The 47,594-nt window shown below is 54.6% G+C and carries 51 protein-coding genes, 2 tRNA genes and 1 pseudogene; 25 read left to right on the top strand and 29 right to left on the bottom strand.

The features are described 5' to 3' along the window. On the bottom strand, positions 1-450 hold a 450-nt coding region (locus DOU50_RS13700; protein WP_148769574.1), incomplete at its 3' end, for an MFS transporter. Positions 451-613: 163 nt separating this feature from the next. Then, positions 614-703, bottom strand: a complete 90-nt coding sequence (locus tag DOU50_RS13695) for a YnhF family membrane protein (protein ID WP_020688313.1) — start codon at positions 701-703, stop codon at positions 614-616. Positions 704-1,000: 297 nt separating this feature from the next. Here DOU50_RS13695 and purR point away from each other — a divergent pair, with 297 nt between their 5' ends. Continuing rightward, positions 1,001-2,026 (top strand): HTH-type transcriptional repressor PurR, encoded by a 1,026-nt coding sequence (gene purR / locus DOU50_RS13690; protein ID WP_023335431.1) that lies wholly within the window; start codon positions 1,001-1,003, stop codon positions 2,024-2,026. A gap of 17 nt (positions 2,027-2,043) precedes the next feature. Here the strand turns inward: purR and punR are convergent, their stop codons facing one another. After that, the gene (gene punR, locus DOU50_RS13685; RefSeq protein ID WP_024909370.1) at positions 2,044-2,955 is read right to left on the bottom strand and encodes a DNA-binding transcriptional activator PunR; all 912 of its coding nucleotides are present in this window, start codon (positions 2,953-2,955) and stop codon (positions 2,044-2,046) included. A gap of 114 nt (positions 2,956-3,069) precedes the next feature. On the opposite strand from punR, the gene punC reads away from it, so the two are divergent. Further along, entirely contained in the window at positions 3,070-4,269 is a 1,200-nt protein-coding gene (punC, locus tag DOU50_RS13680) for a purine nucleoside transporter PunC (RefSeq protein ID WP_061715420.1), read from the top strand. Between the two features lie 298 nt (positions 4,270-4,567). After that, a complete protein-coding gene (cfa, locus tag DOU50_RS13675) occupies positions 4,568-5,716 on the top strand; it encodes a cyclopropane fatty acyl phospholipid synthase (protein ID WP_061715421.1) in 1,149 nt (382 codons plus the stop codon). Positions 5,717-5,747: 31 nt separating this feature from the next. Here cfa and DOU50_RS13670 read toward each other — a convergent pair whose 3' ends face one another. Next, the gene (locus DOU50_RS13670; protein WP_148769573.1) at positions 5,748-6,389 is read right to left on the bottom strand and encodes a riboflavin synthase subunit alpha; all 642 of its coding nucleotides are present in this window, start codon (positions 6,387-6,389) and stop codon (positions 5,748-5,750) included. 225 nt (positions 6,390-6,614) lie between these two features. Here DOU50_RS13670 and mdtK point away from each other — a divergent pair, with 225 nt between their 5' ends. From mdtK to DOU50_RS13650, 4 genes are all read left to right on the top strand, one after another. Further along, positions 6,615-7,988 (top strand): MdtK family multidrug efflux MATE transporter, encoded by a 1,374-nt coding sequence (gene mdtK / locus DOU50_RS13665; protein ID WP_148769572.1) that lies wholly within the window; start codon positions 6,615-6,617, stop codon positions 7,986-7,988. Positions 7,989-8,141: 153 nt separating this feature from the next. Beyond that, positions 8,142-8,218 (top strand) — tRNA-Val (locus DOU50_RS13660). 4 nt (positions 8,219-8,222) lie between these two features. After that, a tRNA-Val gene (locus DOU50_RS13655) sits at positions 8,223-8,299 on the top strand. Between the two features lie 118 nt (positions 8,300-8,417). Beyond that, positions 8,418-10,013, top strand: coding sequence for an FAD-NAD(P)-binding protein (locus DOU50_RS13650; protein WP_148769571.1), 1,596 nt, complete (start codon positions 8,418-8,420; stop codon positions 10,011-10,013). 28 nt (positions 10,014-10,041) lie between these two features. Here the strand turns inward: DOU50_RS13650 and DOU50_RS13645 are convergent, their stop codons facing one another. Then, positions 10,042-10,677, bottom strand: a complete 636-nt coding sequence (locus DOU50_RS13645; RefSeq protein ID WP_024909376.1) for a carbonic anhydrase — start codon at positions 10,675-10,677, stop codon at positions 10,042-10,044. A gap of 72 nt (positions 10,678-10,749) precedes the next feature. Then, a complete protein-coding gene (locus DOU50_RS13640) occupies positions 10,750-11,532 on the bottom strand; it encodes an MBL fold metallo-hydrolase (protein ID WP_148769570.1) in 783 nt (260 codons plus the stop codon). A gap of 125 nt (positions 11,533-11,657) precedes the next feature. Here DOU50_RS13640 and DOU50_RS13635 point away from each other — a divergent pair, with 125 nt between their 5' ends. Then, the gene (locus tag DOU50_RS13635) at positions 11,658-11,798 is read left to right on the top strand and encodes a hypothetical protein (RefSeq protein WP_003857665.1); all 141 of its coding nucleotides are present in this window, start codon (positions 11,658-11,660) and stop codon (positions 11,796-11,798) included. Between the two features lie 92 nt (positions 11,799-11,890). Here the strand turns inward: DOU50_RS13635 and DOU50_RS23690 are convergent, their stop codons facing one another. Beyond that, complete coding sequence (locus tag DOU50_RS23690) at positions 11,891-12,058, bottom strand: hypothetical protein (RefSeq protein WP_014831607.1); 168 nt, start codon at positions 12,056-12,058, stop codon at positions 11,891-11,893. A gap of 245 nt (positions 12,059-12,303) precedes the next feature. Between DOU50_RS23690 and DOU50_RS13630 the strand changes: the two genes are divergently transcribed. Genes DOU50_RS13630 through DOU50_RS13615 form a run of 4 tightly spaced genes read left to right on the top strand, consistent with a single transcriptional unit; the run spans position 12,304 to position 15,398 of the window. Beyond that, positions 12,304-13,134, top strand: a complete 831-nt coding sequence (locus DOU50_RS13630) for an ABC transporter substrate-binding protein (RefSeq protein ID WP_194266149.1) — start codon at positions 12,304-12,306, stop codon at positions 13,132-13,134. 2 nt (positions 13,135-13,136) lie between these two features. After that, positions 13,137-13,952 carry an amino acid ABC transporter ATP-binding protein gene (locus tag DOU50_RS13625; protein WP_090417260.1) on the top strand — a complete coding sequence of 272 codons (816 nt, stop codon included), beginning with the start codon at positions 13,137-13,139 and terminating at the stop codon, positions 13,950-13,952. Further along, positions 13,952-14,728 carry an amino acid ABC transporter permease gene (locus DOU50_RS13620; protein ID WP_148769569.1) on the top strand — a complete coding sequence of 259 codons (777 nt, stop codon included), beginning with the start codon at positions 13,952-13,954 and terminating at the stop codon, positions 14,726-14,728. The genes DOU50_RS13625 and DOU50_RS13620 overlap by 1 nt, the downstream gene beginning before the upstream one ends. Then, entirely contained in the window at positions 14,712-15,398 is a 687-nt protein-coding gene (locus tag DOU50_RS13615) for an amino acid ABC transporter permease (protein WP_024909381.1), read from the top strand. The genes DOU50_RS13620 and DOU50_RS13615 overlap by 17 nt, the downstream gene beginning before the upstream one ends. Here DOU50_RS13615 and fumD read toward each other — a convergent pair. From fumD to DOU50_RS13595, 4 genes are all read right to left on the bottom strand, one after another. After that, the gene (gene fumD / locus DOU50_RS13610) at positions 15,379-15,588 is read right to left on the bottom strand and encodes a fumarate hydratase FumD (RefSeq protein ID WP_008500615.1); all 210 of its coding nucleotides are present in this window, start codon (positions 15,586-15,588) and stop codon (positions 15,379-15,381) included. The two genes, DOU50_RS13615 and fumD, sit on opposite strands and share 20 nt — an antisense overlap. Positions 15,589-15,698: 110 nt before the next feature. Continuing rightward, a complete protein-coding gene (locus DOU50_RS13605; protein WP_008500616.1) occupies positions 15,699-16,511 on the bottom strand; it encodes a MetQ/NlpA family ABC transporter substrate-binding protein in 813 nt (270 codons plus the stop codon). 23 nt (positions 16,512-16,534) lie between these two features. Next, positions 16,535-17,203: a methionine ABC transporter permease gene (locus tag DOU50_RS13600; protein ID WP_024909382.1), complete on the bottom strand. Its 669-nt coding sequence runs from the start codon at positions 17,201-17,203 to the stop codon at positions 16,535-16,537. Next, positions 17,196-18,218, bottom strand: a complete 1,023-nt coding sequence (locus DOU50_RS13595) for a methionine ABC transporter ATP-binding protein (protein WP_148769568.1) — start codon at positions 18,216-18,218, stop codon at positions 17,196-17,198. The genes DOU50_RS13600 and DOU50_RS13595 overlap by 8 nt, the downstream gene beginning before the upstream one ends. Positions 18,219-18,618: 400 nt before the next feature. Here DOU50_RS13595 and DOU50_RS13590 point away from each other — a divergent pair, with 400 nt between their 5' ends. The 4 genes from DOU50_RS13590 (at position 18,619) to lpp (ending at position 23,491) form a co-directional block, all read left to right on the top strand. Then, the gene (locus DOU50_RS13590) at positions 18,619-19,989 is read left to right on the top strand and encodes a pyridoxal-phosphate dependent enzyme (protein WP_148769567.1); all 1,371 of its coding nucleotides are present in this window, start codon (positions 18,619-18,621) and stop codon (positions 19,987-19,989) included. Between the two features lie 11 nt (positions 19,990-20,000). After that, positions 20,001-21,146, top strand: a complete 1,146-nt coding sequence (locus tag DOU50_RS13585) for a trans-sulfuration enzyme family protein (protein WP_148769577.1) — start codon at positions 20,001-20,003, stop codon at positions 21,144-21,146. A gap of 377 nt (positions 21,147-21,523) precedes the next feature. After that, on the top strand, positions 21,524-22,945 hold the full coding sequence (pykF, locus tag DOU50_RS13580) for a pyruvate kinase PykF (protein WP_024909386.1): 1,422 nt from the start codon (positions 21,524-21,526) through the stop codon (positions 22,943-22,945). Positions 22,946-23,254: 309 nt separating this feature from the next. Continuing rightward, positions 23,255-23,491 carry a murein lipoprotein Lpp gene (gene lpp, locus DOU50_RS13575; protein WP_001082307.1) on the top strand — a complete coding sequence of 79 codons (237 nt, stop codon included), beginning with the start codon at positions 23,255-23,257 and terminating at the stop codon, positions 23,489-23,491. Positions 23,492-23,551: 60 nt separating this feature from the next. Here lpp and ldtE read toward each other — a convergent pair whose 3' ends face one another. The 7 genes from ldtE to sufA form a co-directional block, all read right to left on the bottom strand. Then, complete coding sequence (gene ldtE / locus DOU50_RS13570) at positions 23,552-24,565, bottom strand: L,D-transpeptidase LdtE (RefSeq protein WP_148769566.1); 1,014 nt, start codon at positions 24,563-24,565, stop codon at positions 23,552-23,554. A gap of 97 nt (positions 24,566-24,662) precedes the next feature. Continuing rightward, positions 24,663-25,079, bottom strand: coding sequence for a cysteine desulfuration protein SufE (gene sufE, locus DOU50_RS13565; RefSeq protein ID WP_148769565.1), 417 nt, complete (start codon positions 25,077-25,079; stop codon positions 24,663-24,665). Positions 25,080-25,093: 14 nt separating this feature from the next. Continuing rightward, positions 25,094-26,314 carry a cysteine desulfurase SufS gene (gene sufS / locus DOU50_RS13560; RefSeq protein ID WP_148769564.1) on the bottom strand — a complete coding sequence of 407 codons (1,221 nt, stop codon included), beginning with the start codon at positions 26,312-26,314 and terminating at the stop codon, positions 25,094-25,096. Beyond that, positions 26,311-27,582: a Fe-S cluster assembly protein SufD gene (sufD, locus tag DOU50_RS13555; RefSeq protein WP_148769563.1), complete on the bottom strand. Its 1,272-nt coding sequence runs from the start codon at positions 27,580-27,582 to the stop codon at positions 26,311-26,313. The genes sufS and sufD overlap by 4 nt, the downstream gene beginning before the upstream one ends. Next, positions 27,557-28,303 (bottom strand): Fe-S cluster assembly ATPase SufC, encoded by a 747-nt coding sequence (gene sufC, locus DOU50_RS13550; RefSeq protein WP_024909391.1) that lies wholly within the window; start codon positions 28,301-28,303, stop codon positions 27,557-27,559. The genes sufD and sufC overlap by 26 nt, the downstream gene beginning before the upstream one ends. A gap of 9 nt (positions 28,304-28,312) precedes the next feature. Then, positions 28,313-29,803 carry a Fe-S cluster assembly protein SufB gene (gene sufB / locus DOU50_RS13545; RefSeq protein ID WP_148769562.1) on the bottom strand — a complete coding sequence of 497 codons (1,491 nt, stop codon included), beginning with the start codon at positions 29,801-29,803 and terminating at the stop codon, positions 28,313-28,315. Between the two features lie 8 nt (positions 29,804-29,811). Next, positions 29,812-30,180: a Fe-S cluster assembly scaffold SufA gene (gene sufA, locus DOU50_RS13540; protein WP_008500631.1), complete on the bottom strand. Its 369-nt coding sequence runs from the start codon at positions 30,178-30,180 to the stop codon at positions 29,812-29,814. Between the two features lie 469 nt (positions 30,181-30,649). Here sufA and DOU50_RS13525 point away from each other — a divergent pair. The 3 genes and pseudogenes from DOU50_RS13525 to DOU50_RS13515 all read left to right on the top strand — a co-directional run bounded on the left by DOU50_RS13525 (position 30,650) and on the right by DOU50_RS13515 (position 31,908). Continuing rightward, positions 30,650-31,175: pseudogene (locus DOU50_RS13525) on the top strand (DUF2778 domain-containing protein). Next, positions 31,147-31,404 carry a hypothetical protein gene (locus tag DOU50_RS13520; RefSeq protein ID WP_148769560.1) on the top strand — a complete coding sequence of 86 codons (258 nt, stop codon included), beginning with the start codon at positions 31,147-31,149 and terminating at the stop codon, positions 31,402-31,404. Before DOU50_RS13525 ends, DOU50_RS13520 begins: the two are co-directional and overlap by 29 nt. 12 nt (positions 31,405-31,416) lie before the next feature. Beyond that, on the top strand, positions 31,417-31,908 hold the full coding sequence (locus tag DOU50_RS13515; RefSeq protein WP_148769559.1) for an Hcp family type VI secretion system effector: 492 nt from the start codon (positions 31,417-31,419) through the stop codon (positions 31,906-31,908). A gap of 184 nt (positions 31,909-32,092) precedes the next feature. Here DOU50_RS13515 and DOU50_RS13510 read toward each other — a convergent pair whose 3' ends face one another. After that, a complete protein-coding gene (locus DOU50_RS13510) occupies positions 32,093-32,821 on the bottom strand; it encodes a MerR family transcriptional regulator (protein ID WP_032650989.1) in 729 nt (242 codons plus the stop codon). Positions 32,822-33,006: 185 nt separating this feature from the next. Continuing rightward, positions 33,007-34,230 carry a diguanylate phosphodiesterase gene (locus DOU50_RS13505; protein WP_148769558.1) on the bottom strand — a complete coding sequence of 408 codons (1,224 nt, stop codon included), beginning with the start codon at positions 34,228-34,230 and terminating at the stop codon, positions 33,007-33,009. Between the two features lie 338 nt (positions 34,231-34,568). Here DOU50_RS13505 and ycgZ point away from each other — a divergent pair, with 338 nt between their 5' ends. From ycgZ to fdhF, 4 genes are all read left to right on the top strand, one after another. Next, the gene (ycgZ, locus tag DOU50_RS13500; protein ID WP_024909397.1) at positions 34,569-34,808 is read left to right on the top strand and encodes a regulatory protein YcgZ; all 240 of its coding nucleotides are present in this window, start codon (positions 34,569-34,571) and stop codon (positions 34,806-34,808) included. Positions 34,809-34,812: 4 nt separating this feature from the next. Next, the gene (locus tag DOU50_RS13495; RefSeq protein WP_032650984.1) at positions 34,813-35,133 is read left to right on the top strand and encodes a hypothetical protein; all 321 of its coding nucleotides are present in this window, start codon (positions 34,813-34,815) and stop codon (positions 35,131-35,133) included. Between the two features lie 29 nt (positions 35,134-35,162). Further along, entirely contained in the window at positions 35,163-35,441 is a 279-nt protein-coding gene (locus tag DOU50_RS13490; protein ID WP_023617825.1) for a biofilm development regulator YmgB/AriR family protein, read from the top strand. A gap of 190 nt (positions 35,442-35,631) precedes the next feature. Further along, positions 35,632-37,782: a formate dehydrogenase subunit alpha gene (fdhF, locus tag DOU50_RS13485; protein WP_061715437.1), complete on the top strand. Its 2,151-nt coding sequence runs from the start codon at positions 35,632-35,634 to the stop codon at positions 37,780-37,782. Positions 37,783-37,848: 66 nt separating this feature from the next. Here the strand turns inward: fdhF and DOU50_RS13480 are convergent, their stop codons facing one another. The 6 genes from DOU50_RS13480 to DOU50_RS13455 all read right to left on the bottom strand — a co-directional run bounded on the left by DOU50_RS13480 (position 37,849) and on the right by DOU50_RS13455 (position 43,885). Beyond that, positions 37,849-38,490, bottom strand: a complete 642-nt coding sequence (locus tag DOU50_RS13480) for a LuxR C-terminal-related transcriptional regulator (RefSeq protein WP_024909401.1) — start codon at positions 38,488-38,490, stop codon at positions 37,849-37,851. Between the two features lie 51 nt (positions 38,491-38,541). Continuing rightward, positions 38,542-39,060 (bottom strand): fimbrial protein, encoded by a 519-nt coding sequence (locus DOU50_RS13475; RefSeq protein WP_416202956.1) that lies wholly within the window; start codon positions 39,058-39,060, stop codon positions 38,542-38,544. Between the two features lie 5 nt (positions 39,061-39,065). Further along, positions 39,066-40,013, bottom strand: coding sequence for a fimbrial protein (locus DOU50_RS13470; protein ID WP_148769556.1), 948 nt, complete (start codon positions 40,011-40,013; stop codon positions 39,066-39,068). Positions 40,014-40,024: 11 nt separating this feature from the next. After that, positions 40,025-42,553, bottom strand: a complete 2,529-nt coding sequence (locus DOU50_RS13465; protein WP_148769575.1) for a fimbria/pilus outer membrane usher protein — start codon at positions 42,551-42,553, stop codon at positions 40,025-40,027. 44 nt (positions 42,554-42,597) lie between these two features. Then, positions 42,598-43,275, bottom strand: a complete 678-nt coding sequence (locus DOU50_RS13460; protein WP_148769555.1) for a molecular chaperone — start codon at positions 43,273-43,275, stop codon at positions 42,598-42,600. Positions 43,276-43,354: 79 nt separating this feature from the next. Continuing rightward, positions 43,355-43,885: a fimbrial protein gene (locus tag DOU50_RS13455; protein ID WP_148769554.1), complete on the bottom strand. Its 531-nt coding sequence runs from the start codon at positions 43,883-43,885 to the stop codon at positions 43,355-43,357. Between the two features lie 418 nt (positions 43,886-44,303). Here DOU50_RS13455 and DOU50_RS13450 point away from each other — a divergent pair, with 418 nt between their 5' ends. Together DOU50_RS13450 and DOU50_RS13445 are read left to right on the top strand one after the other, a co-directional pair. Beyond that, entirely contained in the window at positions 44,304-44,963 is a 660-nt protein-coding gene (locus DOU50_RS13450) for a winged helix-turn-helix transcriptional regulator (protein ID WP_148769553.1), read from the top strand. Between the two features lie 69 nt (positions 44,964-45,032). Continuing rightward, complete coding sequence (locus tag DOU50_RS13445) at positions 45,033-45,662, top strand: helix-turn-helix domain-containing protein (RefSeq protein ID WP_090417278.1); 630 nt, start codon at positions 45,033-45,035, stop codon at positions 45,660-45,662. Positions 45,663-45,712: 50 nt separating this feature from the next. On the opposite strand, the gene DOU50_RS13440 is transcribed toward DOU50_RS13445, so the two are convergent. The 3 genes from DOU50_RS13440 to DOU50_RS13430 all read right to left on the bottom strand — a co-directional run. Then, the gene (locus DOU50_RS13440; protein WP_003857766.1) at positions 45,713-45,907 is read right to left on the bottom strand and encodes a YdiH family protein; all 195 of its coding nucleotides are present in this window, start codon (positions 45,905-45,907) and stop codon (positions 45,713-45,715) included. Positions 45,908-45,992: 85 nt separating this feature from the next. Then, complete coding sequence (menI, locus tag DOU50_RS13435; protein WP_023311321.1) at positions 45,993-46,403, bottom strand: 1,4-dihydroxy-2-naphthoyl-CoA hydrolase; 411 nt, start codon at positions 46,401-46,403, stop codon at positions 45,993-45,995. Beyond that, positions 46,400-47,594, bottom strand: a 1,195-nt coding sequence (locus DOU50_RS13430) for a (Fe-S)-binding protein (protein ID WP_148769552.1), incomplete at its 5' end; no start/stop codon positions are given. The genes menI and DOU50_RS13430, both read right to left, overlap by 4 nt.

Here is a 47,594-nt window from a genome sequence, read left to right as displayed (position 1 = left end):
GGTTGCCGCAGGCACCCCGCCGATGTTGGCAATCGTTAGCCCCATAAACATGGTTGCTACGGCGCTGGCCTGCTTATGTTTTGGCACCACGCTGGCAGCCACGACCGATCCCAGCCCGAAGAACGCGCCGTGGTTAAGGCTGGTCAGAATACGAGACAGCATCAGCGTGGTGTAGTCCGGCGAAATGGCCGAAAGCACGTTACCCAGGGTGAAAATCGCCATCAGGAAAATCAGCGCATTGCGGCGCGCGCGGTGCGAAAGGAGAAGCGTCATCAGCGGCGCCCCCACCATCACGCCGATAGCATAGGCGCTGATTAACATCCCTGCCGCAGGGATCGAGACATCCACGCCGCGGGCGATGACGGGCAGTAACCCCATCGGGGAGAATTCAGTGGTGCCAATCCCAAAAGCGCCAATCGCCAGGGCCAGCAGGGGAAAATTGATTTTCATGCGTCAACTCCGGATGCCGTGTCATGTGGTGACACAGAACAAAGAAGCGGAAAGCATGACATCAATCACAAAAAATGAGAAGTTAACAAAATGGCAAAAGATTTTTGCCAGAGAAGTAACAATCGGGTCGATCGGGAGGGAGAAGGCTCTCCCTCCACGTAAATCAGTGCAGCGCAGCCGTCAGACCGGCCGCGACAATCAGAGCCAGCACAATAACGGTGGTGAACAGCGAAAACTTCAGATCGGAACTCATCAATTTTTCTCCTTTTAATCCCCCCACGAAAAGTGAGCCTGCTCATTTTTGCATAATTTACGTCAAAAATCTTCCTGGATTTAGGCTGATAAACACTTTACCTCTTCCCCTTTTCATCAAGATAGGACAAAATTCCACGCTAAATTTATTAGCGTACCGGCCATTGACCCCCTCCTGACGTCCCGTGTCGTTTTCCCGGCGTGCCGCAATTCAAGATTGCGTGATAAGGGTGAGAGAAGGCAAACGTTTACCTTCAAGTTTTTCAGGAGTTTAGGATATGGTCTGGAGTGACATTTAATGGCAACAATTAAAGACGTAGCAAAACGCGCAAACGTTTCCACTACAACCGTATCACATGTAATTAACAAAACCCGCTTTGTGGCGGAAGAGACGCGCAACGCCGTCTGGGCAGCGATCAAAGAGCTGCACTATTCGCCAAGTGCGGTTGCGCGCAGCCTCAAGGTTAATCACACCAAGTCCATTGGATTGCTGGCCACCAGCAGTGAAGCGGCCTATTTTGCCGAGATCATTGAAGCGGTTGAGAAAAACTGCTTCCAGAAAGGTTATACCCTGATTCTGGGCAACGCGTGGAACAGCATTGAAAAACAGCGCGCCTACCTGTCGATGATGGCGCAAAAGCGCGTTGATGGCCTGCTGGTAATGTGTTCCGAGTACCCGGAATCCGTGCTGTCGATGCTCGAAGAGTATCGCCATATTCCCATGGTGGTCATGGACTGGGGTGAAGCGCGCGCGGATTTCACTGATTCCGTTATCGATAATGCCTTTGAAGGCGGCTATATGGCCGGTCGTTATCTGATCGAACGCGGTCACCGCGAGATTGGCGTGATCCCCGGTCCGCTGGAGCGCAACACCGGCGCGGGCCGTCTGGCCGGTTTTATGAAAGCGATGGAAGAAGCGCTGATCAACGTGCCGGAAAACTGGATTGTGCAGGGCGACTTTGAGCCGGAGTCGGGTTACCGCGCAATGCAGCAGATCGTCTCCCAGCCACACCGTCCGACCGCCGTTTTCTGCGGGGGTGACATCATGGCTATGGGCGCGCTCTGCGCTGCCGACGAGCTGGGTCTGCGCGTACCGCAGGATATTTCCGTGATCGGGTATGACAACGTGCGTAACGCGCGTTTCTTCACGCCAGCGTTGACCACCATTCACCAGCCGAAAGATTCGCTGGGCGAAACGGCCTTCAATATGCTGATGGACAGGATCGTCAACAAACGTGAAGAGTCGCAGTCCATTGAAGTTCACCCGCGTCTTATCGAACGCCGTTCCGTTGCGGACGGTCCGTTCCGCGACTACCGTCGTTAATCGCTTTACGGGGCCAGCTATGCTGGCTCCCGTAACCATTCCCGGTTTAGCGTTTCGCTGTCTCCCAGATAATCCAGCAGCCAGGCCATCGCAGGCGAGACATCACTTTGCTGCCAGGTCAGGCAGCAGGCCGCATCCGGGAACGGATTCTCCAGCGTCAGCTCAACCCACTCTCCGGTATCGATGCGCGGACGCGCGAAATGAACGGGCACCATCGCGACGCACAGTCCGGCGCTGAGGCACGTCGCCGACGATTCCCAGTCAGGGGCCACCACCCGCCGCTGGTTGTCCAGAAGCCAGGTGATACGCTTAGGCAATGAACGGGAGGTATCCTCCAGCACCAGCGACGGCCAGTTGCGTAGCGTATCATCGCTGAGCGGCCCCTCCATCGCCGCCAGCGGATGATCGCTTGCCACCACGCACTTCCAGCTCAGCATCCCCATATCGCGAAAGGCGTAACGTCCCCCGACCGGGATCGCCTGCGTGGCCCCGATTGCCATCTCTGCCCTGCCGTCCGCCAGCGCATCCCAGACGCCGTTGAACACCTCCTGCGAGACCCGCAGCTCAACGTCAGAGAAATGACGATAGAAATCGACGATCATCTGCCGGGTACGTTCCGGCTTAACGATGTTATCCACCGCGATGGAAAGATGCCCCCGCCAGCCGTTAGCGATCTGCTGACACTGTTCGCGGGTGATCTGCATTTTTTTGATAACAGAACGCCCTTCCTTCAAAAACCACGCCCCTGCGGGCGTTAATTCCACATCACGATGGCGCCGCTCAAACAGCGGAACCGCCAGCCACTCCTCCAGCTGACGCACCGTGTAGCTGATGGCCGAAGGGACGCGGTGCAGCTCCTGCGCTGCACCGCTAAAGCTGCCATTACGCGCGACAGCATCGACCACTTCAAGAGAATAATCTGACCACATTTTCTGCCTGCAAAAAATTTGAATGCACCCGCCAAATATTAGCGTTTCACAAGCGGCTTTGCACTCCCTACACTCTGCGCCAACGTACACCTGCCTCCTCAGGAGAATAAGAGAATGCAACCCAGGAAAGGATTTTTAGTCTGGCTCGGCGGCTTAAGCGTGCTGGGCTTTTTGGCCACCGACATGTACCTGCCCGCGTTTGCCGCGATGCAGGAAGACCTGCAAACCCCTGCGGCGGCCATCAGCGCCAGCCTGAGCCTGTTCCTTGCCGGTTTCGCTTTCGCGCAGCTCCTGTGGGGACCGCTCTCGGATCGCTTTGGCCGTAAACCGGTACTGCTGCTGGGTCTGGCCATTTTTGCCGTGGGCTGCCTGGGGATGCTGTGGGTGCGCGATGCCACCTGGCTACTGGTGCTGCGCTTTATTCAGGCCGTGGGCGTCTGTGCTGCGGCGGTGACCTGGCAGGCGCTGGTGACCGACTACTATCCGGCTAACCGCACAAACCGTATTTTCGCCACCATTATGCCGCTGGTGGGTCTTTCCCCTGCCCTGGCTCCGCTGCTGGGCAGCTGGATCCTCGCGCACTTTGACTGGCAGGCCATTTTTGCCACGCTGTTTGCCATCACGCTGGTACTGATGCTGCCAGCGTTTGCCCTCAAGCCCGCGCATAAAAAAGAGGCGCATGCGGATGCGAAGCCGATTACCTTCACCTCCCTGCTGAGCGCCAAGGCGTATCGCGGGAATGTCCTGATCTATGCCGCCTGCTCGGCCAGCTTCTTCGCGTGGCTCACCGGTTCGCCGTTTATTCTGCACGATATGGGCTACAGCCCGGCGGCCATCGGCCTGAGCTATGTTCCGCAGACTATTGCGTTCCTGGTGGGCGGATACGGCTGTCGCGCGGCGCTGCAAAAATGGGAAGGTCAGCAGATGCTGCCATGGCTGCTGGTGCTGTATGCGCTGAGCGTCATCGGCACCTGGGCCGTCGGGTTTATTCCGGGCGCGGGCCTGGCTGAAATTTTGATCCCCTTCTGCGTGATGGCCGTGGCGAACGGGGCGATTTACCCGATCGTGGTGGCACAAGCGTTACGTCCGTTCCCGCAGGCGACAGGCCGCGCCGCCGCGCTGCAAAATACCCTGCAGCTGGGTCTGTGCTTCCTGGCAAGTCTGGTGGTCTCGGCGCTGATTGCGACGCCACTGTTAACCACCACCAGCGTGATGCTGGTCACCGTTGCGCTGGCGGTGATGGGCTATCGCATGCAGGCCTCCGCGCAGCGTGAGCAGGATAGCGGCGCTCAGGTGGAAACCTCGCATGCCTGATTGCGCCAGAAATCATGTTACATTTCAGTGATTAGGTTGCTAACAATTTTCTATTGAATCACCAAATTTTGAGGCCTATACTAAATTTGGTTCGATTAAATACGATAAATATTAAGTGTTAACGGGAGCCGGAGCGCTCCCGTTTTACCATGGAAGGCATTTCGGCAAGGGTTATCTCCCTTCCTCTGTTCTACGTCGGATATTAGCCTCGCGGTATTTACCGTGAGATTTCTCACAAACCAAAAAAAGCGTCTACGCTGTTTGAAGGTTCTGATCACATCAGGGTGATGGAGAAGCTATGAGTTCATCGTGTATAGAAGAAGTCAGCGTTCCGGACGATAACTGGTCCCGGATCGTCAGTGAACTGTTAGGTCGAGCAGGCATCACTATCAATGGATCATCGCCATCCGATCCTCAGGTTAAACATCCCGACTTTTTTAAACGCGTATTGCGGGAGGGATCGTTAGGCCTGGGAGAAAGTTATATGGACGGCTGGTGGGAGTGCGAACGTCTGGATACCTTTTTTGCCAGCGTGCTGCGTGCCGGTCTGGAAAACCAACTCCCGCGCAATCTGAAAGACACCCTGCGCGTCGCCTCTGCCCGACTGTTCAATCTGCAAAGTAAAAAACGCGCGTGGATCGTCGGCAAAGAGCATTACGATCTCGGCAATGACCTGTTCAGCCGTATGCTGGACCCGTTCATGCAGTACTCCTGCGCCTACTGGAAAGACGCGTCGACGCTTGAGGAAGCGCAGCAGGCAAAGCTGCGTCTGATTAGCGAGAAGCTGCAGCTACAGCCCGGCATGCGCGTGCTGGATATCGGCTGCGGCTGGGGTGGGCTGGCGTATTTTATGGCGAAGCACTATGGCGTCAGCGTAGTGGGCGTCACGATTTCAGCGGAACAGCAAAAAATGGCGCGAGAGCGCTGTCAGGGTCTTGATGTGGATATCCGGCTGCAGGACTACCGTGACCTGAACGAGCAGTTCGACCGGATCGTTTCCGTCGGCATGTTCGAGCACGTGGGGCCAAAAAACTACGATACCTACTTTGAGGTGGTGGATCGTAATCTGAAACCGGACGGGCTCTTCCTGCTGCACACCATCGGCTCTAAGCGGACCGACAATAACGTTGACCCGTGGATCAATAAATACATCTTTCCGAATGGCTGTTTACCGTCCGTTCGCCAGATCGCCAACGCCAGTGAATCCCATTTCGTGATGGAAGACTGGCATAACTTTGGCGCGGACTACGACACCACCTTAATGGCGTGGCATGAACGTTTCCAGAAAGCCTGGCCCGAGATTGCGGACAACTATTCAGAACGATTCAAACGGATGTTTAGCTATTATCTGAATGCCTGCGCGGGGGCGTTTCGCGCACGGGATATTCAGCTCTGGCAGGTGGTATTCAGCCGGGGGATTGAACACGGACTGCGTGTCGCACGCTAAAAAAATAACCCCGGCTATCCGGGGTTATTTTTTATTCTTCTTCTGCGGTCTTTATTATTGCGGCTTCTTTTGCTGCCAGCACGCGCTCCACCGTATCCACCACCGCCTGGGTTTGCGGATCGATTTCGATATTCACACGATGCCCCAGTTTTTTGGTGCCCAGCGTGGTGCGCTGCAGCGTTTCAGGAATTAAATGCACGCAAAAACGCGTTGGCGTCACTTCTCCCACCGTCAGGCTAATCCCGTCAATGCCAATAAATCCTTTATAGTGGATGTATTTCATTAATGACGGGTCCTGCATTTTAAACCAGATTTGACGGTTATTTTCCGAGGTCACGATTTTCGCCACTTCGGCAGTGGTCATGATGTGGCCGGACATCAGGTGGCCGCCAATCTCATCGCTGAACTTCGCCGCGCGCTCAACGTTGACGGTATCGCCTACCACCAGTTCGCCCAGGTTAGTGATCCGCAGCGTCTCTTTCATTAAATCAAAGCTAATCTGGTTGCCGTTAATTTCGGTCACGGTCAGGCAGCAGCCGTTATGGGCAATCGAGGCGCCGGTTTCGATGCCCTCAAGCATATATTCCGGCAGCTCAACAACATGAGTACGGAAATTAGGTTTTTCATCAATGGACACCACTTTGGCAGTGCCCTGCACAATACCAGTAAACATGCTTACAACTCCTGTTTTTTCCGAACGGTGATGACACCGTTTAATCCCTCCACAATAACAGTTGGAAAAACAGGTTGCCAGCGGAGCGCATTTTCTGGCGATTTTTTCACTAGATAAATAGCTAAAGCCCGCTACAATAGCTGGCACCCCCCTGCATTTTCTTCTCGCTGCCCGTTTCGGCGGCTTTTTTAGTCTCTCAAATAACTACAAAATAAAGGTGTTCACGTGCAGAAGTACATGAATGAAGCGCGCCAGTTATTGGCACTGGCTATACCAGTGATCATCGCGCAAGTGGCCCAGACCGCAATGGGATTTGTGGATACGGTAATGGCAGGTGGCTACAGCGCCACCGATATGGCGGCCGTGGCTATCGGTACGTCAATCTGGCTTCCGGCCATCCTGTTCGGCCACGGTCTGCTGCTCGCGCTCACGCCTGTTATCGCTCAGCTCAATGGCTCAGGCCGTCGCGAACGCATTGCCCATCAGGTCCGTCAGGGGTTCTGGCTGGCAGGGTTTGTCTCCGTGCTGATCATGGTGGTGCTCTGGAACGCGGGCCATATCATCCGCGCTATGCATAACATTGACCCGGCCCTGGCGGATAAAGCCGTGGGCTATCTGCGTGCCCTGCTTTGGGGTGCGCCCGGCTACCTCTTTTTCCAGGTGGCGCGTAACCAGTGTGAAGGCCTGGCGAAAACCAAGCCCGGGATGGTGATGGGTTTTATCGGGTTGCTGGTCAACATCCCGGTTAACTATATCTTTATCTACGGTCATTTCGGGATGCCGGAACTGGGCGGCGTCGGCTGCGGCGTGGCGACAGCAGCCGTTTACTGGGTGATGTTCTTCTCGATGATCACCTTCGTCAAACGCGCCCGCTCCATGCGCGACATTCGCAACGAGAACAGATTCAGCACGCCGGACTGGAGCATCATGACGCGTCTGGTGCAGTTAGGGTTGCCGATTGCCCTTGCGCTGTTCTTTGAGGTGACCCTGTTTGCCGTGGTTGCCCTGCTGGTCTCCCCGCTGGGCATTGTGAACGTCGCCGGGCACCAGATTGCGCTGAACTTCAGCTCCCTGATGTTCGTCCTGCCAATGTCGCTGGCGGCAGCGGTGACGATTCGCGTGGGCTTCCGCTTGGGTCAGGGTTCGACGCTCGATGCGCAAACCGCCGCGCGGACCGGACTGGGCGTCGGCGTCTGCATGGCCATTTGCACAGCGCTTTTCACCGTGACGCTGCGCGAGCAGATTGCCCTGCTCTATAACGACAATCCGGAGGTCGTCACGCTGGCATCGCACCTGATGCTGCTGGCTGCGATTTACCAGATTTCGGACTCCATCCAGGTGATTGGCAGCGGCGTGCTGCGCGGTTATAAAGACACGCGCTCCATTTTCTTTATCACCTTCATCGCCTACTGGGTGCTGGGTCTGCCGTGTGGTTATATTCTGGCCCTGACCGACCTTGTGGTGGACCGCATGGGACCGGCGGGGTTCTGGATGGGCTTTATCATTGGCCTGACGTCGGCGGCGATTATGATGATGATGCGCATGCGCTTCCTGCAGCGCCAGCCGTCAACGATCATTTTGCAACGCGCTGCCCGTTAAATACGCAGTAGCCGCCACCCGGCGGCTACTTTCTCTTCACTTTGCGCGGTAATACAGCAATCGCGTGAAATCAGAGAGAAAATTGCATTTTCCCTCTTGCCACCTCGGTGCTGTGCCGCTAATATTCGTCCCCGTTGTCACCGACAACACGTTGCGTTCATAGCTCAGTTGGTTAGAGCACCACCTTGACATGGTGGGGGTCGTTGGTTCGAGTCCAATTGAACGCACCATTCTGCGTCCGTAGCTCAGTTGGTTAGAGCACCACCTTGACATGGTGGGGGTCGGTGGTTCGAGTCCACTCGGACGCACCATTTCAGTCCTGAAATGGTGCAAATTCTCCTCTGATAGCCTGAATTTTCCTAATCCTTCATTTTCATTACTGTTCTCCTGCTACGCTTTTCTCATGGAAAAAAGAGAGGACAACCGTCGATGAAGAAAATCGCCATTATCGGTTCCGGCCCAACAGGGATTTATACCTTTTACGCCCTTCTTAAAAACCCGCAGCCGCTTTCGGTCTCCGTCTTTGAACAAAGTGATGAAGCGGGCGTGGGTATGCCCTATAACGACGACGATAACTCTCGTCTGATGCTGGCAAATATCGCAAGTATTGAAATCCCGCCCATTTTTATGACCTACCTCGACTGGCTCAAAGGCCAGAGCGAAGCCCATCTGGCACGCTTTAAGGTTGATAAAGCCCGCCTGCATGACCGACAGTTCCTGCCCCGGCTCCTGCTGGGTGAGTATTTCCGCGACAGCTTTCGGTCCATCGTAAAAGAGGCGGAAAAACGGGGATTTCAGGTTGATGTCCATAAATCCGCCCAGGTCACCGATATCGTGCCCTCGAAAGAAGGCGTTACGCTTTCCGTCAACGGCAGCGCCTTTCCTGAACGCTTCGACCTTGCGGTTATCGCCACCGGCCACGTCTGGCCAGAGGAGGATGAAGCCACGCGCACGTTCTTCCCCAGCCCGTGGTCCGGTCTGATGGACGCCAGTATTCCGCCCTGTCGCGTCGGTATTATGGGGACATCGTTAAGCGGTCTCGACGCGGCCATGGCGGTCGTAATGCAGCACGGTGCGTTTCGCGATGATAAATTTGTGCTAAATAAAGGCAGCGAGGCGCTGAAGATTGTCCTGATGTCCCGGACGGGCATTCTGCCGGAAGCCGATTTTTACTGCCCTATTCCTTACGAGCCGCTGTCGGTATTGACCGAACGCGTGGTGGAAAGCGAGGTTGCCAAAGGACCGGATGGCCTGCTCGATCGTATCTTTGTCCTGATGGTCAAAGAGCTTCAGCTCGCTGACCCTGCGTGGAGCGAGAAAATGTCTCTGCATACGCTGAATGCGGACACCCTTCGTGAGGCATGGTTTGAGGATCGTAAACGGCACGGTCCCTTTACCTGGGCGGAAGATAACCTGAAAGAAGTTGAGAAAAATAAACGCGAACGCCGTACCGTGGCCTGGCGCTATACCGTGCTTCGGCTGCATGAAGTGGTTCAGGAGATCGTTCCCCATCTCAGCGATCGAGACGTTGAACGCTTCAAACAGGGGCTGGCTCGGGTATTTATCGACAACTATGCCGCCATCCCTCCGCAGTCTATCCGCAGGCTGCTCGCGCTTCGCGAAGCCGGCATCATCAGCGTGGCCGCGCTCGGTGACGACTACACGCTCGACGTTGGCAGCGATCGAACGGTGATAACCACACAAGAGACCGTTTACCGCTTCGACGTTTTTATTGATGCGCGCGGGCAAAAGCCGCTCAAAACGAAAGATCTGCCCTTCCCGACGCTGCGAAAACAGCTTGAAGCGACCGGCGATGAGATACCCGATATCGGCGAGGATTACACCTTAAAAGCGCCTGACACCGTTCGCGGGCGCATCACCTTCGGTGCGATACCGTGGCTGATGCACGATCGTCCCTTCGTTCAGGGGCTGGCGGAGTGTGCAGAGATTGCAGAGGCGATGGCGAAAGCGGCGGAAAAACCCGCGTCGGGGGTGCGGCGGAGATTACCCTATTTTGAAAACTGACAGGGCATCCGTGCCCTGCTGTCGCGGATTACTCGAAGAAGACTTCCGGGTTTTCCGACAGCGAAACGAAGGTTTTCGTCTCTTTATTCAGGGCGAGGATTTCGCCGCTTTCAATGTCGTACACCCAGCCGTGCAGTCGAATGGAGTTATTACGCAGGCCCACCGCGACGGAAGGATGGGTCTTAATGTTGCTCAGCTGCGCAAACACGTTCTCCTGCACCATCGCATTGACCTTATCGATCGGCTTATCCCAGGTTTTTTTCTCCACCACGGCTTTCGCCGCGTCGGAATAGCGCAGCCAGTGTGACACGGCAGGCATCGGCTCCAGGTTCGCGTTATCGGCAATCGCCTTCATCGCGCCACAGTTGGAGTGACCACAAATCACGATATCCGTGACGCCCAGCGCCACGACGGCGTATTCGATGGTAGCGGACACACCGCCTGGCTCCGGTCCGAACGGCGGCACGATGTTACCAGCATTACGAATGACAAAGAGTTGTCCTGGCTCTTGCTGGGTGACAAGTTCCGGGACCAGACGGCTGTCGGAGCATGAGATGAACAGCGCTTTGGGATTCTGGCTGGACGCTAAACTGCGGAAGAGTTCTTTACGTTGCGGGAAAATCTCTTTTTGAAAGCTGAGAAAACCTTCAATGATATGTTGCATAGCAATGTCTCTTTTATCTGTTTTAGTTTAGGTATGATCGAGATCACACTCGTAAAGTTTACCCATCGTGGTTTACTTCAGACAAGCAATATATTTCTGGCCCGAGCGCTGCACAATTTCGTCCGCGTTAGCGAGGATGTTCTGCCCTTCGAACGCGCCGAACAGACGTTCAAACGTTCTGCCTTCCAGATGATTCACGACCGACGCCACGGTGCGGGCCGGCAGCGGAAGATAGTTCGGGTAGCTCCACATAAACGAGACGGCGTCTTTAGCCGGCGTGACCTGCAGAATATCGCCCGCCAGCAGCACCCCGTCCCCCTCCTGCCAGTGCAGCACCGTTCCCCCGGCAAAATGCCCCCCCAGACGCAGCAAGGTGACTGAGGGGAAAATCTCCAGCGCATCCCCCTCCCAGAAATGAATGGCCGGGCTGTCGCGCATCACCCACTCGCTGTCGCTGGCGTGCAGGTACACCGGCGCATCAAACGCCGCAGCCCACTCCTGCATCGTGGTGTAATAGTGCGGATGTGAAATCGCAATCGCGCTGATGCCGCCGAGGGCGGTAATGAGCGTTTTGGTTGCGGGGTCGAGGTTGGCGATACAGTCCCAGAGAATATTGCCGTGGGGCGTTTGCAGCAGCAGCGCCCGCTGGTTGATCGCAAACGCCGGGACCGTTTTGATCCCAAACAATCGCGGCTCCAGCAGCTGCCATTTGTTGCTATGCGTGGCGGTGACGGTATCGAGATCGGTCCACGCCTGCCCCGTGATGGGTACATACTGGCGTTCATCCTCGCAGATCGGGCATTTCTCAGGCTGTGTATCGTAAGCCGTTCCGCAGGTTTTACAGAGTGTAATCATGTGCTCTCCTCAGCGATAAAGCACTGAGTATGGCAGGGATTATCCTTATGTGCTGCGAGGTACATTGCTGGCTTTTTTTGCCCTATACTGTGCCAGTATCGAAAACTGAACAGAGCAGGTGCAACATGGAAATTGATCTCGATAATTTAGTCTTTAACGGTCTGGATGAAGCAGAAGAGCGTAATGCGGAACGTCTGGACGACGCGGATAAAAAAGCGCAGGCGATTGTCGCCGACGACGACTGCGGCGACGCCTGCAAGATCTAATAAAAAAGCACCGGGAAACCGGTGCTTTTTTATTTCACTCGTTAAACGTCACGCACACCTCGTTCCAGTACGTTTCGCGCGTGCGGCGCAGTTCAGCGTGACGTTTTATCATGGAACCACTCCGGATCAATGTTGGCAACGTCCACGCCATACAGGCTGGCGACAGGCAGTATTGACTCAAGAACACGTTGCGCGCTGTTCTCCGCATTCACTGGTCGGGTCGCAAAAAACCGCCGTAACGTGCTGATCCACTTTTTCATCGTCTTACCCTCTCTCGCCGTGTCTGACCTCAGTTAAGCACTCAAATGCCGCGCGGGTGAAATACCAAAATCCACTGTCCATGTGCAGGATTTGCAAATAGCCTCCCGTTCTTTTCACGCTTCATTAACACCTTGTTCACTAATGCTTTTTTGCTCAAAGTAAAGAACGATTTCTTATTTGGCGATAGCTTTCGCTTATGGGAGCGTAGCGGGGTAAAACAAAAACAACGGGATGGCGTATGACTATGGCAGCAAACATGAAAGGGTTTACCAAACGGACACTGGTTCTGGGATTACTGGCGGCGGGGAGCCTGCTTTCAGCGCAGGCACAGGCCGATCAGCTGGCGGATATTAAGGCCGCAGGGGTGGTGAAAGTGGCCACGTTTGACGCCAACCCGCCGTTTGGCTCGATTGATGCCAAAACGCACGAGATCGTGGGTTACGACGTGGATTTCGCCAAAGCGCTGGCAAAATCGCTCGGCGTGAAGCTTGAACTGGTTGCCACCAATCCGGCCAACCGTATTCCGCTGCTGCAGTCAGGGAAAGCAGACCTGATCGTGGCAGATATCACCATCACCCCGGAACGCGCGCAGGTCATTGATTTCTCGACGCCTTACTTCGTCACCGGCCAGCAGTTCCTCGTTCCGGTGAAATCACCGGACAAGCTCGATGACTATAGCCGGGCGCGCATTGGCGCGGTCAAAGGCACGACGGGCGAGCAGGCGCTGCACCAGCGTTTCCCGCAGTCCCGCGTCCTCTCTTATGACGACATTCCCCTGGCGTTGACCGCACTGCGCAATGGTAACGTCCAGGCCATTACCCAGGACAGCACCATTCTGGCCGGTCTGCTGGCGCAGGCGCCGGATAAAGCGAACTTCAAAATCCTGCCCGATCTGCTCAGTAAAGAAGAGATTGGCGTGGGGGTGAAGAAAGGTGAAACGGCGCTGCTGAAGGCCGTTAACGACGAGCTGGTTAATCTCGAGAAGAACGGTCAGGCAGCAAAAATCTACGATGTCTGGTTTGGCCCAAACACGCCTGCCCCGCAGACTCGCGCCTTTAAAATAGAAGCCAGATAATTATGCTCTCAGGTTTATTTTCACACTCCGCGGCCGGTGCCGCGGATTTTTCACATCTGGAACAGGCCAGCGTCGAGTTTCGTCATGTGGACAAACGCTACGGTGACCATCAGGTTTTAAACGACATTAATCTCACCATCACCCCCGGTGAAGTGGTCGCCATCCTCGGCCCGTCGGGTTCCGGTAAATCCACCCTGATTCGTCTCATCAACCAGCTTGAAACCCTGAGCGGCGGGGAGATTCTGATCGATAACAAGCCTACCGGAAAGCTCTCCGGTACCGGGCTGCGTCAGCTGCGTAGCCGCGTGGGGTTTGTGTTCCAGCAGTTCAATCTTTACGCCCATCTCACCGCCAGCCAGAACATCACCCTGGCACTGGAGCACGTTCACGGCTGGAATCCACAGCCTGCCCAGGCGCGCGCGCTGGCCCTGCTGGAGAAGGTCGGGATGCTGGAAAAAGCCCACCATTTCCCGGCAGAGCTTTCCGGCGGGCAGCAGCAGCGCGTCGCGATTGCCCGTGCCCTGGCCTCTTCACCGCAAATCATCCTGTTCGATGAGCCCACCTCGGCGCTGGATCCGGAGATGATTGGTGAAGTGCTGTTTGTGATGAAAGCCCTCGCCCACAGCGGGATCACGATGATTGTCGTAACCCATGAGATGCAGTTCGCCCGGGAGATTGCCGACAGAGTCGTCTTTATCGACGGGGGGCAAATTCTGGAAATTGCGCCGCCGGCGCAATTTTTCAGTCGGCCCTCGCATCCGCGCGCGCAGCGGTTCCTGCAAAAGGTGCTCAACCCGCTGCATCAGGAGCATCTGTAATGCCCGCGCTCGACTGGCAGGGGGTGCTGACCGGACATCCTCTGCAGTGGATACTCTCCGGATTCCTCACCACCCTGTGGGTAACGCTTGCCGGGATGATGCTGGCCAGCCTGCTCGCATTGCTCTTTATGCTTCTGCGCCTTTCCGGCGGACGCCTCGGGAACGCGGTCGTTAGCAGCTGGGTGTCGCTGTTTCGCAATACGCCGCTGCTGGTGCAGCTGCTGTTCTGGTATTTTGCCGCCTGGAACGGTCTACCGCAGGCGTTCCGCGACGCGGTGAACGCGGATCACAGCTGGTCAATTCTGCCCGGCGACGTCTGGTGGTTTACGCCCGAATTTTTATGTTCTGCCTGGGGGTTGGGTGTCTTTACCTCGGCGTTTTTAATTGAAGAGGTGGAGTCGGGCTTACGTTCCGTACCTGCCGGACAGCGGGAGGCGGCGCTCGCTCAGGGATTCTCCGCGTGGCGCCTGTTTCGCTACATCCTGCTGCCGCAGGGGCTGGCCAACGCCTGGCAGCCGGTCGTTGGCCAGTACCTTAATCTGATGAAGCTCTCCTCGCTCGCCAGCGGGATTGGCTTCGCCGAGCTGACCTATCAGGTCAGGCAGATTGAGAGCTATAACGCGCACGCGCTGGAAGCATTTACCTTCGGAACCGCACTCTATCTGCTGACCGGCCTGGTCATGGGGATGGTGCTGGTTCGCATTGGACCTGAAGCGAAACGTAAACGCCCAAACGTCGCCACCTCAGGGAGTGAAAAACATGATTGCCGGACTTAATGTCATCACCGATAACCTCGATTATCTGCTGTGGGGACGCGCGGCAACGGGTGAACCGGGGGGCGTATTGCTCTCGTTGATGATGGCGATTGGGGCCGCCGTCATTGCTCTGCCCGGTGGGATAGTGCTCGCGTGTCTGGCCTGGCGCTTTACCGGGCTCGTGCGCAAGACCCTCTTTTTGTGGGCAGAGCTGATTCGCGGTATCCCGCTCATCTTCGTAATTTTCTGGATGTGGTATCTCCTGCCGCTCATTACCGGGGGCGATCTGCCGGGGGCGCTGACCGTCACGCTGGCGCTGGCCTGGTTTACGGCGGCTACCGTAATGCACTCGGTACTGGCCGGACTTAATGCGCTACCGTCCGGGCAGTACGAAGCTGCACTGTCACAGGGATTCAGCACGCAGCAAACCCTGTGGCGCGTGCTGCTGCCACAGGCGCTGAGGAACATTCTGCCGTCGCTGGTGGGGATTTTTATCAGCCTGCTGAAGGATACGTCGTTGGCGTTTATCGTGAACGTCCCGGAACTGACCACGGTGGCGGGACAGGTCAACAACCGGGTGCAAATCTACCCGGCGGCCATTTTTATCTTTACGGGCGTGGTCTACTACCTGCTCTGCTGCTCGCTCGAGCAGCTTGCAAAGCGCTGGCGCTTTACCCGGCCAGCGCTTTAACTACCGTTTCCATCGCTTCGGTTGTCAATTCACTGCGTTTCACGCGCTGGTTCGCCAGCGCGGTACGCAGGACTCCGGCAATGACAATATGCTTTGGCTCCTGCCCTAAATCACGCATCTCAAGCACCACCTTCCCGACCACCCGGCACATCTCCTGGTACAGCGCTTCATCTTTGGTCACGTTACCCATCGTCATCACTCCATTGCCTGTTAAACGTTGAGCTTAAATGATTCTCCAGCCGGATACAAAAAAGAAGCCCGGCGAGAAACTCGCCGGGCTTCATCTGTAAAATCAGTAAATTAGTTATTTACTGGAATGACCGCGCCTTTGTACTTGGTGCGGATCCAGTCCTGAATCTCTTTTGAGTGCAGCACGTTCACCAGCGCGACGATGTCTTTCTTCTTCTCGTCACCGCGATGCACGGTGATGATGTTGGCATACGGGTTGTTTTCACCGCTCTCAACCGCAATCGGGTCGTGAACCGGATCCAGACCCGCGTCAATCGCATAGTTGGCGTTAATCACCACCGCGTCGCCTTCGTTGTTGTTGTACATCTGCGGCAGCAGAGACGCTTCAACGTTAGGCGTGAACTTCAGCTTTTTCGGGTTCTCGACGATATCGCTGATGCGCGCGGTCACTTTATCGATGCCCGGCTTCAGCTTGATCACGCCCTCTTTTTCGAAGATAGAGAGAATACGCCCCTCTTCAGAAACCGCGTCACGCATGATGATTTTGCCGCCTTCCGGCAGGTCTTTCAGCGACTTGTATTTTTTGGAGTAGATGCCGATTGGCTCAATGTGGATCGCGCCCGCACTGACAAAATCGTAGTCTTTATCGCCCGCATGATCTTTCAGCACGCTGTTCAGGTAAGGAATGTGCTGGAAATAGTTCGCGTCGATGTCATGACCCGCCAGCGCGGTGTTCGGCAGAATGTAGTCCTGGAACGGTTTAATCTCCAGGTCGATCCCCTGCTTCGCCAGAATCGGCTTTGCCTGCTCCAGAATTTCGGCGTGCGGCGTGTTGGATGCGCCCACGGTCAGGGTGTCAGCCCAGGAAGCGAAGCTCAGGGCGCTCAGGGTTGCGGCGGCGATCAGTGTCAGTGTCTTTTTCATGATATGGTTCCTGTGTGTATTTATTAGCGTTTATCTAACAGTGAAGTAATGACATCGCCGCAGAACTGGATAATGAAAACGATGATTAAAATGGTCACCGTTGCCACCAGCGTGACGTCACCATGGTTGCGCTGGAATCCTTCCAGATAAGCCAGATTTCCCAACCCACCGGCGCCAATCACCCCCGCCATTGCGCTGTAGCTCACCAGCGCAATGAGCGTCACCGTAATACCTGATACCAGTGCAGGTGATGATTCCGGCAGTAAAACCCGAAACACTAACGTGCTCAGTCGTGCGCCCATCGAGCGCGTTGCTTCTATGACGCCTTTATCCACTTCACGCAGGGCGATCTCCACCAGGCGTGCGTAGAACGGTGCGGCACCCACAATCAGCGCCGGCAGCGCCGCGTTGGCACCAAGGATGGTGCCGACGACGGTCTTGGTGAACGGGATCAGCAGGACAATCAGAATGATGAACGGAATCGAGCGGAACACGTTCACCACAATCGAAATGACGCTGTAGACCGTGCGGTTGTGGAACAGCCCGCCGCGTGCGGTTAAAAACAGCGCCAGACCCAGCACGATACCCAGTACAAAAGTCGCCACGCCGGACAGCGCGGTCATGTACAGCGTCTCCAGCGTCGCCGCCCAGAGCTGGTCCCACTTGAGATGCGGAAAGAGATCCTCAGCCATGTTTAATCACCTCGCCTTCAATATCGCTGTGCTTCAGGTCGGCGAGGATATTGTTCAGTTGTTCATCGGATGCCACGACGTGCACCCAGAGCTGGCCAAACACGCCGTGGGCGGTTTGCGTCATTTTCCCGTGCAGGATGTTAAACGGCAGGCCATAGCGCAGGGTCAGTTCACCCACGATCGGCTTATGCGTGCTGTGCCCGGTGAAGGTCAGTCTGATGACCGTGCCTTCCAGATCGTTTGCCAGTTCGGTATTGAACGTTTCTTCTTCAGCGTACTGGCTCACCTGACGGACAAACTGCTGCGTAATCGGCTGCTGCGGATGGGTAAAGACGCTCAGCACGTCGCCCTCTTCCACGACTTTACCGTTCTCCATCACCGCCACGCGGTCGCAGATTTTGCGCACCACGTGCATCTCGTGCGTGATCAGCACGATGGTCAATTTGAACCGGCGGTTAATATCCAGCAGCAGATCGAGGATCTGATCGGTGGTCTGCGGGTCAAGCGCGGACGTGGCTTCATCGCAGAGCAGCACGTCAGGGTTGTTAGCCAGCGCACGGGCGATGCCGACGCGCTGTTTCTGGCCGCCACTGAGCTGAGACGGGTAGGCATGCTCGCGACCTTTCAGGCCGACCAGCTCCACCAGCTCGGCGACGCGGGCGGTGATTTTTGCTTTTGGCACGCCGGCAATCTGCATCGAGAAAGCAATGTTTTCATTTACCGTGCGCGACCACAGCAGGTTGAAGTGCTGAAACACCATGCTGATTTTCAGGCGCGCCTGACGCAGCGCTTCACCTTTTGCCGCCGAAATGTCCTGTCCATTAATGGTGACGCTACCGGCGCTGGGTTTTTCCAGGCCGTTGAGCAGACGAATCAGCGTGCTTTTACCTGCCCCGCTGTAACCGATAATCCCGTATATCTGTCCCTGTGCTATCGTCAAATTGACGTTATCAACGGCTGTGAGTGCCACCTTTCCGTTGTCAAAAACCTTCGAAATATTGCTCAGTACAATCATTCTTATTCGTTATCCGTGCCGCTCATGGCGGTTTAGCAGTATGGATGTCCAAACGATAGTAAACAGGCGTTATCAGCTTTTAAATGAACAAAAAAGAATTTGTTATAACTTTCGGAAATAAACAGCGGATTTACCGGGTGGGATGCATTTAGACCAATTTCAGCAATGATTATCTGCCGGATGCATATCTGCTGGCGAATGCCCGCGAAAAATGGTCATTTTTTCAGCATTTCATGCCAATATAGCCATCCTCACATCCAGACAACTTTACGTCTTGCTGTCCTGACTTCCAAAAATGACATTTATATTCCTTTCTGATCTAAAGAGCAGTGAATGGTTCTTTATTGAGAAAATTTCACCGCCCTATCATCCCGTCATGACATCCAGAAAGGAAAACATCATGACGATTTATCACTCCGTCACTGAACTGATTGGTCGTACCCCGCTGATCCAGCTGCATAAGCTTGATACCGGTCCCTGCTCGCTGTTCCTGAAGCTGGAGAACCAGAATCCGGGCGGGTCGATTAAGGATCGCGTTGCGCTGTCGATGATTAACGAAGCGGAACGCACCGGGCAGCTGCAGCCGGGCGGCACGATTATTGAGGCCACGGCGGGCAATACCGGCCTCGGTCTGGCCCTGATCGCCGCCCAGAAAGGCTACTCGCTGATCCTGGTGGTGCCGGACAAAATGAGCCGCGAGAAGATTTTCCACCTGCGCGCGCTGGGTGCCCAGGTGGTGCTGACCCGCTCCGACGTCAACAAGGGCCATCCTGCCTATTACCAGGATTACGCCCAGCGTCTGGCGAACGAACTGCCCGGCGCGTTTTACATCGACCAGTTCAATAACGAAGCCAACCCGCTGGCGCACCGCACCACCACGGCGCCGGAACTGTATGAACAGCTTGACGGCAAAATCGATGCCATCGTGGTGGGCGTCGGCTCAGGCGGCACGCTGGGCGGCCTGCAGGCATGGTTCGCCGAACACTCTCCACACACGGAGTTTGTCCTGGCCGATCCGGCCGGTTCCGTTCTGGCCGACCAGGTGGAGACCGGACGCTACCACGACGCGGGCTCCTGGCTGGTTGAGGGTATTGGCGAAGACTTTATTCCGCCGCTGGCCCACATTGAAGGGGTGAATCGCGCCTGGCGCATTACCGATCGCGAAGCCTTCACCACCGCGCGCGATCTGCTGAAAACGGAAGGCATTCTGGCGGGCTCCTCCAGCGGCACGCTGCTGGCGGCCGCGCTGAAGTATTGCCAGGCGCAGACCGCGCCGAAGCGGGTGGTGACCTTCGCCTGTGACAGCGGCAATAAATATCTCTCGAAGATGTTCAACGATGACTGGATGCGACAGCAGGGACTCATCACGCGTCCCCAGGCCGGCGATCTCTCTGACTACATTGCCCTGCGCCACGATGAAGGCGCCACCGTCACCGCCGCCCCGGACGACACGCTCTCCACCGTCCTGGCACGGATGCGCCTGTATGACATCTCCCAGTTGCCGGTGCTGGAGAACGGCAAGGTGGTGGGCATTATCGACGAGTGGGATCTCCTGCGGCACATCGGCGGCGACGGCGATCGCTTCGCGCTTCCGGTGACGGCAGCCATGACGCGTCAGGTGGAGTTCCTGGATAAACACGCCCCGGAAAGCGCCCTGAACGCCATCTTCGACCGCGGTCTGGTGGCCGTGATTAATGACAACGACCGTTTTCTCGGTCTGATTACGCGCAGCGACGTTCTGACCGCCTGGCGCAACCGTCTTCAGCAATAAAGGAATAGATGATGAAAAACCTGGCTACCCTGAGCGTCCACAGCGGCGAATTCAACGACCAGCACGGCGCCGTCATGCCGCCGATTTACGCCACATCGACTTTTGCGCAACCCGCGCCCGGGGAGCATACCGGCTATGAGTACTCCCGCAGCGGCAACCCTACCCGCCATGCGCTGGAAACGGCGATTGCCGAACTGGAAGGCGGCACGCGCGGCTACGCCTTTGCCTCCGGTCTGGCGGCCATCTCCACGGTGCTCGAACTGCTGGATAAAGACAGCCACATCGTTGCCATTGATGACGTATACGGCGGCACATACCGTCTGATCGAGAACGTGCGCAAGCGCAGCACCGGCCTGCAGGTCAGCTGGGTTAAACCGGACGACTTAGCCGGGCTTGAGGCCGCCATTCGCCCGGATACCCGCATGGTGTGGGTCGAGACGCCAACCAACCCGCTGCTGAAGCTGGCGGATCTGGCGGCCATCGCGGCAATCGCCCGTCGTCATAACGTCATCAGCGTGGCGGATAACACCTTCGCGTCGCCGGTGATCCATCGTCCGCTGGAGTCGGGTTTCGACATTGTGGTGCACTCCGCCACCAAATACCTGAACGGCCATTCTGACGTGGTGGCCGGGCTGGCGATTGTCGGGGAGAACAAGGAACTGGCGGATAAGCTGGGCTATCTGCAAAACGCGGTGGGCGGCGTACTGGATCCGTTCAGCAGCTTCCTGACGCTGCGCGGTATTCGCACGCTTGCGTTGAGGGTCGAAAAGCACAGCACCAACGCGCTGGCGATTGCGCAATGGCTCGATCAGCATCCTCTGGTCGAAAAGGTGTTCTATCCCGGCCTGGAATCACATCCGCAATATCAGCTTGCCCGTACGCAGATGGCCCTGCCCGGCGGGATGATTTCTGTCGTGGTCAAAGGCGATGCGCAACGCGCCACCGAGGTGATTCGCAACCTGAAGCTGTTTACCCTCGCGGAAAGCCTGGGCGGCGTGGAGAGTCTGGTGAGCCAGCCTTACAGCATGACGCACGCCTCGATTCCGCTGGAGCAACGTCTGGCAAACGGCATTGTGCCGCAGCTGATCCGTCTGTCAGTCGGGATTGAAGATCCCAAAGACCTGATTGCCGACCTCAGCCAGGCGCTGCAGAAATAAGCAAATGGCGGCAGGTCCATCACCTGCCGCCACAAGTTGTCATCATGGCTTAACGCCTTGATAACAATATTATGAGAAACAGCACAGATTATTTCTGAAACACCGTTTCCATTTTCCTTTTATCTTAAAATCAGCGTATAATGCGCGCCAAATCCCTGGTGAATGGTTTCAGCGCTTGGAATACAAAAAACAACGTACAACTTCTCCACTCCTTCGTTGGGCTGTCACTCAGGCACACTTTCTTCTGCACGCTCATTTGATGTCTCCTATCCTTAGTGCGTGTCATATACTCTTTTGCAACACAGGTTTGACTCCGCGGCGGTGCGCCCCCGGAGCGAGATTTCCATATCCTTCCCAACTTAAAGACTAAGACTGTCATGAAAAAGACGAAAATTGTTTGTACTATCGGCCCGAAAACCGAATCTGAAGAGATGCTGACCAAAATGCTGGACGCCGGCATGAACGTGATGCGTCTGAACTTCTCCCACGGTGATTATGCAGAACACGGTCAGCGTATCCAGAACTTGCGCAACGTAATGAGCAAGACCGGTAAAAAAGCCGCGATCCTGCTGGATACCAAAGGTCCAGAAATCCGTACCATCAAACTGGAAGGCGGTAACGACGTCTCTCTGAAAGCGGGCCAGACCTTCACCTTCACCACCGACAAAACTGTTGTCGGCAACAGCGAAATCGTTGCAGTGACCTACGAAGGCTTCACCAGCGATCTGTCCGTCGGTAACACCGTGCTGGTAGACGATGGTCTGATCGGTATGGAAGTCACCGCGATCGAAGGTAACAAGGTTATCTGTAAAGTGCTGAACAACGGCGACCTGGGCGAAAACAAAGGCGTTAACCTGCCGGGCGTTTCCATCGCGCTGCCAGCACTGGCTGAAAAAGACAAACAGGACCTGATTTTCGGTTGCGAGCAAGGCGTTGACTTCGTTGCTGCCTCCTTCATCCGTAAGCGCTCCGACGTGGTTGAAATTCGTGAGCACCTGAAAGCCCACGGCGGCGAGAAGATCCAGATCATCTCCAAAATTGAAAACCAGGAAGGCCTGAACAACTTCGACGAAATCCTCGAAGCGTCTGACGGCATCATGGTTGCACGTGGCGACCTGGGCGTAGAAATCCCGGTCGAAGAAGTGATCTTCGCGCAGAAGATGATGATCGAGAAATGCGTGCGCGCGCGTAAAGTGGTTATCACCGCAACGCAGATGCTGGACTCCATGATCAAAAACCCACGCCCAACCCGCGCAGAAGCAGGCGACGTGGCAAACGCCATCCTCGACGGTACTGATGCCGTTATGCTGTCCGGCGAATCCGCGAAAGGTAAATATCCGCTGGAAGCGGTGTCCATCATGGCCACCATCTGCGAACGTACCGACCGCGTAATGAAAAGCCGTCTGGACTACAACAACGACAGCCGCAAGCTGCGCATCACCGAAGCAGTATGCCGCGGTGCAGTAGAAACGGCTGAGAAACTGGAAGCGCCACTGATCGTGGTTGCCACCCAGGGCGGTAAATCTGCTCGCGCGGTGCGTAAATACTTCCCGGATGCGACTATCCTGGCGCTGACCACTAACGAAACCACTGCCCGTCAGCTGGTGCTGAGCAAAGGCGTGATCCCTCACCTGGTGAAAGAGATCGCGTCTACGGATGATTTCTACCGTCTGGGTAAAGAAGTGGCACTGGAGCTGGTTGATCGTGGTCTGGCACAGAAAGGTGACGTTGTGGTCATGGTTTCTGGTGCGCTGGTACCAAGCGGCACCACCAATACCGCATCTGTTCACGTGCTGTAATAATTCCCGAACGAATTAATTTTGATAAAAAGCGCCCGCCGGGCGCTTTTTTTATTCCTCGCATTAGCCAAAGTCATTCAAATTGCAAATCGGGTTTTTCTATTTAATTGCGAATTATCTAAGATGAATCCGATGATAAATGCCTTTTTTTACTTAGATTTTTGCCCAAAAAGGGCTGATTCGATGCTTCTTTGAGCGAACGATCAAAAATAGGTGTATTCCCATCAAAAAAATATTCTCAACCCAAAAAACTTTGTGTAATACTTGTAACGCTACATGGAGATTAACTCAATCTAGAGGGTATTAATAATGAATCGTACTAAACTGGTACTGGGCGCGGTAATCCTGGGTTCTACTCTGCTGGCTGGTTGCTCCAGCAACGCTAAAATCGATCAGCTGTCTTCTGACGTTCAGACTCTGAACGCTAAAGTTGACCAGCTGAGCAACGACGTGAACGCAATGCGTTCCGACGTTCAGGCTGCTAAAGACGACGCAGCTCGCGCTAACCAGCGTCTGGACAACCAGGCTACTAAATACCGTAAGTAATAGTACCTGTTAATAAAATGGCGCACATTGTGCGCCATTTTTTTTGTCTGCGTCAAACCACTACTGCGTCACCTTCTCCCCTTCATCTTCCGCTACCGCTGCGGACACCCGACTGTTCTGCACCGACAACACGCTATTGCTGGCTGACGGGCCGCTACCGACCGACACGATAACCGGGATCCCGGCACGGCGTGACAGGGCTTTATCAATCAGCGCCTTGTCGCTTCCCGTTTGAGAAACAAAGGTCGCAAAGTCTGCGGAATGGGTAATGGGCGAGACCTGTGGGTTTTCTCCCTCAGCCTGCGCCAGCGGGCGGTGGACTTCAATATAGCGTTTACCATCCGGCTCCACAGAGAACTTAACGGGTTCATTGATGATCTGTACCCGCGTACCCACCCGCACCTGTTCGAACAGGGCTTTAATGTCTGGGGCATTCATCCGCATACAGCCGGAGCTGACCCGCAGGCCGACGCTGTCCGGTGCGCTGGTGCCGTGGATGAGATATTCCCCATTGCCCACGCCTAAACGCAGTGCGAAGCGTCCCAGAGGGTTATTGGGCCCGGCAGGCACCACCGGAGGTAATTTAATTCCCTGCTCCAGAGAGCGTGCTCTGATGCCCGGCGTAGGTGTCCAGGTGGGATTCGGGATTTTCTGGCTCACGCGCGTGGTCGTGACCGGCGTTTCCAGCCCCAGCTGTCCGATGCCGAGCGGGAAGACCTGAACGATGTTTTCTCCCGGCGGGAAGTAGTAAAGCCGAAGCTCTGCGAGGTTCACCACAATGCCCTCGCGCGGCGTGTCCGGCAGCAGCATCTGCGAAGGGATGGTAATCACGGTTCCCGGCGCAGGGTTTACCGGCGCAATGGTATTGTTCGTTTCCAGGATCACCTGCGCCGCCGTATTAAACCGGCGGGCGATGGTCTGCAGCTTATTATCCCCTTCCTGTATCGTGTAGGTTTGATTTTGCCCAATCAGGCGACTGCCTGCGGGCGGCAACGGATAGTCCATCGCGCGGGCCGAATTAAGGGCGCCGAGCGAACTGAGGAGTAATAGAGTTATTAGAGACGCGCGCTTCATGCTGAGATTCCTTATTCACTGACAGAACGCCAGAAAGCTGAAAAACCAGCGAGGCGGGAACCACCTCGCGAAACAGAATGAATGCTGTTCTGTAAGTCTAGCTAAGGATTGCAGCTTTGGCGCGGATGGCGCGAATCATCGCTTCCAGTCCCTGGGAACGAGACGGGGTGAGGTGTTGGGTCAGAGCCATTTTTTCAAACCACGGGCGGACATCAAACGCGACAATATCCTGCGCCGACATCCGGTGATAAAGAATAAAGACGACCGCAATAAGCCCTTTTACAATGGCCGCATCGCTGTCGCCGTGCAGTTCGACAGTGCCGTCATCCGACTGCGCCATCACAATCCACACCTGGCTCTGACAGCCCTGAATAGTGTTCTCCGGGGTATGCGCCTCTTCGCTGAGCGGCGGCAAGCGCTGTCCCAGCTCAATGATATAGAGATACTTCTCTTCCCAGTTTGCGCAACGCGAGAAGTTACGCAGCAGTTTATCTTTGTCCGGCAGTTCCGCCATCTTTCGCCTCTCCGTTAGCCCAGCAGCTGATGAATGCGCTTAAGCCCCGCCACCAGCCTGTCGACCTCTTCCGTTGTGTTGTACATCACCAGCGACGCGCGGCACATTGCCGGTACCTGGTAAAACGCCATCAGCGGCATGGCGCAGTGGTGCCCGGTACGGACCGCCACGCCGTAGTTATCGAGGAAACTGCCCACGTCATAGGCGTGATGTTTCCCGAGATTGAACGCGATCACCCCTTGCCGGTCGGCAGGCCCGTAGAGGGTCAGATCCGGCACGCTGGCAAGCTCCTCAAGCGCATAGTGCATCAGCAGCTGTTCGTATTCCTGAATGCTATCAAGGCCGATTGAGGAGACATAAGAAATCGCCGCCCCTAAACCGATAATCCCACCGGTGTTGGGCGTGCCCGCCTCAAAACGCCACGGCGCGCGCGCATAGGTGGTGCCTTCCGTCAGGCTGACGGTGGCGATCATCGACCCGCCCCCTTCCCACGGCGGCATCGCCTGCAGGATATCTTCTTTCACATACAGCACGCCAATCCCGGTCGGCCCGTAGAGCTTGTGGCCTGAAAAGACGTAGAAATCGCAGTACAGCGCCTGGACGTCAACCGCGTGATGCATCACCGCCTGGGCACCGTCAATCAGCACCTTTGCACCTGCCTGATGGGCCTTTTCGACGATATCTGCCACCGGGTTTTCTGTCCCCAGCACGTTGGAGACCTGGGTGACCGCCACCAGCCGCGTTTTATCGTCAAGCAATGCGTCTAGCTGCTCGAGCTGCAGCGTCCCGTCGGCATTTAACGGGATCACCCGCAGTTGCGCACCCACGCGCTCGCAGAGCATCTGCCACGGCACGATATTGGCGTGGTGCTCCATCTGGGTGATGATGATGTTATCGCCCGCGTGAACCTGAGCATTGCCCCAGCTGTTAGCGACAAGGTTAATCCCTTCGGTGGTCCCGCGAACAAAGACCAGTTCTTCCGGCGAGCGGGCGTTAAGGAAGGCGGCCAGCTGCGTGCGCACGTTTTCCATCCGCTGGGTCGCCTCGGCGCTCAGGGTATGAATACCGCGATGCACGGCGGCATAGCCGTGGCGATAAAACTCGGCTTCGGCATCCACCACCTGATTCGGCTTCTGCGCGCTGGCCGCGCTGTCCAGATAGGCCAGCGGCAGACCGTTTACTTCACGGGTCAGAACCGGGAAATCTGCCCGTACTTTCTCGACGGGAAAACTCATGCTTCGCCTCCAGGCAGGCGCTGACCGATCCGATCCAGCACCTGCAGTTTTAACTGACCATCGTGCAGCGCTTCCGTCAGTTCGGCGGCAAACGCGTAGATAATCATTTTCTGCGCCGCCTGCTGGTCGATGCCGCGCGAGCGCAGGTAGAACATCTGCTCGTCGTCGATTCGCCCGACCGTCGCACCGTGGCTGCATTTGACGTCGTCGGCGTAGATCTCCAGCTGTGGTTTAGTGTCCACTTCCGCAAGGCGGCCTAACAGCAGATTATTGTTGGTCATCTGCCCGTCGGTTTTAATGGCGTGCTGCGCCACGTTAATCAGTCCGTTAAACACCGCGCGGCCTTTATCACTGACGATGGTTTTGTGCAGCTGGCGGCTGTTGCAGTAGCCTTTGTTGTGCTCCAGCCAGGTGCGCGTGTCGCACACTTCCGATTTAACCGGCATCGCCAGGCTGTTGATGCGCAGCGTGGTGTTTTCACCGTTAAGCTGCGTGCTGGTGTTGTGGCGCAGCACCGCCCCGCCGAGCAGGAAGCTGTGGCTGTACGCTGCGGCATCCTGACCCAGGACAATGTCGTTATGGGCAAAGTGGTGGCTCTGCGCATTCTCAAACGCCAGCTTGACATGATGAAGCTGCGCATTCGCGGCAACATTCATCGTCAGACGCGATCCGGTAAAGTGACGCGTCTCATTGAGGCTGACGTAATGTTCAATGACCGTGGCCTCCGCCCCCTCCGCCAGCTCCAGATGGTGGCGATAGTGCGCGGTATTGATTTCATCGCCGTTCAGCCCCTGAGTGATGTGCATCAGCAGCAGCGGTTTTGCCGGACGCTGGTTACGCTTCACGCGGATGTGCGTCACGCTGCGGGCCAGACTCTCGGTCAGGTGCAGGAAGACCTCAGGCTGAACCGGGGCGCTCAGGCGCTGGCGATCGTCGTTTATCTCAATCTCAAAGCCGCTCTCCTGAGCCGTCTCGCTTAGTTCCGGACGGAACTGACCGTCGACGAACACCAGGCGCAGGGCATCGACACCCAAGGCCAGCGCGTCGCGCTGTACTGGGGTGAGATCCGCCTGGCGGGTCACAAACTCGGCGTTCAGAAGGCCATCAAGCGGGGTGTATTTCCAGTTCTCATGCTTACGCGTCGGCAACCCGAGACGCAGCATTTGCTGAAGATGCTGCTGCGCCTGCTCGGAGCGCGTGCCCTCCTGGATCTCAAACAGCCGGTGCCACTGCTGGAGCGCATTACTGCTGTTCGGTAAGCCAGCCATAACCCTGCTCCTCCAGTTGTTTAACCAGCGTGAAATCACCGGATTTCACAATACGCCCCTGGTAAAGCACGTGGACGTAATCCGGCTTGATGTAGTCCAGAATGCGCTGGTAGTGGGTGACGATAATAAACGAACGCTTGCCGTCGCGCAGGGAGTTCACCCCGTCAGCGACAATCTTCAGGGCGTCGATATCCAGACCGGAGTCAGTCTCATCCAGAATGCACAGCTCGGGCTCCAGCACCGCCATCTGCAGAATATCGTTACGCTTTTTCTCACCGCCGGAAAAACCAACGTTCACCGAGCGGGTCAGCAGATCTTCCGGCATTTTCAGCAGCCTGATCTTCTCTTCCATCAGATCCTGGAAGTCGAAGCGGTCCAGCGCCTCCAGCCCGCGATACTTGCGCACCGCATTCAGCGCCGTCTGCAGGAAGAACTGGTTGCTGACGCCCGGAATTTCGACCGGGTACTGGAAGGCCATAAAGATGCCCTCGCCCGCACGGTCTTCCGGCGACATCTCCAGCAGATCTTTGCCGTTAAACTCGACCGATCCGTGGGTCACCTCATAATCTTCGCGCCCCGCCAGCGTCGCAGAAAGCGTACTTTTCCCGGAACCGTTCGGCCCCATGATGGCGTGGACTTCCCCCGGCTTGACGTCAAAATTGAGGCCACGCAGGATGGCTTTGTCTTCTACGCTGACCTGCAAATCTTTAATACTTAACATGTGCTTTCCTTAACCGACGCTGTGTTCAAGACTAATGGCGAGGAGTTTCTGGGCTTCAACGGCAAATTCCAGCGGCAGTTCAGAGAACACATCCTTACAGAAGCCGTTAACGATCATCGAGATGGCGTCTTCTTCGCTGATCCCGCGCTGCAGGCAGTAGAAGAGCTGATCTTCCCCTATCCGTGACGTGGTCGCCTCGTGCTCCAACTGGGCCGTGTTATTACGGCATTCGACGTACGGGAAGGTATGCGCCCCGCAATCTGCGCCAATCAGCATCGAGTCACACTGGGTGAAGTTTCGCGCATTGGTGGCCGTCGGCATGATTTTCACCAGCCCGCGATAGCTGTTCTGGCTGTGACCGGCGGAGATGCCTTTCGAGATAATGGTCGATTTGGTGTTTTTACCAATGTGGATCATCTTGGTGCCGGTATCGGCCTGCTGATGGCCGCTGGTCAGCGCCACCGAGTAAAACTCGCCGATGGAGTTATCCCCGCGCAGAATGCAGCTCGGGTATTTCCAGGTGATGGCCGAGCCGGTTTCGGACTGGGTCCACGACATCTTGCTGTTTTCGCCTTCACAGAGCGCGCGCTTGGTGACGAAATTCAGAATACCGCCGGTATTGCCGTCGCCCGGGAACCAGTTTTGCACCGTGGAGTATTTCACCTCGGCATCTTTGTGGATGATGACCTCCACCACCGCCGCGTGCAGCTGGTAGCTGTCGCGAACCGGGGCGGAACACCCTTCTATATAGCTGACGTAGCTGCCTTCATCTGCGACCAGAATCGTGCGTTCGAACTGGCCGGTTTTTTCGGCATTGATGCGGAAATAGGTGGAAAGCTCCATCGGACAGCGCACGCCTTTCGGCACATAGATAAAGGTGCCGTCCGAGGCTACCGCCGCGTTGAGCGCCGCAAAGAAGTTGTCGTTAGAGGGCACCACAGTCCCAATGTACTTTTTCACCAGCTCCGAATGATCGTGAATCGCTTCGCCGAAGGAGCAGAAAATGATCCCCTGCTCTGCCAGCTTCTCTCGGTAGGTGGTTGCCACCGAGACGGAGTCGAAAATGGCGTCCACCGCCACCTCTTTCCCTTCGCGCACAGGCACGCCCAGCTGATTAAAGGCTTCTTCCACCTCTTTGCTGAGGAAGCTGTTCTCCGCGCCGGTTTGCTGCACCGCGCCGGGCTGCGAGGCGCAGGTGTCGTCACAGCTGCCGCAGGACGGCGCGGAGTAGTAGCTGTAATCCTGATAGTTCAGCTTGTCATAATGCGCTTTCAGCCAGTGCGGCTCTTCCATTTCCAGCCAGGCACGGAAGGCGCTCAGGCGAAACTCCAGCATCCACTCCGGCTCGTTACGTTTCGCCGAGATCGCCCGCACGACATCTTCATTGATGCCTTTTGCCAGCTCATCGGTCTGCAGCTGGGTGAAGAACCCCTCTTTATAGTTGAGGTGCCCACCGCTCCAGGTATTTACTTCACTCGTTGCTTCAGTATTACGAGACATAGTTCCGCCTATACCCCAAAGCTTTCGCCGCAGCCGCATTCGTTCTGGGCTTTCGGGTTATGAAATTTGAATAACTGGTTTAAGCCTTCGCGGACGTAGTCCACTTCGGTGCCGTCGATAAACGGCATGGCCTGCAGCGCGACGTACAGTTTCGCGCCGTCGGTCTCGAATACCAGGTCATCTTTCTCGGGTTCGGTGACGGTATCGAGCACGTAGCCAAAACCTGCGCAACCGGTCTGTTTGACGCCTAAACGCACGCCGAGGATCTCGGGCTTTTTCGCCACCAGCTCGTGAATATGTGCCGCCGCCGCTGGCGTGAGCGTTAACCCGCGCCAGGCAAAATCGGCTGGATTAAAGGTTTCTGAATGCAGTTCCATAGGTCCACCTCATCTGATAAGCCATCAGGGCATAACACCATGTTAGTGATAACGATTATCACTTCAACCCTCTGTCAGCAGGGGCATTCGGCTAAACCGCCCTTTTTGCCTACTTTTATTAAGCATAGACCCTGTGGCAGGATGCTGGCAGGATGGATTTAATTGTTCAATGCATTGATTAATAATGCATTTCGTTGTGGCATTTTTGACGGAGAGGAGAAAAGTAAAATATGCATCGGAAATGCCTATTTTTGAGATAGCTACTTTGATTGCCGCAAACTCAATTTAACAGATGCGATTTGGCACGCTGTAGAAGGCCTACGCTTCAGTTGCGCAGCAGGAAAGCGCTTCTCAGCAATAGACAGCCTGATAATGCGAGTCTTTTTCTGAAAATCATTCACTCACTCTGGATCACATTATTAATCGCTGTAGCATTAACCATACACTTTTAATGGAAATAAGGTGGCATATGCCATTACAGGGAAAGATGATTCTGAACGGTGCAGATTACGCGCCTTTCGATCTGTATGGGGTAGGCGTGTTCATGGCGCACTCCGGGTTGGGGGCCAACAGAAACAATGCCAGTTGCGGACATGTCGCCAATACTGGCCCTATTCCCCCAGGGAAATACTGGATTGTAGATCGCAGGGAGGGTAACTGGTTTTCACAAAAAAAAAGAGGAGATTCACGATGAAGCTAACAGATTTATTGGCCGAAATGCTTTTGGTAAATCTGACTGGTTTGCTTTGTGGCGTGATGACTGGGGCATAGATGACGACACATGGATAGAAAGTGTAAAGCGTGGAAATTTCCGACTACACCCCGGCACAGTTTCAAAAGGATGCATAACTATCGCCAACATGTCTGATTTTGCGATGATTCATAACGCGCTAATGAATACATCGCTTATTCAGGTTCCATGCATGCGGTCACTCATGGCGCGAGGCTGGGTGGAGGTAGTAGCGGGTGGCTACATTAAAAAACCTTGCTCGTAGGGCAAGTAAAATTATTTACTTTCTCATTTTATTACTCGCTCTTGGTCATATGCTACCAGGCCCGGAGTTATATATTAACTATGATGTAGCCAGAACAACAGCAATCATTATCGCCGGAAATGAAAATGCAGAATCAATGTATGATGCCTATTCACTTATTGACTGGTTTACAATGCTAATTATCGCTACCCCTCTCTATATTTTAACAATGAAGTTAATCAAAAATTAAGGAGACAATAAAATGCCTATACCTCCCTATATGTGGCTTAAAGACGATGGCGGTGCAGATATCAAAGGATCTGTTGATGTACAAGATCGTGAAGGTAGTATTGAAATTATCGGTCTGAGCCACGGTATAAATATACCCGTTGACAGCGCAAACGGTAAAATCACCGGCACCCGCCAGCACTCATCCATGATGATCGAGAAAGAAGTTGATAGCTCTACGCCATATCTTTACAAGGCTGCAGCAACTGGGCAGACGCTGAAAAGCGCAGAAATAAGGTTTTATCACATCAATGATGCAGGTCAGGAGGTTTGCTACTACACCGTTCTTATGGAGAATGTGAAATTAACTGGAGTCCACTGTAGCGTCCCGAATATTAAGCTGGCGGGGAACGATAAAATGAATCACATAGAAAGTGTCAGCATTCAATATGAAAAAATCACCTGGAGAATTCTTGACGGTAATATTCAATTTTCAGATGCATGGAATGAGCGCCATACTCGCTGAGTATTAATAAGGGGACACCGTCCCCTGTTGAACAAGTTGCCGACAGCAAAGCCCCCAGAAAAAAGCAGATGCCGTTTAAAATTAACCGGGTAAATCTCCTCCTCAGGAATAATGCTTATTCTTAAGATAGCTTTTTGCAAGGAAAGTGACAAAGACAAAAAAAGGCCCTTAAGGCCTCTTACACTCAGTGATGAAATGAGACAGCAAACCCCTGCTCACGCCAGTGGTCAAGCTGTTCCTGCTGGCGAGGCGTTGGGGATTTCCCGGTCCAGACAAAGATTTTTTGCCCCGGGAAGAGTTCAGGACGCGGCGAGTCAATGGGCTCTGCCAGCACGTCAATGTGCCAGCCCTTTTGCGACAGGCGCGCGGCTTCCAGCCACAGGTGGGTGCGGTCATCACACTCCCAGCCAATCAGGAGCGCGTCTTTGCCGGCTTTTTTGCGGGACTCCGCCAGGCTTGCAATCGCAAATTCGATCAGTACGCCGTCAAACAGGCTCGCCATGTGACGCACGGTATTTTGATCCTGGTTCATACGCTGACGAACCGGAGAGATAATATTGTCAATCAGCGCATCCATCGCGTGATCGCGGCGGAATTCACCTATTTTGGCCCGCAGCTTTGCAGGACTGGCGTAACGCAGAACGGTCATCATCTCTTCCTGGAATGAGACCCAGTTGCCCTGCGTCAGCACTTCCTTGTTTTCCAGCAAGGCTTTAACTTTTCCGACCGAAACGCCGCTTTTCATCAGGCGTTTGATCTCTTCAATGCGCAGGATATCTTCATCGTCAAACTGACGATGACCCCCTTCACTGCGCTGCGGCTTCAATAATCCATAACGGCGCTGCCAGGCACGCAGCGTAACGGGGTTGATACCGCATCGTTCGGCCACTTCGCCGATACTATAATAGGCCATTAACTCCCTCACGCTCAGAACTTCCATACCTAACTGCACCAACCTTATCAGATTGTACACATCATTTGTATAACTAAGACCGCATTTTGAACGGGTGAACGGGGTTCTTTTCCATCCACCTGTTAAAACATTGTTGTATAAAATTTGCCGTTCGTACAGTTAAGTCTGCCGGATTGTGTACAGCTTTATCCGAAGTCGAACTTTTTCTCCGGCCACGCAATCGCGGGAATACCCCCGTGTCTTGGGCTGGCAAAAAGATGTCCCTGGAACTGGGAAATCCCCGCGGACTCCAGCCACATCCACTCTTCCGCCCTCTCTACCCCCACCGCGCAGAACTGGATCTCAAGCGAGGAACAGCATTTGATAATCGCCTGAATAATGGCCTGACGAGGGCCACTTTTATGCACGTTCGCGACCAGATCGCGATTAATCTTAATTCTGTCCGGCTGGAACTGGGCCAGCAGCTGCAGCCCGGCAAAACCGGCACCAAAGTGATCGATCGTCACGCTGATACCCGCACTTTTTAGCTGCCTGACCGAATCCGTGAATTCATCAAAACGAGATATAGCTTCGCTCTCGGTAAACTCCACCACGATTTGCTCGGGCACAAACCCATTAGCTTCAATCGCGGTGAGCAGAAAATCCACGGCGTTGGGAATGTTGACCAGCGTCATGGGCAGCAGGTTCAGGGATAACGTCTGGTCCTGTAGCCCCAGCGCGCTGGCCATAGAAAGTGCCACCTGCTTGCTTTGCAAATCAGACGTGTACACTTCGTCACGCGGGCGGCTGGCGAAATAGGCCCCCGGCGAGTCACCGTCAGGAGTGCGCAGAAGCGCCTCCCAGGAGACAACCTGCTGCATAAACGGATCGACTATCGGCTGGAACGCAAAGCTGCAATCCGCCCCTTTCGCGACCACCTCAGGCTGCGCGGACAGGCGCGTTTCTTCGCGAACGAATTCCCAGGAATCCGCAGGCGGCAGTTCAAAATAGTTCGCTTTTTCCGTGGCCTCAACAAAGGTGCGGAAAAACTGCAGCGGGCGGTCGTTATAGGTCAACTGGTAGCGTGTCGTCCCCTTATTGAGCACCTGCTGCAGCACCTCGTCCCTGTCGAAGTGGCGCAAGTCAAAAAGCTCCATGCCCACGTTGCCAAAACGCCGGACAGGGCCGTGATCGCGCATTAACTCGACCACGTTATGGTGGCGCGGGTCGTTGCAGATCTGCTCATAGATAGCAGAAACCTGCTCCACCGGCCCTTCAAGCAATTGAAAAAAGTGTGTGCCGTTAAACAGCAAGATCCCCGTGACATTGGATTGCCGATTTTTACGATTTGCAGCAGCGACCATTGATTCCAGCGCTTTTACCGGAACGTCCTCGCAGATATGACTGCGGTAAATGATGGTTGTGAGCATGCTTTTCCTGGGGTTAGGGTTTTGGCCACAGTAGACGTGGGTAATTTTCACTTATAGCACATTAATTGCCTGACAAATAATTTACATCTCAATCATTTACGGCAGTTGATGGGACCGTTCTTCTCGATTGTATAACTTACCAGCGCCCGACCTTTTTGTACAATATATCCTGTCACATTACCGATTCATGACAAGTCAGTAACACAATGAAAATAAAGTAATTTATAAAATATATCATAAAAACATTAAAAATCTGTACATTTTATATGTACAGATTTAGGAATTGTGTATACCTTAATTGTAACGTTAGTGATTACAAAATTTTACAGGAGCGAAACATGCAGCAGAAAGGTTACGCCACAGATTCCGCAGCAGCAATCGCACAGTACTTCGAAAAAGCCGCGCTCCCTACCCAACAGGAGACGCTGGGCCAGGTGGTTGTAGAAATTCTCAGCGACGGGCGAAACCTAAATCGCAAATCGCTCTGTACCAAACTGCTCAGCCGCCTCGAAAAGGCCGATGGCCCGGAAGAGGAAGAGCATTACCACATGCTGCTTGGTCTGCTCTTCGAACGGTAACGTGATGAATAGCAGTGACGCAGACCGACTGATCGACACGCTTATCGGTGAAGCCGTTCTTTCTCTTCTGAAAGAGCGGGGGCCAGTGACAACCGAAGGATTGCTGCAGCGTCTGCGGGTTATGAAAGAGCATGAAAAGGATCCCCGGCGGCGGGAGACACTTGCGGTGGTGATTGCCGATATCGGCTCAAACAGCATCGCCTTTACACGTCGCAGAACCGCGCAAGGACGAACGAACAGAGAGGGACCTCTCAACGATAACCGAGACAATGTAGTGCCGTTATTTGGAAGTGGAAAACCGTCCGACCCCAAAAAAATACATTGACTGCAATTTAACAGCTACGGTGAGAACAAATGAGACAAAATATTCAGCTTCAACCCGAATACCATTCTGCTTTTTTAGACAGTGCGCTGTCGGAATATTTCCGTCACGCAGGCGATCGTTTTGCTGAAGAGTCCGCTGTTTTTTCTACTGCAGTACGCTGTGTTCTGGCCTCCGAAGGTCATCTGTCCAATAAAGCGATCATCCTCTGGCTCATTCAGACGCTGGAAGCCACTAACGATGTGGTTCAGGCGGATGTGATTCGTAAGACGCTGGAAATCGTGGTGGGTTACACGATGGACGATCTCTAAGCTCCTGCTCGCTACGCCCCTAACGTGTCATCGTCAAAACTGACGATCGGCCTGACGATGACACGCGTCTTTCCCGCTTAACACCCTGTAAAACCAGCAAAGCCAACCTGGCACGGTTCCTGCTTAACACCGTTTACGGGACTGGGTTTTCCAGTCAACTTTGCTTCATTTCTTAACAGGTCTGTTATTGATGAAAAAGATCGCCAGCGTCTGCCCCTACTGCGGTGCAGGCTGTAAATTAAACCTTGTCGTTGAAAATAACCGTATCATCCGTGCCGAAGCGGCAGAGGGCGTCACAAACCAGGGCACCCTGTGTCTGAAAGGCTTTTACGGCTGGGACTTCCTTAACGATACCCGTCTGCTCACCCCGCGCCTCACTCAGCCGATGATCCGCTACCACAAAGGCGAGGCTTTCACCCCCGTTACCTGGGAAGAGGCAATCCGCTACACCGCCCACAGGCTCAGCAGCATTAAAGCGCAGCACGGGCCGCGGTCGATCATGACCACCGGCTCCTCCCGCGGAACCGGCAATGAAACAAACTATGTGATGCAAAAATTTGCCCGCGCGGTGCTGAACACCAACAACGTGGACTGCTGCGCACGCGTCTGTCATGGCCCTTCCGTGGCCGGTTTACAGGAAACGCTCGGCAACGGCGCCATGAGCAACTCTATCAACGATATTGAAAACTCAAAATGTCTGCTGGTGTTTGGCTATAACTGCGCGGACTCCCACCCTATCGTCGCCCGGCGCGTGCTGAAAGCGCGTGAAAACGGCGCGAAAATTATCGTCTGCGATCCGCGGCGCATCGAAACGGCGCGCATCGCCGACCAACATCTGCAGCTGAAAAACGGCAGCAACATGGCGCTGGTGAACGCCTTCGGCTACGTGCTGCTGGAAGAGGAGTTGTACGACAAAAGCTACGTGGCGCGCTTTACGGAGGGGCTTGAGGCCTACCGCCAGACGGTGAAAGACTATGCGCCGGAGAAGGTCGAGCATCTTACCGGCATTCCCGCCCGCGACGTTCGCCAGGCGATGCGCACCTTCGCGGCAGCCCCTTCCGCCACCGTGATGTGGGGTATGGGCGTGACCCAGTTTGGTCAGGCAGTGGATGTGGTCAGAGGGCTTTCCAGCCTGGCGCTGCTGACCGGTAATCTCGGTCGCCCTGCCGTCGGCGTCGGGCCGGTACGCGGTCAAAATAACGTCCAGGGTGCCTGCGACATGGGCGTGCTGCCGAATATGTTCCCCGGCTATCAGGATGTGACCGATCCGGCGGTCAGGCAGAAGTTCGCCGACGCCTGGGGGATTGACGTCAATAAAATGGACGATCGCGTCGGGACGCGCATTACCGAGGTGCCTCATCTGGCGCTGGAAGGCAAGGTCAAGGCCTACTACATCATGGGGGAAGATCCGCTTCAGACCGAGGCCGACCTCGGTCTCGTTCGCAGCGGTTTTGAGGCGCTCGACTTTGTTGTGGTTCAGGACATCTTTATGACCAAAACGGCAGAAGTGGCGGACGTTCTGCTCCCTGCCACCTCCTGGGGTGAACACGGCGGCGTCTTTACCTGTGCCGATCGCGGGTTCCAGCGTTTTGGCAAAGCCATCGAGGCCAGCGGCAACGTGAAGCGCGACTGGGAGATCATCAGCCTGCTCGCCACCGAGATGGGCTACCCGATGCATTATGACTCCAACCAGCAGATCTGGGATGAGATGCGCGAGCTGTGCCCGCTCTTCTTCGGCGTGACGTATGAAAAAATGGGCGAGATGGGCCACGTGCAGTGGCCGTGCCCGACGCTGGATCATCCGGGCACGCCTTACCTGTACAAAGACAATCAGTTCGATACCCCAACCGGTAAAGGACAGCTCTTTGCCGCACCGTGGCGCGCGCCGGCGGAAACCCCGGATGAAGATTTCCCGCTGGTGCTGTGTACGGTACGCGAGGTGGGACACTACTCCTGCCGCTCGATGACCGGGAACTGCGCTGCGCTGCAGAGCCTGGCCGACGAGCCGGGCCGGGTGCAAATGCACCCTGCCGATGCGGAAAAACTGGGCATCAAGGAGGGTCAACTGGTCTGGGTACGTTCACGTCGCGGCAAAGTGATTACCCGCGCCAGCATCAGCGAGCGTATCAACAAGGGAGCGGTTTATATGACCTATCAGTGGTGGATTGGCGCCTGCAACGAGCTGACCCAGGATAATCTCGATCCCATCTCCAAAACGCCGGAAACGAAGTACTGCGCGGTGCAGCTGGAGGCGATTGAGGACCAGCGCTGGGCGGAGGATTTTGCAGCGTCGGCGTATCAGTCCATGAAGTCGCGGCTGATTAGTGCGGTGAATGTCTGAAGAAATGTCGGGTGGCGTCACTGCCACCCGGCAACTAAACGACTACAGTCCCACGGTCTTTTCCGCTCATCCGTCGAAACCGATCAGATGGTCACGCAATTTGTTCGGGTAGGCATTTTTTTCGACCATCCTGTGAATGAGCGCCATAAGCTCATAATCACTGCGCAGATCGAATTTTTGCATCAGCAAATACTTATGCGTGAATATCGTTTTATCACTCGTCCTGAGTACATCAGCAATCTGCCCTACCGAGAATCCTCTGTAAAAATTCACCGTGACGCGGATCTGCTGCGGCGAAAGTATTTTATGCTGGCACTCGAAACAGCCGTTATGCTGCCAGCGATATCCCGGCAGTTGCGTACGGTACCATGCAATAAAGAGCATCTCGCTAACCTGACCAAGCGGGGCGCGGCGGGAGATAAAAATGATATCCTGAAAACAGGATGTAAAAGCGGAAAAACGCCGCTCATCGTCCACCAGCCCAATCACAATCCCTTTTTTTCGCGCTTTCAATTCAGGAACACAGGTCAGCGTTTCCCCGGGGCATAGAGCGAGAATAATAATATCCGCGGCACTGACGCTGTCATAAGTAAGCTCAGTGTCAAAATGAATGTGATGCCTGAAATTATGCAGGAAGAAATCCACAAGAAAATATTGCAGGCCATTTTTAAAAAAAGAATCCGGTTCTTTAATCAGGATATTCAACATATCAATTACCAACATCTGCATATCAATAAGGACAACCAACGCGCGTGCCGATCAGTTGTATTGCATCGTCATGACCACGACGGCACTGATGCTCCCCGGCGTCGCACCGCCGGTGACAGATTTGACTGATGCCTGCATGACCATCGTCGCGGTTCTGTCTGACGCAATAGTCTGCGTAATGCTTGTCCCTGTGCCCTTTAACGCACCGGTTGCGGCCTCGCTCATCGCAATCGCGACGTTCGTGGCCGAACCGCTGTTCATGTAGTAACTCGCCCCCGAGACGGGATCGGGGTTGCCGGTAAAGGAGACCGTAACGCTGCGCGTGCCTGCCGGACACTGGGTAAACGGCAGGCTAAAAAACACAGGATCGGATGTCGACCCCGGCGTGGCCATATTGGATGCCTGAATATTGCCGAGATTAACATCCAGATTGTTATTTCCCCCATTGAATACGCAGGGAGAGGCAATAATCTTGCCGGTGACGCTGACGTTAACGCTATCCGCTGCAATAACATTGCCGCTTATTACTGCCGCGATGAACGCTGCCGTGCGCATTATATTCATCGTCATCCCCTTTACTGGTAGGTCAAATTTAAGGTTGCTGACGCATTTGCGGTGCCGGGTTCTACCGTCGTTTGCGTCTGGTAATAACGCGCCGTTAATGGGAACGCTTCCTGCCCCCCTGCCGCAAGCTTCAGCGGCAAACGCGCATTGAGGGTGAGAGGTGTACCGTTATAGAGCAACTGAACGCCAACCCCTTTCGCCGTGCCGGTATTACCCTGCCCCGTAAGCGCGAGCACGCTGGGTGTTGCAACGTCAGGATTCTGAATGCCGCTGAGTGATACGTTGACGTTAGCCCCCGCATCGCAGTTAAGCCCGAGATTTTGCGTATTTTGAGCGCCAGCCGGTGTGGTGCCTATCGTTGAGCCAAAAAGCGCGGCAGAAATATCGCCTATCGGAAATGTCAGTTGCGGTGTTGTAATATTGCAGGCCAGTACATTAATGGTTCCGCCCAGCAGGCTGGTCGTCAGGCCATCACGGTAAACGCCGTCACTGCCCTGCAGCATCACTACCCCCAGCACGCCCGGCGTCAGCGATCCCGACGAGACCGGTCCGGTAACGATAAGTTCTATTTTACCGCCCCACCATTCGACATAACTTGCCTGCGCATTATAGGAAAAGGTATTGGCCGGGTTTTCAAAATAATTACCCGACGAAAAACGCACGCCTATACCGTTTACATTCGTGTCATAAACATGATTACCGTAAGCACTCGGTGTCGCATTCAAATACCGCATGCTAAAACCCAGCATTAATGGATTGGCACACCCCGTTAAATAGGAACCGGTTATTGTCGCGTTTCGCGAAAATAATACGGTTCCAACTGCCACGTCACGTTGAACCGTAATGGTGCCGATGGACAAAGTTGATTCCTGCGGCGTAATCGTCGTGCAGGTTCCTGCATGAGCACTGTTCCAGCCTGCTGCGATACACAGCAGGAATATGATGTTAATTAAGCGCATGTTAAAAAACCCTAAAGACAATTGACGGTAATTTCGGTAATTCCCCCCGCCGACGGCTGCGGGGAAAGCACGTAAGGTGCGCGGCATTGCCGTTCGCTTTCCGCTCCCCACGTGACGAAGACGGTTCCCTGAGTATCCAGGCCGGTGAGATAAGCCTGGCCTTTATCGCCAACAATAACGCTGCTGCCGTCGGCGCCCTTCAGGCTTGCCATCGCGCCAAAGGGAACAAACTGGCCGTTATGCAGTAAATTAAATAATACCCGCCGCCCCACCTTCGCCTTATAGTCGGCCAAAACGATCGCGCCACGCGTCGGCGTCACCGTCCGGGTATTAATATCCAGCTCAACATCATCCGGCAGACTTTCCGGGGCAAGGGTGATGTCATTTTTACGGTATACGGAGAGATTGCTGACCACCGTATATCCGCGGTAATCCGTTTTAACGCCCGCCTGATTGCGGATATCGACGCCGTGTGCGCCCGGCGCGCTAATCAAAACATTGGTCTCGCCCAGGGGTTGCGAAAGCGTGATCCCCTCTCTGTGAGCAAGAATCCCCCCTTGCAGGCCGTAGTTAAGGCGCTCGCTGTTTTTATCGTAGCTGTAGCCCGCCGTCGCTTCGCCGTAGGTTCCCTTATAATCACCGTTCAGATTGCCCGTGTAGCCGACGCCGTCCGACCCAAAGCCTTGCTGCACGTTCCAGTTCAGGGCGTGGTTTTCCAGTGCTACGCCGTTCAGGCCGATGTTGTGGGTGGTGCCGTTATTCTTGCTGGCGCTCACGCCATAGTTAGCCCAGGTCTGCGGCAAAAACTTCTCCAGCGGGATACTGACGTTAAAGGCCAGCAGCTGATCTTTGTCGTACCGTTTATTGTTATCATATGAACCCGCACTGCCGTTTTTACTGTAGGTCCAGGTGAGTCCGTAGCTGATGTTGTGCCAGTAGTTGTTGTAGCCCAGGCTGTATGACGCCATCGTTTTACCCGAATTCCAGTAGTCTTCACGGGCCGCGCTCAGCGTCAGCGAGCCAAGATTACCGCCCAGCGTCTGGCTCATCGTAAGTTCGGCCCGGTTTCGGCGTCGGTCCTGAAGCGCGGAGCTGTCACCGTACGAATCAAGGATCTCCTGCATACCGTAGTAACCGCTGGTCGAGTAGCGGTAACCCGCAATCGAGAAATGGGTTCCGGTCCCCACAATGTTTTTGCTGTATCGCGCACGCCAGGACTGGCCGTTGGATTTCTCACCACCCTGCGGGGTGGACCAGGCCTGGGTCATGTCCGCAGAAATAGCGCCGAAATCACCCATGTTTTTTCCAAGCCCGGTGGCGATCGACTGATATTTACTCGACTCCTGCAGCCCGCCATACAGCGTTAGCCCATACGGCAGACCATAGATCCCGGTGATTTGCCCGAAAGGTGTCTTATCGACGCTGCCGTTATAAGAACGGTATTGCCCTCCGGTTACTGAATACTTGAGCCGTCCTTCGCGCTGTAAAACCGGTAATGACGCGTACGGGAGGGTGAAATGTTGCTCACTGCCATCAGCCTCTTTAACGGTGACGTCCAGATCCCCTGCGCCGCCCGTGGGGTACATATCGGTAATCTCAAAAGCGCCTGGCGCCACGTAGGTCTGATAAATCTGATAGCCGTTCTGCCGCACCACCACCTGGGCATTGGTGCGCGCGATCCCCCGCACCACGGGTGCATAGCCTTTCAGCGAATCCGGGAGCATGTCATCATCCGAAGCCAGCTGTCCGCCTCGAAACGGCATACTGTCGAACACGTCGGCTGGCGCGGAGCTATCCCCCAGGGTGAGCTGCGCTTTGAGCGGAATAATGGCCCGCTGCGCATAGGTGTAGACGGTATCCCATTTGTCCTGACCGGTTTCATCCCGCGACCAGGTGGTGTAATTTCGCAGTCGCCACGGTCCAACGTTGAGACCCGGGCGCAGGTTGGCATATTGACTGTTGCTGTTTTTACTGCCGTTTTGTTTTGCCCGGCTGTTTGCGCCACTCAGGCTGTAATTCAACATGGCGGCGGCGATCCCTTCATCCCATAGCGCTGGCGAGACATACCCGCGTGCCGGCATATCAATGGCGGCCTGAGGAATGCTGACGATCAGTCGCTGCGCGGCAAACTGAAAATCCGTGCTGGCGTGAGGAATAGCCTGAAGGTTGACACAGGACGCGTCCTTACTGGCTAAGTCGGGAAAAAGCGCGGTTTTGACGCCCCATCTGTTGAGCTGTTCAATACCCAGACAAGGCTTAAGGCTATCGCCCTCTTCCCCACTTTTTACTGCGGTAAAATCAATATCGCTGGTCTCGATGAGTTGGTCGTCAAGGATGATGTCAACGTGGTATTTCCCTGGTGCCTGCGAACCTGATTCAAAAGCAGATAAATCAGCTTTACCCGTGCCCGGGTTGTCCAGTTCAACCAGCTCGGCGTTGAACGAATCACGGGCATAAACAGTCTGCATTGCATTTACCAGCGCAAAGGCGATACAGATCGCCAGACGCGCAGGCTGCATTTTTTTAGTTTTCGTTGCCATCATCATTAACCTGACCTGCTATGAGGATCGCCGCTTTTGATGAATTAAAAGCTGGCCTGATACATTCTTCCGGGGCTGCCGTAATCATTAATGACTTTGAATGAAATGTGGTTACCATTGGCACCTGCGGGTAAGCTAAATACCGTCGTTGCACCCGGTGCCACCCAGGAGACCTCATCCAGTTTTTTATCACCGACGCTTATTTCATTAAAGTTGATGACATATTGCGTTGGATTGGTGACCATGAGCTTATTCCCGCTACGCGACCAGGTTAATTTATTCGCTTGTTCTTCCGGCGTTGATCCCTTCAGACCTGATGGGCGATAAATAAGCTTGATGCGCGTTTTGACAGCAATTTGCAGTGAGTTTTCCTGTTTTGAGGCAGACGGTATGGCTTTAATATTCAGCCAGAAAAGACTTTCTTTATCCTGGGGTAGTGAACCCGAGAGTAAAATACGTTCAATGTTTTGCTGCCCGCCATCCAGCCGATATAAAGGCGGCGTTACAATAAAAGGTGCTTTATTAGCATTCCCCTCTGGCATGTCAACCCAGGACTGGATTAAATAAGGCACGCTATCAGCATTATTGATACTGATTGATGCCTCTTTTTTCCCACCATCAAAAATAACGCGGGTACCGCCAATAATGACCCCGGCATAAGCGTTCGAAAACGATGCTGTCAGGGCGGCCGATATGAGCAGGGCCTTGCTAATAAAATGCATGTTACACCTCTTGAAACACGGGGGCAGAAACTGCCCCCACGCAGAACGTCATGGAACCGACTCGTGTTCTGCTTAATGACTAGTTATAAACAACGGAGAAATTTGCCACGGAGTTTGCAGGACCGGCCGTCACCGATGCCGCCGTTGAAATATACTGCGCGTAGAAATTCAGCGTATTATCGGCGGTGCTGCTTAGCACATAGCTATAGCTGTTACTGCCGTGCAACGGCAGATCCGCTTTATCAGCGGTCATCAAATTAATAGCAACACCCGTTGCCGCTCCGGCGACGGAGGTATCAATAGCAAGCAGATCGGCGTTAGTCAGATCGGGCGTACCGTCAAAACGGACTTTGGCACTGTTGACCGTAACCGGGCAGTTCTTCAGGACGATATCGAATTTCGTTGCCGCAGTGCGGGAGCCTGTTGCCGGAAATTCTGTTTTATTGTAATCGCCTAATACCACCACCTGATTTTGAGAAGCAACCGCGACATCGCAGGCAGAATCCAGGATGTTACCGTTAAAATTAACGGTTCCTGCAGCAGCGAGTGCATTGCTCATCATTAAGGCAGAACCTGTCGCAACCATCGCTAAAATAATGTTATTTTTCATAATCTTCATTTTCCTGTTTACGGGATAACTTTATTTATTATTAAAACTCACGCAGCAGAAAGTTGATAAATAAATCACAGTGGATTCATCTTCTTTATAATTAACGCTATAAGATTTTTCTGACTGACTGATTAAAATTTATATAATCATTTTGGTGAATACAACTTTTTGATGGTCTAGCTGTAGACTCTGATTTAACGTAATTTCAACACTTCTTTTCAGGATACGCTTACGTCTTATTTCCTGGTCTATTAGTAGACTTGACCGTCTTTATGTTTTCATTCAAGGGGTTAGATATCAGATGCTCAACGGTCTACTTTTGGACCTTGCCGAAATATTCCCTGACTCCTTCATTTTTAAGATAATTCTCCAGACAGATTAAAAAACGATCAGACCCGTAGTCGATGTGAGGTATCTTATGAATACGCGTTTAACCACGCCATTGAATAACCACGAATCAACCGTTCTGGGTTTAAAACCGTTTATCCATATAGATGCCCTGATTAAATCAGTGCTACATGCTGCGAACAGAATGGTCATCTGTCGGGGAGAAACCGTACATTATTATAAAGATGATGTGCGCCAGTGTTTTTTACTTCTCCAGGGAAGCGTGGCGCTTCATCGTCGCGGCGACGGCATTGTTTTAAACTCTGAATCAGCGCCGTTTATTCTTGGCGTCAGCAGTCAATTTTCTTCGGAGCATCTCTATGTCAGGGCCCTGGAGACGGCAGAAATCGCCCGCGTGTCGCTGGAGACGTTTAATCAGATTGTTGCGCAGCAGGATTTATGGGAGCACTTTTCAAAGCTGCTGATTTATACGGCCTCACGGGTGTATGAGCACTGCGCGCAAATATCGCAAATGTCTGCCTACGACATCATTCGCTTCCAGCTTGTTGAACTCATGCAGGAGCCCGATGCCATACGGAAAAATACGACGGCCGCCGCGTACATCAAAAGCAGGACCTATCTTTCACGTAGCGGAATTATGCGTATTCTGGCAGAACTGCGGACCGGGAAGTACATCACCATGGAACGTGGGGTGCTGCTTGACATTCATCATCTGCCGCGAAAATATTGATAGCCAGCGTGCCTGTACCCGGGAGAAGCGCTATAATTAGCCAGGTTATTTTTAAGGTTGTCGGCTGCCATGTCCCTTCCAGAAAAGTCTCAACGGGGTTCTCCCTACGCGCAAGAGCTTATTTCACACCTGTTGCCTGATTGCACAACACGACATAGCGCCCGCGGCGAGCGGCTGGACCTGCAAATTAACGGTCAGGGCATGTGCTATTTAATTCTCGAAGGAACCATCGCCATCTACAGAAGAAGCGATGACATGATGCTGTCTACGGCTCGCAGTCCGGCCGTGTTCGGCCTCGCCAACCTGACCGACATCTATTTCAATGATTATATTAAGACCGTCAGCCCTTGTCTGATAGGGACGCTCACCACCGAGCGGGTGAATGAAATTATCAAAGAGAAGGCGCTATGGGGACTGCTTTCTAAGCAGCTCATCTTTGTGTATAGCCGTCTTTATAACAACGTGATGCCGCAGGGCGCGCCGACGGCGTATGAGATGATTCGCCAGCAGCTGGTCAAGCTGATGGAGGAAGATGAGAGTTATCGGCTCAGCGTGACGGCGGAAAGGTATATCAGAGAGAAAACCCAGCTCTCCCGCAGCGGCGTGATGCGCATTCTGGCGGATTTAAAAACCGGCGGATTCATCGAAATGGAAGAAGGCAGGCTCATCAAAATCAATAAACTCCCCGCCCGATACTGAATGTCAGACACAAAAAAGGCCGCATTCGCGGCCCTTTGATTCTCATGTACTCAATGGACGTGAACGCCCAACCGCCAGGCAAAGTAGATCTCTTCTTTCAGCTCATTTGAAGAGAGCGCCAGCAAATCTGTAAATTCCAGCTCAAGCTGTTTCAGCTTTTTCAGGTACTGCGCCGGAGACAGGTTGCTCTTATCGCGACGTAAATATTCAATTGCCAGCTGTGTTGGGGTTATTTCAGTATCCATGATGTCCTCGCTTATGTACAAAACCTGACCAGTATACCACAACGTACTGGCTAGTTTTTGACCAAAGGCAAGACATCTGAAAACTTTACACAACCGCCGTGGTCAGCCGCGACGAGCAGCACAGGCGATCCTGCTCATCGAGGATATCTATTTGCCACACCTGATGGCGGCTTCCGGCGTGCAGCGCGCGGCAAACACCGCGCACGCGTCCGCTGCGCACCGAGCGAATGTGGTTAGCATTCACCTCAAGTCCGACAACCTTCTGCTCCCCTTCGGTGCAGAGATACCCCGCCACCGAGCCCAGCGTTTCGGCCAGCACGACGGACGCTCCGCCGTGCAATAAACCAAACGGCTGGTGGGTGCGACTATCGACGGGCATGGTGGCCTCAATCTCATCGTCGCCAATGCGGATAAACTGGATATCCAGCAGCCCCACCATATTCCCCTCGCCCATGGCGTTCAGCGCCTGCAGCGTCACGGCACGTTTCCAGATCATCCAATTATCTCCAGTAAAGCCTGCAATGGGTGACGTACACCGTTGCCTTCTACCCGTTTTACCTGGCTGCGGCAGGAGTAACCCGTCGCCAGACAGCGGTTTCGCGGCAAACGCTGCATCGCCTGATGCCAGGACAGCTCATAGATGCCGAGCGAGTTGGCGTGGTTTTTCACTTCGTGTCCGTAGGTACCGGCCATCCCGCAGCAGCCGACGCTGACGCTCTCCAGCTTCGCACCAAAGCGGGCAAAGACAGACGCCCACTGCGCGGGGGCACCCGGCAGCGCGGTCACTTCCGTGCAGTGCCCGAACAGATACCACGGTTCACCGCTGACATCCTGAACAGCCTTATCTTCCAGCGCCATCGGCAGCCACTCGTGCACCAGCATCACGTTGAAATCGCCGCGCTTATCGCCCAGGGTCTGCTTGTATTCATCGCGATAGCACAGCACCAGCGCCGGATCGACGCCGACCATCGGTATCCCGAGTTGCGCCACGCGATTCAGGAAGTCAGACGTTTTCTGCGCGGTCTTCGCAAAGCGGTTCAGGAAACCTTTAATGTGCTGCGCCTTGCCATTCGGGGAGAACGGCAGCACAACCGGCTGGTAACCCACTTTCTCCGCCAGACGGACGAAATCGGCCACAACCTGCGCATCGTAGTAGCTGGTAAACGGATCCTGCACCACCAGCACCACCTTCGTTTTTTGCTCAGGCGTGAGTGCCTCCAACTGCTCAAGGGTCATGTTCGCCGAGCGATGCCCGACGAGCTGGCGCTGCAGAGACGGTACCGACAGCAGCGGCAGATCGACCATGCCGATGTGTTTTTCGGAGAGCTTGCGCACCAGCGGCTGGTTGATAAAGAAGTTGAAGGTCTTCGGCGCGCGCGCCATCAGCGGCGCGTAGCTTTCCACCGTCGCCACCAGATGGTCGCGCACCGGGCGGAGGTAGCGGGTGTGATAAAGCTGCAGGAAGCGCGAGCGGAATTCCGGCACGTCGATTTTAATCGGGCACTGGGTGGAGCAGGCTTTACAGGCCAGACAGCCGGACATCGCCTCTTTCACCTCATGGGAGAAATCATACTCGCCCTTGTTGGCATGCCAGCTGTTGCGGGTGCGCTCAATCAGCGAGCGCAGGCTGGCCCGTTTCTCCGGCAGCTCCTGCTCCAGCCTGAGCGGATCCACCCCGCGGTCGGCC

Source organism: Enterobacter sp. C6, from assembly GCF_008122455.1.
Lineage (GTDB): Bacteria > Pseudomonadota > Gammaproteobacteria > Enterobacterales > Enterobacteriaceae > Enterobacter > Enterobacter pseudoroggenkampii.
This window is presented reverse-complemented; position numbering and strand designations above follow the sequence as displayed.

What these genes read in the sequence shown, in the direction of transcription:
- DOU50_RS13630 (WP_194266149.1), top strand. Translation starts at nt 12,304, where the DNA reads ATGGCAGCAAACATGAAAGGGTTTACCAAACGGACACTGGTTCTGGGA.
- DOU50_RS13475 (WP_416202956.1), bottom strand. Translation starts at nt 39,060, where the DNA reads ATGACGATGAATATAATGCGCACGGCAGCGTTCATCGCGGCAGTAATA.
- DOU50_RS13440 (WP_003857766.1), bottom strand. Translation starts at nt 45,907, where the DNA reads ATGGATACTGAAATAACCCCAACACAGCTGGCAATTGAATATTTACGT.
- ycgZ (WP_024909397.1), top strand. Translation starts at nt 34,569, where the DNA reads ATGCAGCAGAAAGGTTACGCCACAGATTCCGCAGCAGCAATCGCACAG.
- ldtE (WP_148769566.1), bottom strand. Translation starts at nt 24,565, where the DNA reads ATGAAGCGCGCGTCTCTAATAACTCTATTACTCCTCAGTTCGCTCGGC.
- DOU50_RS13605 (WP_008500616.1), bottom strand. Translation starts at nt 16,511, where the DNA reads ATGAAAAAGACACTGACACTGATCGCCGCCGCAACCCTGAGCGCCCTG.
- punR (WP_024909370.1), bottom strand. Translation starts at nt 2,955, where the DNA reads ATGTGGTCAGATTATTCTCTTGAAGTGGTCGATGCTGTCGCGCGTAAT.
- purR (WP_023335431.1), top strand. Translation starts at nt 1,001, where the DNA reads ATGGCAACAATTAAAGACGTAGCAAAACGCGCAAACGTTTCCACTACA.
- sufS (WP_148769564.1), bottom strand. Translation starts at nt 26,314, where the DNA reads ATGAGTTTTCCCGTCGAGAAAGTACGGGCAGATTTCCCGGTTCTGACC.
- fdhF (WP_061715437.1), top strand. Translation starts at nt 35,632, where the DNA reads ATGAAAAAGATCGCCAGCGTCTGCCCCTACTGCGGTGCAGGCTGTAAA.
- DOU50_RS13595 (WP_148769568.1), bottom strand. Translation starts at nt 18,218, where the DNA reads ATGATTGTACTGAGCAATATTTCGAAGGTTTTTGACAACGGAAAGGTG.
- punC (WP_061715420.1), top strand. Translation starts at nt 3,070, where the DNA reads ATGCAACCCAGGAAAGGATTTTTAGTCTGGCTCGGCGGCTTAAGCGTG.
- DOU50_RS13455 (WP_148769554.1), bottom strand. Translation starts at nt 43,885, where the DNA reads ATGAAAAATAACATTATTTTAGCGATGGTTGCGACAGGTTCTGCCTTA.
- menI (WP_023311321.1), bottom strand. Translation starts at nt 46,403, where the DNA reads ATGATCTGGAAACGTGCCGTGACGCTGCAGGCGCTGAACGCCATGGGC.
- DOU50_RS13620 (WP_148769569.1), top strand. Translation starts at nt 13,952, where the DNA reads ATGCCCGCGCTCGACTGGCAGGGGGTGCTGACCGGACATCCTCTGCAG.
- DOU50_RS13480 (WP_024909401.1), bottom strand. Translation starts at nt 38,490, where the DNA reads ATGTTGAATATCCTGATTAAAGAACCGGATTCTTTTTTTAAAAATGGC.
- DOU50_RS13465 (WP_148769575.1), bottom strand. Translation starts at nt 42,553, where the DNA reads ATGGCAACGAAAACTAAAAAAATGCAGCCTGCGCGTCTGGCGATCTGT.
- DOU50_RS13640 (WP_148769570.1), bottom strand. Translation starts at nt 11,532, where the DNA reads ATGATTACACTCTGTAAAACCTGCGGAACGGCTTACGATACACAGCCT.
- DOU50_RS13635 (WP_003857665.1), top strand. Translation starts at nt 11,658, where the DNA reads ATGGAAATTGATCTCGATAATTTAGTCTTTAACGGTCTGGATGAAGCA.
- sufB (WP_148769562.1), bottom strand. Translation starts at nt 29,803, where the DNA reads ATGTCTCGTAATACTGAAGCAACGAGTGAAGTAAATACCTGGAGCGGT.
- DOU50_RS13470 (WP_148769556.1), bottom strand. Translation starts at nt 40,013, where the DNA reads ATGCGCTTAATTAACATCATATTCCTGCTGTGTATCGCAGCAGGCTGG.
- DOU50_RS23690 (WP_014831607.1), bottom strand. Translation starts at nt 12,058, where the DNA reads ATGAAAAAGTGGATCAGCACGTTACGGCGGTTTTTTGCGACCCGACCA.
- DOU50_RS13510 (WP_032650989.1), bottom strand. Translation starts at nt 32,821, where the DNA reads ATGGCCTATTATAGTATCGGCGAAGTGGCCGAACGATGCGGTATCAAC.
- DOU50_RS13515 (WP_148769559.1), top strand. Translation starts at nt 31,417, where the DNA reads ATGCCTATACCTCCCTATATGTGGCTTAAAGACGATGGCGGTGCAGAT.
- DOU50_RS13450 (WP_148769553.1), top strand. Translation starts at nt 44,304, where the DNA reads ATGAATACGCGTTTAACCACGCCATTGAATAACCACGAATCAACCGTT.
- DOU50_RS13625 (WP_090417260.1), top strand. Translation starts at nt 13,137, where the DNA reads ATGCTCTCAGGTTTATTTTCACACTCCGCGGCCGGTGCCGCGGATTTT.
- sufC (WP_024909391.1), bottom strand. Translation starts at nt 28,303, where the DNA reads ATGTTAAGTATTAAAGATTTGCAGGTCAGCGTAGAAGACAAAGCCATC.
- DOU50_RS13695 (WP_020688313.1), bottom strand. Translation starts at nt 703, where the DNA reads ATGAGTTCCGATCTGAAGTTTTCGCTGTTCACCACCGTTATTGTGCTG.
- DOU50_RS13600 (WP_024909382.1), bottom strand. Translation starts at nt 17,203, where the DNA reads ATGGCTGAGGATCTCTTTCCGCATCTCAAGTGGGACCAGCTCTGGGCG.
- fumD (WP_008500615.1), bottom strand. Translation starts at nt 15,588, where the DNA reads ATGGGTAACGTGACCAAAGATGAAGCGCTGTACCAGGAGATGTGCCGG.
- DOU50_RS13460 (WP_148769555.1), bottom strand. Translation starts at nt 43,275, where the DNA reads ATGCATTTTATTAGCAAGGCCCTGCTCATATCGGCCGCCCTGACAGCA.
- DOU50_RS13495 (WP_032650984.1), top strand. Translation starts at nt 34,813, where the DNA reads ATGAATAGCAGTGACGCAGACCGACTGATCGACACGCTTATCGGTGAA.
- DOU50_RS13615 (WP_024909381.1), top strand. Translation starts at nt 14,712, where the DNA reads ATGATTGCCGGACTTAATGTCATCACCGATAACCTCGATTATCTGCTG.
- DOU50_RS13650 (WP_148769571.1), top strand. Translation starts at nt 8,418, where the DNA reads ATGAAGAAAATCGCCATTATCGGTTCCGGCCCAACAGGGATTTATACC.
- DOU50_RS13490 (WP_023617825.1), top strand. Translation starts at nt 35,163, where the DNA reads ATGAGACAAAATATTCAGCTTCAACCCGAATACCATTCTGCTTTTTTA.
- pykF (WP_024909386.1), top strand. Translation starts at nt 21,524, where the DNA reads ATGAAAAAGACGAAAATTGTTTGTACTATCGGCCCGAAAACCGAATCT.
- DOU50_RS13670 (WP_148769573.1), bottom strand. Translation starts at nt 6,389, where the DNA reads ATGTTTACTGGTATTGTGCAGGGCACTGCCAAAGTGGTGTCCATTGAT.
- DOU50_RS13505 (WP_148769558.1), bottom strand. Translation starts at nt 34,230, where the DNA reads ATGCTCACAACCATCATTTACCGCAGTCATATCTGCGAGGACGTTCCG.
- cfa (WP_061715421.1), top strand. Translation starts at nt 4,568, where the DNA reads ATGAGTTCATCGTGTATAGAAGAAGTCAGCGTTCCGGACGATAACTGG.
- DOU50_RS13445 (WP_090417278.1), top strand. Translation starts at nt 45,033, where the DNA reads ATGTCCCTTCCAGAAAAGTCTCAACGGGGTTCTCCCTACGCGCAAGAG.
- lpp (WP_001082307.1), top strand. Translation starts at nt 23,255, where the DNA reads ATGAATCGTACTAAACTGGTACTGGGCGCGGTAATCCTGGGTTCTACT.
- sufA (WP_008500631.1), bottom strand. Translation starts at nt 30,180, where the DNA reads ATGGAACTGCATTCAGAAACCTTTAATCCAGCCGATTTTGCCTGGCGC.
- sufE (WP_148769565.1), bottom strand. Translation starts at nt 25,079, where the DNA reads ATGGCGGAACTGCCGGACAAAGATAAACTGCTGCGTAACTTCTCGCGT.
- DOU50_RS13645 (WP_024909376.1), bottom strand. Translation starts at nt 10,677, where the DNA reads ATGCAACATATCATTGAAGGTTTTCTCAGCTTTCAAAAAGAGATTTTC.
- DOU50_RS13590 (WP_148769567.1), top strand. Translation starts at nt 18,619, where the DNA reads ATGACGATTTATCACTCCGTCACTGAACTGATTGGTCGTACCCCGCTG.
- DOU50_RS13585 (WP_148769577.1), top strand. Translation starts at nt 20,001, where the DNA reads ATGAAAAACCTGGCTACCCTGAGCGTCCACAGCGGCGAATTCAACGAC.
- sufD (WP_148769563.1), bottom strand. Translation starts at nt 27,582, where the DNA reads ATGGCTGGCTTACCGAACAGCAGTAATGCGCTCCAGCAGTGGCACCGG.